At 36.1% G+C, this 57,671-nt stretch carries 47 protein-coding genes and 1 pseudogene (1 of these 48 running past the window's edge); 25 read left to right on the top strand and 23 right to left on the bottom strand.

Annotation, left to right across the window (positions count from 1 at the left end):
* Positions 1–254: pseudogene (locus tag AR685_RS13980) on the bottom strand (peptidoglycan-binding protein LysM); the annotation flags it as partial.
* 915 nt (positions 255–1,169) lie between these two features.
* Between AR685_RS13980 and AR685_RS17890 the strand changes: the two are divergent.
* On the top strand, positions 1,170–1,340 hold the full coding sequence (locus AR685_RS17890) for a lmo0937 family membrane protein (RefSeq protein ID WP_117584646.1): 171 nt from the start codon (positions 1,170–1,172) through the stop codon (positions 1,338–1,340).
* 87 nt (positions 1,341–1,427) lie between these two features.
* On the opposite strand, the gene AR685_RS13990 is transcribed toward AR685_RS17890, so the two are convergent.
* Both AR685_RS13990 and AR685_RS13995 read right to left on the bottom strand, forming a co-directional pair.
* On the bottom strand, positions 1,428–3,170 hold the full coding sequence (locus tag AR685_RS13990) for a RagB/SusD family nutrient uptake outer membrane protein (RefSeq protein ID WP_059124939.1): 1,743 nt from the start codon (positions 3,168–3,170) through the stop codon (positions 1,428–1,430).
* A 19-nt stretch (positions 3,171–3,189) separates the two neighbouring features.
* On the bottom strand, positions 3,190–5,955 hold the full coding sequence (locus AR685_RS13995) for a SusC/RagA family TonB-linked outer membrane protein (protein WP_059124940.1): 2,766 nt from the start codon (positions 5,953–5,955) through the stop codon (positions 3,190–3,192).
* A gap of 276 nt (positions 5,956–6,231) precedes the next feature.
* Between AR685_RS13995 and AR685_RS14000 the strand changes: the two genes are divergently transcribed.
* The 7 genes from AR685_RS14000 to pyk all read left to right on the top strand — a co-directional run bounded on the left by AR685_RS14000 (position 6,232) and on the right by pyk (position 13,647).
* Positions 6,232–7,356 (top strand): alkaline phosphatase, encoded by a 1,125-nt coding sequence (locus tag AR685_RS14000; RefSeq protein WP_059125051.1) that lies wholly within the window; start codon positions 6,232–6,234, stop codon positions 7,354–7,356.
* Between the two features lie 22 nt (positions 7,357–7,378).
* Complete coding sequence (locus tag AR685_RS14005; RefSeq protein ID WP_082671944.1) at positions 7,379–9,157, top strand: alkaline phosphatase; 1,779 nt, start codon at positions 7,379–7,381, stop codon at positions 9,155–9,157.
* A gap of 310 nt (positions 9,158–9,467) precedes the next feature.
* A complete protein-coding gene (locus AR685_RS14010) occupies positions 9,468–9,707 on the top strand; it encodes an acyl carrier protein (RefSeq protein ID WP_002976354.1) in 240 nt (79 codons plus the stop codon).
* A 31-nt stretch (positions 9,708–9,738) separates the two neighbouring features.
* Positions 9,739–10,983 carry a beta-ketoacyl-ACP synthase II gene (gene fabF, locus AR685_RS14015; RefSeq protein ID WP_059124941.1) on the top strand — a complete coding sequence of 415 codons (1,245 nt, stop codon included), beginning with the start codon at positions 9,739–9,741 and terminating at the stop codon, positions 10,981–10,983.
* Positions 10,984–10,993: 10 nt separating this feature from the next.
* Complete coding sequence (rnc, locus tag AR685_RS14020) at positions 10,994–11,758, top strand: ribonuclease III (RefSeq protein WP_047444951.1); 765 nt, start codon at positions 10,994–10,996, stop codon at positions 11,756–11,758.
* Positions 11,736–12,209: an IPExxxVDY family protein gene (locus AR685_RS14025; RefSeq protein WP_047444953.1), complete on the top strand. Its 474-nt coding sequence runs from the start codon at positions 11,736–11,738 to the stop codon at positions 12,207–12,209. The genes rnc and AR685_RS14025 overlap by 23 nt, the downstream gene beginning before the upstream one ends.
* Positions 12,202–13,647 (top strand): pyruvate kinase, encoded by a 1,446-nt coding sequence (gene pyk, locus AR685_RS14030; RefSeq protein WP_047444955.1) that lies wholly within the window; start codon positions 12,202–12,204, stop codon positions 13,645–13,647. Before AR685_RS14025 ends, pyk begins: the two co-directional genes overlap by 8 nt.
* A 49-nt stretch (positions 13,648–13,696) precedes the next feature.
* On the opposite strand, the gene AR685_RS14035 is transcribed toward pyk, so the two are convergent.
* The 5 genes from AR685_RS14035 to hutI all read right to left on the bottom strand — a co-directional run bounded on the left by AR685_RS14035 (position 13,697) and on the right by hutI (position 19,007).
* Positions 13,697–14,263: a hypothetical protein gene (locus tag AR685_RS14035; RefSeq protein WP_047444957.1), complete on the bottom strand. Its 567-nt coding sequence runs from the start codon at positions 14,261–14,263 to the stop codon at positions 13,697–13,699.
* 66 nt (positions 14,264–14,329) lie between these two features.
* Positions 14,330–15,622, bottom strand: coding sequence for an aldehyde dehydrogenase family protein (locus AR685_RS14040; protein ID WP_059124942.1), 1,293 nt, complete (start codon positions 15,620–15,622; stop codon positions 14,330–14,332).
* 127 nt (positions 15,623–15,749) lie between these two features.
* On the bottom strand, positions 15,750–16,664 hold the full coding sequence (gene hutG, locus AR685_RS14045) for a formimidoylglutamase (RefSeq protein WP_059124943.1): 915 nt from the start codon (positions 16,662–16,664) through the stop codon (positions 15,750–15,752).
* Between the two features lie 5 nt (positions 16,665–16,669).
* Positions 16,670–17,779 carry a DUF695 domain-containing protein gene (locus tag AR685_RS14050; protein WP_059124944.1) on the bottom strand — a complete coding sequence of 370 codons (1,110 nt, stop codon included), beginning with the start codon at positions 17,777–17,779 and terminating at the stop codon, positions 16,670–16,672.
* Between the two features lies 1 nt (position 17,780).
* On the bottom strand, positions 17,781–19,007 hold the full coding sequence (hutI, locus tag AR685_RS14055) for an imidazolonepropionase (protein WP_059124945.1): 1,227 nt from the start codon (positions 19,005–19,007) through the stop codon (positions 17,781–17,783).
* Positions 19,008–19,216: 209 nt separating this feature from the next.
* Between hutI and ruvB the strand changes: the two genes are divergently transcribed.
* From ruvB to coaE, 3 genes are all read left to right on the top strand, one after another.
* Positions 19,217–20,239, top strand: a complete 1,023-nt coding sequence (gene ruvB / locus AR685_RS14060; RefSeq protein WP_047444967.1) for a Holliday junction branch migration DNA helicase RuvB — start codon at positions 19,217–19,219, stop codon at positions 20,237–20,239.
* Positions 20,240–20,318: 79 nt separating this feature from the next.
* Positions 20,319–21,185 (top strand): MBL fold metallo-hydrolase, encoded by an 867-nt coding sequence (locus AR685_RS14065; RefSeq protein WP_059124946.1) that lies wholly within the window; start codon positions 20,319–20,321, stop codon positions 21,183–21,185.
* Positions 21,186–21,187: 2 nt separating this feature from the next.
* On the top strand, positions 21,188–21,817 hold the full coding sequence (coaE, locus tag AR685_RS14070) for a dephospho-CoA kinase (RefSeq protein WP_052187947.1): 630 nt from the start codon (positions 21,188–21,190) through the stop codon (positions 21,815–21,817).
* 128 nt (positions 21,818–21,945) lie between these two features.
* Here the strand turns inward: coaE and AR685_RS14075 are convergent, their stop codons facing one another.
* The 3 genes from AR685_RS14075 to AR685_RS14085 all read right to left on the bottom strand — a co-directional run bounded on the left by AR685_RS14075 (position 21,946) and on the right by AR685_RS14085 (position 31,002).
* Positions 21,946–26,403, bottom strand: coding sequence for a GEVED domain-containing protein (locus tag AR685_RS14075; RefSeq protein WP_082671945.1), 4,458 nt, complete (start codon positions 26,401–26,403; stop codon positions 21,946–21,948).
* 320 nt (positions 26,404–26,723) lie between these two features.
* Entirely contained in the window at positions 26,724–28,595 is a 1,872-nt protein-coding gene (locus AR685_RS14080) for a M43 family zinc metalloprotease (RefSeq protein ID WP_165592821.1), read from the bottom strand.
* A gap of 370 nt (positions 28,596–28,965) precedes the next feature.
* Complete coding sequence (locus tag AR685_RS14085; protein WP_052187953.1) at positions 28,966–31,002, bottom strand: M43 family zinc metalloprotease; 2,037 nt, start codon at positions 31,000–31,002, stop codon at positions 28,966–28,968.
* Between the two features lie 92 nt (positions 31,003–31,094).
* On the opposite strand from AR685_RS14085, the gene AR685_RS14090 reads away from it, so the two are divergent.
* A complete protein-coding gene (locus AR685_RS14090) occupies positions 31,095–31,586 on the top strand; it encodes a hypothetical protein (protein ID WP_047444970.1) in 492 nt (163 codons plus the stop codon).
* A gap of 2 nt (positions 31,587–31,588) precedes the next feature.
* On the opposite strand, the gene AR685_RS14095 is transcribed toward AR685_RS14090, so the two are convergent.
* The 10 genes from AR685_RS14095 to lpxB form a co-directional block, all read right to left on the bottom strand.
* A complete protein-coding gene (locus AR685_RS14095; RefSeq protein WP_047444972.1) occupies positions 31,589–32,248 on the bottom strand; it encodes a DUF6048 family protein in 660 nt (219 codons plus the stop codon).
* On the bottom strand, positions 32,214–32,678 hold the full coding sequence (locus AR685_RS14100; RefSeq protein WP_059124948.1) for a DUF6452 family protein: 465 nt from the start codon (positions 32,676–32,678) through the stop codon (positions 32,214–32,216). Before AR685_RS14100 ends, AR685_RS14095 begins: the two co-directional genes overlap by 35 nt.
* 6 nt (positions 32,679–32,684) lie before the next feature.
* Positions 32,685–35,159 carry a zinc-dependent metalloprotease gene (locus AR685_RS14105; RefSeq protein ID WP_059124949.1) on the bottom strand — a complete coding sequence of 825 codons (2,475 nt, stop codon included), beginning with the start codon at positions 35,157–35,159 and terminating at the stop codon, positions 32,685–32,687.
* Positions 35,160–35,196: 37 nt separating this feature from the next.
* A complete protein-coding gene (gene rlmD, locus AR685_RS14110; RefSeq protein WP_047444976.1) occupies positions 35,197–36,603 on the bottom strand; it encodes a 23S rRNA (uracil(1939)-C(5))-methyltransferase RlmD in 1,407 nt (468 codons plus the stop codon).
* Positions 36,604–36,762: 159 nt separating this feature from the next.
* Complete coding sequence (locus AR685_RS14120; RefSeq protein WP_228376444.1) at positions 36,763–38,310, bottom strand: TlpA family protein disulfide reductase; 1,548 nt, start codon at positions 38,308–38,310, stop codon at positions 36,763–36,765.
* Between the two features lie 182 nt (positions 38,311–38,492).
* Positions 38,493–39,260, bottom strand: coding sequence for a succinate dehydrogenase/fumarate reductase iron-sulfur subunit (locus AR685_RS14125; protein ID WP_047444980.1), 768 nt, complete (start codon positions 39,258–39,260; stop codon positions 38,493–38,495).
* A gap of 24 nt (positions 39,261–39,284) precedes the next feature.
* The gene (locus AR685_RS14130; RefSeq protein WP_047444982.1) at positions 39,285–41,297 is read right to left on the bottom strand and encodes a fumarate reductase/succinate dehydrogenase flavoprotein subunit; all 2,013 of its coding nucleotides are present in this window, start codon (positions 41,295–41,297) and stop codon (positions 39,285–39,287) included.
* A gap of 15 nt (positions 41,298–41,312) precedes the next feature.
* Positions 41,313–41,975, bottom strand: a complete 663-nt coding sequence (locus AR685_RS14135; RefSeq protein WP_047444985.1) for a succinate dehydrogenase cytochrome b subunit — start codon at positions 41,973–41,975, stop codon at positions 41,313–41,315.
* 144 nt (positions 41,976–42,119) lie between these two features.
* Entirely contained in the window at positions 42,120–43,889 is a 1,770-nt protein-coding gene (locus AR685_RS14140) for a ComEC/Rec2 family competence protein (RefSeq protein ID WP_059124951.1), read from the bottom strand.
* 57 nt (positions 43,890–43,946) lie between these two features.
* Positions 43,947–45,053: a lipid-A-disaccharide synthase gene (gene lpxB, locus AR685_RS14145; RefSeq protein ID WP_047444989.1), complete on the bottom strand. Its 1,107-nt coding sequence runs from the start codon at positions 45,051–45,053 to the stop codon at positions 43,947–43,949.
* 146 nt (positions 45,054–45,199) lie between these two features.
* Here lpxB and AR685_RS14150 point away from each other — a divergent pair, with 146 nt between their 5' ends.
* Together AR685_RS14150 and AR685_RS14155 are read left to right on the top strand one after the other, a co-directional pair.
* Positions 45,200–45,709: a DUF2480 family protein gene (locus AR685_RS14150; RefSeq protein ID WP_047444992.1), complete on the top strand. Its 510-nt coding sequence runs from the start codon at positions 45,200–45,202 to the stop codon at positions 45,707–45,709.
* A 118-nt stretch (positions 45,710–45,827) separates the two neighbouring features.
* Complete coding sequence (locus AR685_RS14155) at positions 45,828–46,481, top strand: DUF937 domain-containing protein (RefSeq protein WP_047444994.1); 654 nt, start codon at positions 45,828–45,830, stop codon at positions 46,479–46,481.
* Positions 46,482–46,536: 55 nt separating this feature from the next.
* Here AR685_RS14155 and AR685_RS17895 read toward each other — a convergent pair whose 3' ends face one another.
* Both AR685_RS17895 and AR685_RS14160 read right to left on the bottom strand, forming a co-directional pair.
* Positions 46,537–46,650, bottom strand: a complete 114-nt coding sequence (locus AR685_RS17895; RefSeq protein WP_082002131.1) for a 30S ribosomal protein THX — start codon at positions 46,648–46,650, stop codon at positions 46,537–46,539.
* Positions 46,651–46,737: 87 nt separating this feature from the next.
* A complete protein-coding gene (locus AR685_RS14160; RefSeq protein WP_059124952.1) occupies positions 46,738–48,132 on the bottom strand; it encodes an MATE family efflux transporter in 1,395 nt (464 codons plus the stop codon).
* Positions 48,133–48,256: 124 nt separating this feature from the next.
* On the opposite strand from AR685_RS14160, the gene AR685_RS14165 reads away from it, so the two are divergent.
* The 11 genes from AR685_RS14165 to AR685_RS14215 form a co-directional block, all read left to right on the top strand.
* On the top strand, positions 48,257–48,847 hold the full coding sequence (locus AR685_RS14165) for a DUF2975 domain-containing protein (protein WP_059124953.1): 591 nt from the start codon (positions 48,257–48,259) through the stop codon (positions 48,845–48,847).
* Positions 48,848–48,850: 3 nt separating this feature from the next.
* Positions 48,851–49,063: a helix-turn-helix domain-containing protein gene (locus AR685_RS14170; protein ID WP_047444999.1), complete on the top strand. Its 213-nt coding sequence runs from the start codon at positions 48,851–48,853 to the stop codon at positions 49,061–49,063.
* Between the two features lie 112 nt (positions 49,064–49,175).
* Positions 49,176–49,613, top strand: coding sequence for an ankyrin repeat domain-containing protein (locus AR685_RS14175; protein WP_059124954.1), 438 nt, complete (start codon positions 49,176–49,178; stop codon positions 49,611–49,613).
* Between the two features lie 267 nt (positions 49,614–49,880).
* Positions 49,881–50,657, top strand: coding sequence for a T9SS-dependent choice-of-anchor J family protein (locus AR685_RS14180; RefSeq protein WP_047445003.1), 777 nt, complete (start codon positions 49,881–49,883; stop codon positions 50,655–50,657).
* Positions 50,658–50,834: 177 nt separating this feature from the next.
* Entirely contained in the window at positions 50,835–52,589 is a 1,755-nt protein-coding gene (gene aspS / locus AR685_RS14185; protein WP_059124955.1) for an aspartate--tRNA ligase, read from the top strand.
* A gap of 44 nt (positions 52,590–52,633) precedes the next feature.
* A complete protein-coding gene (locus AR685_RS14190; protein WP_131777634.1) occupies positions 52,634–53,155 on the top strand; it encodes a hypothetical protein in 522 nt (173 codons plus the stop codon).
* A gap of 6 nt (positions 53,156–53,161) precedes the next feature.
* Entirely contained in the window at positions 53,162–53,389 is a 228-nt protein-coding gene (locus AR685_RS14195; protein WP_059124956.1) for a hypothetical protein, read from the top strand.
* 95 nt (positions 53,390–53,484) lie between these two features.
* Positions 53,485–54,270 (top strand): Ku protein, encoded by a 786-nt coding sequence (locus AR685_RS14200; RefSeq protein WP_059124957.1) that lies wholly within the window; start codon positions 53,485–53,487, stop codon positions 54,268–54,270.
* A 2-nt stretch (positions 54,271–54,272) separates the two neighbouring features.
* Complete coding sequence (locus AR685_RS14205) at positions 54,273–54,875, top strand: DNA polymerase ligase N-terminal domain-containing protein (protein ID WP_059124958.1); 603 nt, start codon at positions 54,273–54,275, stop codon at positions 54,873–54,875.
* Between the two features lie 41 nt (positions 54,876–54,916).
* Entirely contained in the window at positions 54,917–56,842 is a 1,926-nt protein-coding gene (gene ligD / locus AR685_RS14210) for a DNA ligase D (protein ID WP_228376445.1), read from the top strand.
* A gap of 27 nt (positions 56,843–56,869) precedes the next feature.
* Positions 56,870–57,671, top strand: the 5' portion of a protein-coding gene (locus tag AR685_RS14215) for a hypothetical protein (RefSeq protein ID WP_059124959.1). Its footprint extends 158 nt past the window's final position; only the first 802 of its 960 coding nucleotides appear in the window; its start codon is at positions 56,870–56,872; its stop codon lies beyond the right edge, outside the window.

Here is a 57,671-nt window from a genome sequence, read left to right on the forward strand (position 1 = left end):
TTAAAGTTCTTCGTTGAAGTAATTTTCAAAGAGTTGGCTTTAGTAATCGTTTGATCAGAGTTGTAATCTGCCGCAGTCGCATAGTTAAAGTCAACTGTATTACCGATGGCAGTACTTCCGCTGTCTATAGAGATTACATCTTTCAGGGTAATGTTTACTGTTGTGGTTGCGGTAGTATTTTGAGCTTGAACATTGTTAGTTCCTAATATGATGGCTCCGATAGTTAAGGCTGCGATTGCGAATTGTTTTGTCATGATATTAATCTTTTATTTTATTTCTTATTTAATTGTTCTCTTTTGAACACTACAAATCTACGGCAGCGATAAAAGTTTCTTTGTAGTAGAAAATGGAAGTTCATGTAGTAAAATAACTACAGGATTATTAATTAGGTTTAAATAGAAAACCCCCAACACTTAGAAAGTGTTGAGGGCCTATTTAAATTGCTGTTATTTCTATTATAAAGCTGTTGTAAAATAATTACCGTTTGCGTATAATTTTTCTTAGGTTTTCACAAAAAATATTTATATCATGGTTTCTTGAGATTGTACACAATGTCGGTTTATGAACAGAAACTTTTAACATTTAACATTACTTATCCTTTAATTTTGATTTCACTCCCAATTAACAGACCTATTCTTTCCCCAAGTTTCTATTTCTATCCCTTTTTCATACTTAGAAACTATATAGCAGGAGTGATGTTATTGCGAAAAATAAAAATAGGAATTGCCAAAGAACAGGAATTTGTGCTTCGCAACTGGAGTTATTATTAGTTGCAGACCAAAATAAAATATAAGCTGAAAAAGCCGGTATCGAATTGATCATCGGATAACTCATAAAAATAACGAGGGTGCCTGTACACCCGCAGGGTGAGGTCATGAACACTCACTAAATACTGAGTATATACAACGGCGTGGGTTCTTTTTTTACCTCAACGACAGGCTAAGAAAAGAGAATAGTTAATGGAGAAAGATAACGGATAGTGCGTTTCAATTTTTTGCTGAGCTAATGCCAAAAGATTGTCTACCCGGCAAAAGGTTCTTGTTTACGGCTAAAAAGAATTCAATTTCCTACACTCTTTTTTCATTCACACATACCACAACTTTCACCTCATCTTAAAAAAGGCACAGTATATGCTAATACTAAAATATAACACCCAAAAAAAAATTATTATGAGAAGTTTACTATGGTTAGTCGCAGTCATTTGTATTATCGTATGGCTATTAGGTATGCTGAATGTCGTACCGGGAATTGGTACAAGTTCACTAGTACATGTATTATTAGTAATTGCTATTATCGTAGTACTTTACAACATTATCAGCGGCAGAAAACCGCTTGATTAAAAACTAAAACTATTAAAGAAAAAAATACCAACAGATCCTGTTGGTATTTTCTTTTGAAAGTAAAAAAGTAAAAAATTAAAATATATTCTAGTATCCTTCATTCTGCACCAGGTAGCCAGGAACACTTGATGCACCATCAATCGCAGACTGAGGAATCGGGAATAATCTTTTTCTAGGATCGGAATTGGTTTTGGATGTGTAAACATCCTCGTAATGCCCGAATCTGATCATATCTGTTCTTCTGGAATATTCCCAGTAAAATTCAAATCCTCTTTCACGGTACAGCAAATCAAGATTAATTGAAGTTAAGGCCGGCGGAGTTACGCTCGGACGTGCCGTTCTTGAAGCTCTTACCAGATTAACATCCTGTAAAGCCGCTCCTGCATTTCCTTTTCTCAGCTGAGCTTCTGCTCTCATCAGGTAAATATCTGCTAAACGCAGCAGGACAATATCAGCATTCCCTCTGTTTCTTCCTGTGTCAGACGTTCTGCTGAACTGGTATTTTGAAACTCTGTAACCATCCGTATAATCTTTGTTATTCGGATTTTCAAGATCAATATCCAGAGTGTGATTTACATAGTTTACAAAACCATTTCTCTGCTCAATAATCGGGTAGATTTTGTATTGTCCGGTTATCTCATCAATTTTAAATGGCTGTCCGTTTGAAGCATTTCTCAGTCCCCATTGAACTCCTCTCTGAATCCCCCTGTTGATTTCATATGTAGAACCATTCACAAGGAAATAATGATTTGAATCATTCGCAGGAGTAACTCCCGTTAAATTCTGCAAATTCTGTGGCACTGTAAAGTTTTCTTTATAAAATCTGGCATCCGCCTGAGCAGGATCTGTACTTCCGTACGCCTGAACCCAGGTGTTATAAAAATCAGAAGTGATGGCTGGTCCGTCTGTTCCGTTGGCTTTCGGGAACGCTGCCAATGGATATTGACTCCCAGATAAAGACCAATACCCTAATCTGTTGTGCGAAGTATTAAGATCCTGACGCTGATCAATTGCAAAAACCAATTCTTTATTGGAGTGGTTGTTATCATCAAAAATCGCAAAGTATTCGGGAGACAGTGTAAATGAACCTGAAGTAATAACCTTATTCGTGTATTCTATCACTTTATCCATATCGGTTGCCGAAAAAACCGGCGTTCCGTAAGGATTTCGGTAAACTCCTGCATTAAGGTAAAGTTGCGCCAGGAAACCATTCACCGAAGCCTGAGACATTCTTCCCGGACCTTTTGAATTGTCAAGAACATTTACTACTGCAAGAAATTCACTTTCGATATAAGTAATTGCTTCCTGTTTTCTTAAGATCTCCGAATTTTGACCGCTGTTATCTTTTTTAAATGCAATCCCCCAATAATCAAGCATCAACATATTATAATAAGCTCTCAAAGCACGCATTTCAGCAACTCCTCTTGCCGCATTTGCATCTGTTGCCGCTAATGGCTGAAGTTTCTCAATGGCCGTCACCGTTCTCGAAATCATCAATCTCATGGCATCCCAAGTCTGCTGTACCACAACATTCGTGGTTGTGGTTGTATGTTGGTGAAGCTCGATATATTTCCCTCCGTCATACCAATCGTTTCCACTTCCTCTTGGCGGAAGAATCGCCTGATCTGAACTGATTAACTGAAGTCCATAATTTTTGGTATGGGTAAATGCATCGGGAAGCGGACCGTAGGCAGCAGCAATAAAAGATTCTACAGGTGTAGCAGTTATTGCCTCCAATGATTCATCGATTACCTGTTCATCCAGATTTGTACATCCTACTGCAACGAGAGTACTTAAGCTCAATATTGAGATTAAAAATTTATTTTTCATTTTTTCTTTTTTTAAATAATTAAAATGCTACGTTTACACCAAAAACAAAGCTCCTTGCTTTAGGATACGTTGCGTAATCAATCCCGAACGACTGAATTCCTCCCTGAGAAAGCCCCGTATTGATCTCCGGATCAAAACCTGAATATTTGGTGATGATAAACAGATTCTGAGCTGTTACCGAGAATCTGATGTTTCTGATATGCTCACCAATTCCCAGAAATCGAGGATTTAAATTATACCCTAAAGTAGCGTTGTTTAATCTTAAGAAATCTCCTTTTTCCAGATATCTTGTAGAGATTGCATTGGTGTTGTTTAAGCTTTCATTAGGAAACTGAGTTGCAGCATCTGTAGTATTCTGAGAAATTCCCAGTCTCCCTCTTGAAAATAAAGTAGATGCAGTGTTGTTATAAATCATATTCCCTGCTACTCCATTGAAATTTAGCCCTAAATCAAAATTTTTGTAAGCTGCTTTCAGATTGATGTTGTACGTGAAATCCGGTAATGCACTTCCAGCCGCTACCCTGTCGTTATCTGTGATGATACCGTCTCCGTCTACATCTCTGAAAATGTTTGTACCATTGGCATTGATCCCTAAAAATTCTCTTACGTAAAATGTTCCGATTGGCTCATTATTGACATATCCGTTGATTACCGCATTAGTTGTTCCCGGACCTTGAGCTTCACCCGTAGAAATTACTTTGTAGGGAGAATCTGTTACTTTGTTTTTAATGAATGACATGTTTCCGCCAACGCTGTAAGTGAAAGCTTTGCTTGTATCACTATTATAATTCAGCGTAAGTTCTAAACCTGTATTTTTGATCTTCATATTTGAGATATTCTTCCACATCGTCGCAGCCGGTTCTACAGGATCTACAGTATTTATTACTGAAATAACATTATCAGAAATTTTATTGAAGAAATCAACAGTACCCGTTAATCTGTTATTTAAAATTCCAAAGTCTAATCCAACATTGGTTTGGGTGGTTACCTCCCATTGAAGATCAGGATTGTCAGCTCTTACCAGATAAACTCCTACGGGATAATTTCCGCTGTCGTTCAGAGGGTAAGTTGCCTGTGCAGTTCCGTTGGAATCAGCCTGATAACTTCGTTTTGTTACTTTACCCGGGATTTCCTGATTTCCTGTTTTACCCCAGCTTGCTCTCAATTTCAAATTATTGATTGTGCTTATGTTTTCCATGAAGCTTTCTTTAGAAATATTCCATCCTGCAGCAACAGAAGGGAAAAAGCCATACGTGTTATTGGCTCCGAATTTAGAAGATCCGTCTGCTCTTAAGGTAGCAGTTAAGAGATATTTATCCTGAAAATCATAATTTAACCTTCCAAACCAAGACTGCAATTCATTTTTGTTGGCAACGATCGTTGTGGTCTGGTTGGCCGCTCCTGCTGCAGGAATCTGATATTGCGGCTCGATTCCGTTGAGTGGGAAATTCTGATAATACCAACCTCTCGATGTCAACATTAATTTCTGATAAGAATGTCCGGCCATTACATTAAAATCATGGTCGCTGATTTTAAATCTATAGGTTAAAGTATTCTCTAAAAGCGTGTTGTTGTTTGAGTAATTGCTTAGGTTTAAAGTTCCGATTTCCAAAGGAATCGCATTCGGAATATTCTGAATTACTCTTTCTGCTGTAGAATAATCAATTCCTAAATTCACCTTATAAGTCAACCCCTTAATAATTTCTACCGAAGGAGAAATGTTGGCTAAAATCCTGTTGTTTGTAGTATAATCTTTATAAATTTCACGACGAATCAGCGGATTGAAAGCACCATTATTGAACACCGTTGTTGGCGAACCATTGGTATAAGCCGGATATGTAGGATTCCAGGTAAGCATCGTAGAAACTACATCTGTCGCATTGGGTCTGTTATTTTCAGTTCTTGTTCCGTTTAAGTTAAAATCAATATTAACTCTTCCGTCAAATGCTTTTTGTGAAACATTTACACGTCCGGAATATCTTTTCAGATTACTGTTATACAGAATTCCTTCCTGATCTTCATATCCTAAAGTTGCATAATAATTTGAAGTATCTGTTGCTCCTGATGCTGAAAAATTCACATTTTTAGAAACACCTGTTCTTGTTAATTCATCCTGCCAATCAGTGTTTCCTCCCATATCGTCTAATTTTCCTCCGGCAGCAACAACCTGTCTTCTGAATTCGTCTGCACCAAAAACATTCATTTTTTTGGCAAGATTGGAAATCGTAAGGTTGGAAGAAAGATTCATCTGAGTTCTTCCTTTTTTCCCTTTTTTAGTGGTGATAATAATAACTCCATTTGCTCCTCTTGCTCCATAGATTGCAGCTGCAGAAGCATCTTTTAAAATATCCATCGATTCTATATCATCAGGATTAATGAAGTTCATCGGGTTATTAGCGGGTCCGGTGGTACTGTTATCAATTACAAAACCGTCGATTACGTAAAGCGGTGTAGTACCTGAACGTAAACTCCCAACTCCTCTGATGATAATATTTTGGTTAGCCCCGGGTTCACCACTTATATTGGTAACATTTACTCCGGCAATTTTTCCCTGAAGTAACTGACCCACATTCGCAACCATCCCTTTATTGAAATCTTCACTTTTTACAGATCCTACAGATCCGGTAACATCAGATCTTTTCTGACTTCCGTATCCCACCATTACCACCTCTTCAATATCTTTCAATTTGCTCTCATCGTTGATAGTATCGGATTCTTTTTTTTGCGCAAATGTTAAACTGACACAACTCATCAAAACAGTCGGCACGAGATAAATACGTTTCATTCTTTTTTTGTGCAAAATTAGGATCGTCGAAGGCCAGAATATGTTAATTAAGCTTTAACAAATGAATATAAATAAGTTAATGCAATGTGAATTTTACTGCTAAAAATTAAATTTATATCAACTTTTACCCGAACATATTTTATAATAAACTTTTAATCAACACACTACCCGTTAACATTAGGTTTCTCATTTTCAAATCCTCTTTCCCGAATCTATTTATGAGTAATTTTGCCCCCTAATTTCACATTAATTAAAATTATCAAAAATTCAATCATTATGAAATTTTATTCCACATTTGCTAAAGCTAATAAAGCTATACTGTTTACTTTGCTTCTTTTTACAACAATAATTAAAGCACAGACCCAGAAACCTCTTAATATTATTTTTATGATTGGTGACGGCATGGGTGTTTCTCAGGTCACTTCAGCGTTCTATTTTGGAAATTCAGAACCCAACTTTCAAAAATTTAAAATTGTAGGACTTTCAGAGACTTCTTCTACCAGCGACTGGGTTACAGATTCTGCCGCCGGAGCAACCGCTTTATCAACAGGTGAGAAAACCTACAAGCGAGCAATCGGTGTCAATAAAGACTCCATAGCACTTCCAACTATACTTGAACAGCTTCAGAAAAAAAATTACCAGACCGGATTAGTAAGTTTAACCAGCATTACTCACGCAACACCTGCTTCGTATTATGCACATGTAAAAGACAGAGACCTTCATGAAGACATTGCGCTTGATTTGGTAAAGGCCAACGTGAATTTCTTAGCTGGCGGTGGTCTGAAATTTTTTAACAAAAGAAAAGACGGCAAAAATCTTCTGAATGAATTTAAAAAACTCAATTATAATATAGATACCGTTAAACTTTCAAAACCCATTCAAAATAAAAACAACTTTTATCTCTTGGCACAGGACGAGCTTCCCAATAAAGTTCAGGGAAGAGGTGATTTTCTTCCGGAAGCTACACAGACTGCTTTAGATTATTTATCAAAAAATAAAAAACCTTTCTTTCTAATGGTGGAAGGTTCATTCATCGATTGGGGTGGCCACGCGAAGGATGGTGAGATGATGGTAAAAGAAGTTCTTGATTTCGACAAAACGATTGGTGTGGTCATGAAGTTTATCAAAGAAAACCCAAACACACTCTTGGTCGTTACAGCAGATCACGAAACCGGCGGTGCAAGCATCGGAAAATTCATGGAAAAAGATTCGACAGGAAAAGAAAAGAATATTAAAGGCAAAGTACAGATTAATTTTATTGACAATCAGCACACTGCGGCTCTGGTTCCTGTTTTTGCGATGGGGAAAAACCAGGAACTCTTCTCCGGAGTCTATCCGAACAACACTATCTATCATAAACTTGTGGAAGCGTTGAAAGAATCAGGAGTTCACATTAAATAATCAAACTAAAAATTCAAATATAATGTCGTTTACATACAACATAAGTCTGTTCTGTCTACTTTTACTAGGACTAAAAATTTCGGCACAGACCCCGAAAGCCCACTCTCACAATGATTACGAACAGAAAATTCCGTTCTGGTACGCTTTGGGAGCCGGCGCACAATCTATTGAAGCCGATGTTTTTCTTGAAAACAACGAACTATTTGTCGCCCATGATCAAAAAAATATTTCAAAAGAAAGAACTTTTGAAAACCTGTACTTAAAACCCATCGAACAAGTTATTGACCTTAAATTAAATTCAGATCAACCTGTTCAGATTCTGATTGATATTAAAACCGATGCAAAGACTACACTTCAAAAAATCGTTTCTGAAATCCAAAAGCATCCTAAACTCAGCAATCAGAAAACATTCAGTTTTGTTATTTCCGGAAATCAACCTAAACCTGAAGACTTCACTTCCTATCCTGATTTCATAAGATTTGATTACCAGAAAGTAATAAATCTCACGCCTGAACAATGGGAGAAAGTAGCTTTGCTAAGTTTAAATTTCAAACAGTATTCAAATTGGAACGGAAAAGGCGGATTGACAGAAGCAGACCTTCCCAAACTAACAAAGATCATTAAAGAAGCTAAAGCTTTTAAGAAGCCCATTCGGTTTTGGGCAATTCCTGATTCTAAAACTTCATGGGAATTCTTCACCAACAATGGTGTGGATTACATCAATACCGATAAACCGAAAGATTGCGTTGAATACATTTCCACTTTACCCTCGCGAACATTTAAAAACAATTTATTCTCAGAAGTTTACACTCCGAAATTCCTTTATGAAAATAAAAATATCCCTGTCAAAAATGTAATCTTACTGATTGGTGACGGAAACGGATTATCGCAAATCTCTTCGTCAGTTTTAGCGAATAAAGGTCAGCTGACTTTAACTCAACTGAAAAATATCGGTTTAATTAAAACGTCTTCCACAGATAATTTCTCAACAGATTCTGCAGCCGGAGCGTCAGCTTTTGCAACAGGAAAAAAGACAAAAAACAGATTTATCGGGGTAGATCCTGATGGAAAAACCATCCAAAATATTAGTGAAATTTTATCGAAAAAAGGATTCAATACAGGAATTATCACCACAGATGAAATCGTCGGCGCAACACCTTCCGCATTCTACGCCCACCAAAAAGACCGGGGAATGGAAAAAGAAATAGCCGAAGATTTAATAAAAAGCAAACTGACATTCTTCGCTGCAGGAGGAAAATCAAAAGTCTTCCCACTCCCAAAGTTTACAATTTCTGAAACACCACAAGATATCTCAAAGAGCAAAGCTGACCGTTTAGCTTATTATATTTCTGACCATGGTGTACCTTCGGTTTTGAAAGGCCGCGGAAATTTACTTTCCGAACTGGTAGAAAACGGATTGCATTTCTTACATTCGAAAAAGAAACCTTTCTTTATGATGATTGAGGCCGCACAGATTGACAGCGGTGGCCACAGCAACAATACCGGAACCATAATCACTGAAGGAATAGATTTTGACAGAGCCATCACAAGAGCAGTACAGTTTGCCGACGAAAACCCTGGAACATTGATTGTGATCACTGCAGATCACGAGACTGGTGGTTTCAGCATTCCTCACGGAGACCTGCAGTCTCAAACAGTTGAAGGAGATTTTACCACTGATGATCATTCAGCAACCTTAATCCCCGTTTTCTCGTATGGCCCGAAATCTGATACATTCACTGGTGTCTACGAAAACAACGAAATTTTTCACAGAATTTTGAAGGCCTTGAACATTCAGTAGAAATTAAAAGAGAAACCTAACAAACAATAAAAGCAAAATATTAATTTAGACAATTCATTAGACTTTAAAAATCCAGTTTTCATGTATATTTTAATAAAAATTTAAACTAAAAAGTTTTGATAATTAAAAAATAAAATATCAAAACCCACAATCCGATTTAATTTAAAATATAAAACACTGAAAACTAAAATACTAAAGCCTGAGACAATAAAATAAGCGGTATTGGTCGACAAAAAAGACTAAAAAAATGTTTTATCGTAAAGAATTTTATATATTTGCACAATCTAACAATTAAAAAAAATAATTTACTATGTCAGACATTGCATCAAGAGTAAAAGCTATCATCGCTGATAAGCTTGACGTTGAAGAAACAGAGGTAACTCCAGAGGCTAGCTTCACAAATGATTTAGGAGCTGACTCACTTGATACCGTTGAGTTAATCATGGAATTTGAAAAAGAATTTAACATTCAAATCCCTGATGACCAAGCAGAAAAAATTACTACTGTAGGGCACGCTATTGCTTATATTGAAGAAGTAGTAAATAAATAATATTCTTCAACAAAGAAAATTTAGAAAGTTTATGGAATTAAAAAGAGTAGTTGTAACCGGTTTTGGCGCCTTAACACCCATCGGTAATAATGCGAATGAATACTGGGAAAGCCTGTTAAAAGGTGAGAGCGGAGCCGCTCCGATTACTCTTTTTGATGCCACAAACTTCAAAACAAGATTTGCTTGTGAGGTGAAAAACTTCGACCCATTGGATCATTTCGATAAGAAAGACGCCAAAAAAATGGATCGTAACACTCAACTTGGTATGGTAGCTGCCCGAGAGGCAGTTGCTCATTCAAGGATTATGGAAGACAATGTAGATAAACACAGAGTCGGAGTTATCTGGGGATCTGGAATTGGTGGCTTAGAAACTTTTGAAACTGAGGTTTTAGGATGGGCAAACACTGACATTCCAAGATTTAATCCATTTTTTATTCCAAAAATGATTGCGGACATTACACCGGGACATATCTCTATAGAGTATGGTTTCCACGGTCCCAATTATACTACTGTTTCTGCTTGTGCATCATCTGCAAACGCATTGATTGATTCCAAAATGCTGATCCAGCTTGGAAAGGCAGACGTTATTGTTTGCGGAGGCTCAGAAGCTGCCGTTACAGCAAGTGGCGTTGGCGGTTTCAATGCAATGATGGCACTTTCGACAAGAAATGATGATCCTCTTACTGCTTCAAGACCTTTTGACAAAGACAGAGATGGTTTTGTATTGGGTGAAGGTGCAGGAGCAATCATTCTTGAAGAATATGAACACGCTGTAAAGCGCGGTGCAACAATATATGCAGAATTATTGGGTGGTGGTATGAGTGCAGATGCACATCATATGACAGCACCACATCCTGAAGGTTTAGGAGCTTACTTAGTAATGAAAAATTGCTTGGAAGATGCCGGATTAACTGCTGATGAAGTAGACCATATCAACATGCATGGTACCTCTACTCCATTAGGAGATTTCGCAGAATCTAGCGCAATATCAAAATTATTTGGTGAGCACGCTTACGACATTCAGATTAATTCTACAAAATCAATGACAGGTCACCTTTTGGGTGCTGCCGGAGTTATTGAAGCTATTGCTGCTTTGGGAACTATTATTCACGGTATTGTTCCTCCTACTATCAATCATTTTACAGATGATGAAAAAATCGATAGCCGATTAAATTTCACATTCAATAAAGCGGTTAAAAAAGATGTGAAAGTAGCTATGAGTAACACTTTCGGGTTTGGTGGGCACAACGCTTGCGTTCTATTCAAGAAAATCTAATTATTACTGAATGGAGTTACAGAAATACTTTTCTAAATTCCTTCTCAAACAAAGAAAAAAAGTATTAACGGAAAGAGATTATTTCCTGAGTATTGAGCTTAATAAAATTTTAGGCTTACCTGTTCAGAATATTAACTTTTACCGCGAAGCTTTTTCTATTAAAAATTCTTCTAAAAATCAAGACAGTAACTACGAAAGACTTGAGTTTTTGGGAGATTCTGTTTTGGGTACAATTGTTTCATGTCATTTGTTCAGCACTTATCCTAAGGGTAACGAAGGATATATGACACAGATGAAATCTAAAATTGTAAATAGGAAGAATCTGAATAAATTAGGAGAAGATTTAAAACTTACCGATCTTTTACAAAAAAATAACAATTCTGCTGCTTTAGGAGAAAATATCTCAGGAAATCTCTTCGAAGCACTAGTGGGAGCTGTTTACCTTGACTTTCAATACGATACATGCAAAAAAATCGTACTGGAAAGACTTCTTACGCCTTCAGAAATCAACAAGCTTGAAAATAAAATTGTGAGCTACAAAGGTCTTCTGCTGGAATGGAGTCAAAAGAAAAAGCTCAACATCAAGTACGAAACTTGTGAAGAAATTCAGGTGAACAAGAGTATTGTTTTCCGGTGTCACGTGTGGTTAGGTGATGAAAAAATTGCCAATGCTACCGAAACTTCAAAAAAGAAAGCTGAAGAAAAAGCGGCACAGAGAGCATTTTATATTTTAAATAAAAAAGAAAATATACTTGGAAATCCAAAAACTGTATGATCTTGGCGATATAGAATTTGAAGATATTACCATAGGATTGGTAAGATTAGCTAAAAATATACCCGATCACGAGTTTTTTTTTAAAATAAATCAAAGTAATGATCTTACATTTTCCAGAATTAAAGATCTTGTATTTCACGGTGTTTACTACGATTATTATTTTCCGAGATTCGAAGCATATCACAAGTTTACAAAGACTTGCTTCACTTTTATTTCAAACAAATCTTCAGAAAGTAAACTAAAAAAGTTACAAACTGAGCTCTTCTCAGAAGAAGAAAACATTAAATTTTTATTAAATAATCAGGTAGAAGTAGAATATATTCTGCACAGTCCGGAACAATTCACTGATTTTTCCGTAATTTTGCTGCCTGAAAATCTTGTGTTTCCAATTCAAGATTACAATCTGAGTTCTGAAGAAGAACTATATCAAATAATACAGTATTATGAATAAGTATTTAAAGAAGACAAAAATTATCGCAACGCTTGGACCCGCTTCCTCTTCAAAGGAAGTAATGTTAGGATTGATGAAAGCTGGTGTTGACGTATTTAGAATAAATTTTTCACACGCAGATTACGACTTGGTTCGTACCAATATTCAAAGCATCAGAGAACTTAATAAAGAATACGGGTTTTCCGTTGGTATTCTAGCCGATTTACAGGGACCAAAATTGAGAGTTGGTGTTGTAAAAGAAGGTTCATATCTTAATCCAGGTGATGTTTTAACATTTACAAATGAAAAGATTGAAGGAGATTCTACAAAAGTTTACATGACGTATCAACAATTTCCTCAAGATGTAAATGTTGGGGAAAGAATTTTGATTGATGATGGTAAATTGGTTTTAGAAGTACTTGAAACCAACAAAATAGATACGGTAAGAGCTAAAACAATTCAAGGTGGACCCTTGAGCTCTAAAAAAGGAGTTAATCTTCCAAACACCAATGTTTCGCTTCCTGCACTGACAGAAAAAGACATTTTGGACGCCAATTTCATGCTTGACATGGAGGTTGACTGGATTGCGCTATCATTTGTACGTCATGCACAAGATATCATCGATTTGAAAGAATTGATGTCCAAGCATCCAAAAGGTAAATTGAAAACACCGATCATTGCAAAAATTGAAAAGCCGGAAGGAGTGAAAAATATTGATCAGATTCTCTTGGAGTGTGATGCAATTATGGTGGCTCGTGGAGATCTTGGTGTAGAAGTTCCTATGGAGGAAGTTCCTGCGATTCAGAAAACATTGGTTGAGAAAGCAAGATTCTATTCTAAACCGGTAATTATCGCTACTCAAATGATGGAAACGATGATCAACAGCTTAACTCCGACAAGGGCTGAAGTAAATGACGTTGCCAACTCAGTACTTGATGGTGCCGATGCGGTAATGCTTTCAGGGGAGACTTCTGTGGGAAGATATCCTATTCAGGTAGTTGAAAATATGGCGAAAATTGTTCAGAATATTGAGAAGACGAATTTTTACCAACATAAAAATGAACCAATCGAAAAGGACTTCAACTGTATCGACGAAAGATTTATTACGAACAGAGTTTGTCTTGCAGCAGTAAGAATTGCTAAGAGCACGAATGTTTCTGCGATCGTTACTCTAACAAATTCAGGTTATACAGCGTTTCAGATTTCTGCTCACAGACCGAATTCTCACATTATTGTTTACAGCTCAAACAGGAGAGTAATCACGATGCTGAATTTACTTTGGGGAGTTCGTGCTTACCATTATGATATGAACAAATCTACTGATGAAACAATTATTCAGGTGAATATGTTGACCCATAATCACGGTTATATTGAGACTGGAGATTTTGTCATCAACATCAATGCAACACCATCTTACGAAGGCGGAAAAACAAATACTTTGAGATTAACAACGATTTAATCCTAATGACATAAAGCAAAAACTCCCGAGAATTCTCGGGAGTTTTTTGTTATTTCTTTTCCAGTAATGGCAAAACAATTCTTTTGATTGTAGAAGTATCATCCTTCCATTGAGGGTATTCTTTATTATCTTTCCAATTGGTTACCAATTGCACTTCTCCGGAATTATTTAAAACGATATACTTCGACATATCCGTAATAACCTCATATTGACTCGGCGTGATTTCTTTTACAAAATCTTTATATTTTCTACCGTTTTTCTTTTCTCTATCTTTTAAAATAACAATCTTCGCCTCGGGATAATCTTTAAGTACATAATCTACTGCACTTTTTATTCTTTCACTTCCTTCATTATCCATAAGAAGAACATACGAGTCGACGTTGTAAAATTTTTCAATCTTCTTAAAATTCGGCAGGTGGTAAAGACAAGGCTGGCACCAGCTGGCAAAAGTGAAAAAAATCGTATTTCTTTTATCTGAGTTTTTTGCTAAACACTTTAAATCCTCAGTACCTACTTTATAAATATTGAAGTCAGATTTTTTCAACCCACACTTTTCTTCTTGAGAGAAGGCATTCTGTGCAATGATAATTCCAACTAGAATAACAAATTTTTTCATATATTAATTTAAATATTACTGAAAAATAGCTAATTAAATCTAAAAGTCAGGAATTAAATTAAAGAATTATTTCCCTAAAATAGTCTTCGCCGTAACAAACTCTTTTAAAGCCAATAATGAAAGCTCTGTTCCATATCCTGAGGTCTTTGTTCCCCCAAATGGGAAACGTGGGTCAGAACTGGTCATTCTGTTGATATTTACCGTTCCGGATTCTAATCCATCAATGAAAAATTGCTTACGCTCTGTATTTTTAGTCCAGACTGAATTTGAAAGTCCAAAAGGAATATCATTTGCCATTTCAAGCGCTTCATCATCATTCTCAGCAATCATCAACATTCCTAAAGGTCCAAATAATTCTTCCTGTAAAATAGGATTTCCTTTTTTCACACTGATTAATCCCGGCTTGAATTCGTTATCAGAAATTCTTTCCAAAGGAATAATAGCTTCTGCACCATTATCCAAAGCTTTTTGATATTGCTTTTCTAAATCATCTGCCAAATCCGGTCTTGCCATTCCTCCCAATTTAGTCTCTTTATTCATAGGGTCTGCAGGGACGTATTCTTTGTATTCTTCAATAAATTTTGGTAAGAAGTCATATTCAACGTCTTTCTGAATGATAAATCTTTTTGCCGCAACACACGTCTGTCCACAGTTTTGAAGTCTTGCCAAAGCACCTACTTTTGCTGCCTCGTCTAAATCTGCATCATCCAAAACAATAAAAGCATCACTTCCTCCCAATTCAAGCAAAGATTTCTTGATTTTCTGTCCGGCAATTGATGCCACTTCAGCCCCTGCTTTTTCGCTTCCGGTAAGGCTTACTCCTTTTACAGTCGGATGTTCAAGAATTTCTTTCACTTCTTTGTGTCCAACTTCTAGATTTTGAAAAACACCTTCTGGAAAGCCTGCCTCAGCAAATATTTTTTCAATTGTATTTCCGCTTCCGAAACAGATTGAAGCGTGCTTCAGAACCACTGTATTGCCTGCTAAAATTGCAGGCGTTGCAAATCTTAAAACCTGCCAGAAAGGAAAATTCCAGGGCATGACACCAAGAATAACACCTTTCGGAACGTAATGAATTTCAGAAATTTTATATTCAGATTCTATTTTTTCGGGTTGTAAAACGTCGGCGGCTTCCGCATAATAATTCATCATCAACGCACATTTTTCTACTTCTGAAATAGCCTGTGAAATGGGTTTATTCATTTCTTTGGTAATGATGGTGCCAAATTCTTCTGCTTTTGCTTTAAATAATTCTGCAGCTTTTGCAATGAGTTTTTGTCTTTCTGCAAAAGACACTTTTTTCCACTCTGTAAAAGCTTTATCTGCCTTAATGAGTTTACTTTCGATTAATTGTTCCATGTTGTAATTTCATTTAAAAAATTCAAAAATGAATTTTCTGCTTTTGGATAAAGCATGAGTAAGGCAACAAAATATGTTCCTTCGTTATATTAAAAAAATGATAATCTCTATTGACTTAATTAGTCATTTAGATCATCAGCCATTCATTCACCAAGCTCGCTGCTAACCTCGCTGTTCTCTCCTGAATATCATATTGAGGATTAACTTCTGCAACATCCAGTGCAATGAGCTTTTCACTCTTCAGAATATGTTTATAGAAATGCATAAAAGCTGCATCTGTAAACAAACCGTTATAAGCAGCGGCAGAAACTCCAGGCGCGATTGAGGCATTGAAGACATCCATACAGATCGTCAAATAAAGAACATCAACCGAGTCTATCAATTCTGTTATTCGCTCATACACTGAAGGAAGATTTTCAAAAAACAGTTCGTCTGCTAAGATGTACTTCATTCCGAGTTGATGCGCTGTATCGAATAGTTTTAAGGTATTTGAATTTCGTTGAATCCCAATATGCAGCGTATGGTTATTTTCTTCCTGTGCAAGCTGCCAAAATCCTGTTCCCGAGCTTGCACCGATTCCTTCTTCCGGTTTACGGTTGTCAAAATGAGCATCGATATTGATGATTCCAACTTTTTTATCCGGAAAAGCATTTCTAATGCCAGAATAATGGGCAAAAGTGACTTCATGACCACCACCCAATACCAGAGATTTTGCTCCTTTAGCCAAAACCTGAGCAACATTTTCTGCAAGGGCATTTTGAGCTTTTTCTAACTCTCCGTCTTCGCAAGTGACATTTCCAAAATCAAGCATCGAAAAATCCGGCAAGATCACTGGGAAATTGGCCATGTTTTTTCTGATAATGTCTGGTGCGTCTTTCGCTCCTACTCTCCCTTTATTTCTTTTAACGCCTTCATCTACAGCAAAACCATGTAAAACGAAATCATTAGTTATAATAAGATCATGATTTTCTGCTTCCTGCACACGCTGAAAAAGTCTGTGAAACAATGGTTCTTCTCCATCTAATCTTCCTTGCCAGATCATAATTTTTATTTATTTTGATTGATATTATAGCGTTCGAAACTTTGCCAGTATTTGTCTTTGTAAATTTCTACTGACATTTTATATTCTGGATGACTGTGTATTATTCTTGAAAAAACTTTAGATGGCTCTCTGAAATCTTTGCTTGCAAAATACGTTTCTTTTACATTATCTGCATTTTCTCTGCCAATGTACAAATGTCCGTTCTCACTCTTAAGTTCTTCAATCAGCTTTTCTTCTATTTCGGTTAATCGTTCGTAGTCACGTTTTTCAGGCAGTCCATTGTTACTTTTTCCATCGTATTGTATTTTCAGTACTGAAACCCATGGATAAGAAGCTTTAGAATCATATTCTAAGAGTGAAGTATTTATCGCAGCAATGAGTGGCAGACCATTTTGCAACCTTGCTTCAAAAATTGAAAATTTCTCATCCTTATCGTAATTTTTTATGTTTTTATATTTTTCGGTAAATTCTCTTTCCCGCCACAGCAAGAAATCTTTAAGCTTAGTCACAGGGATTACTTCTTGATTGGCTTTTTTTTCACCGATAACATTAAATGTATCAATCTGTGTTGCAAAATTGAGCTCACCTAAAAAATTATCCAAAAAGATACAAACTCCATTGACTACAGAATTTCTATTTTCTTCAGTCAGGCCTTCATATACAAAAGTGATATCAATCTCGTCCGGATAACCTTCTATTTCATTGGCATAGAAAAAAATATTGTCAGTGGTAAACTCATAACCTTCCATCTTTATTCCACTTTCAAGATTCATTTCGGATTTTAAAGCTGTAAATTTCCAGTTTTTTAATTTTGGAGCAGCCCCGATAAGTTCTTCAACAAAAACAATATTTTTAATTTCTCCTTCTGCAGTAATGATCAATTCTACTGTAGAATCATCGCACATCCCTGTAAGAAAAGAAAAACCTTCATTGATGTTGTGAAGTTTTGGGGAGATAATATTAAAAAAATCTTTCTCAATATCTATATGATCTTTTACAACTTGATAAAATTCATTCTCTTTCGTTAAAAACCAATTCCAGAAATCCTGATAGGTCAGAAGTTCCCGATCTCCATATTTATCTTTTTTACCGAAAACTTTATCAAACAATCCCATCTTATATTATTTTTGATCCATCAATAAAAACATTCTCAGCCTTCAGACTTCCCTGCTTGTATAATATGTTTTGGAAATTATCCGTTTTATAAGTTACAAAATCTGCTTTCAAATCTTTTTCCAGCCTCCCCCTGTCTTCCAGACCAAGTGCAAATGCTGAACGGAAAGTCATTCCAGCCAAAACTTCAGCAGTTGTTAGCTTTTCATACGTTGCTAAAATTGATGCCTGAGTAATTAAATTTCCCATTGGGGCCGAACCAGGATTCCAATCACTGGCTATTGCCAAAATTGCGCCCGCATCCAATAATTTTCGTGCCGGGGTCAACTTTTCACCCAAACCTAAACTTGCGCCAGGCAAAGCTGTTGCAACAGTATCTGACTGTGCTAAAAACTCAATATCTTCATCAATAGTCGCCTCTAAATGATCGGCTGATTGTGCACCTACTTCAACAGCAATCCTCGAGCTGCCCGGCGTAAATTGGTCGGCATGAACCGTAATTTCAAAACCTAAGTCCTTAGTTTTAAGTAAAAACTCTTTACTTTCTTCAGGTTGAAATGCTGACTTTTCAATAAAAATATCAACCCTATTAGCCAATTTTTCTTCTTTTACTTTTGGTAAAATTTCATCTAAGACATACTCTAAATAGGCTTTATTATCTCCCTCAAAATCTCTGGGCTTCAGGTGTGCAGAGAGACAGGTAGAAACTAATGTTGCCTTTGTCTGAGATTGCGCTTTTTTAATGATTCGAAGCATTTTTAATTCGTTTTCTGCATCAAGACCGTAACCGCTTTTCACTTCAATGGTTGTGATTCCTAAAGAAATCAAAATATTAATTCTCTCTAACAAAGTTTTTAATAATTCTTCTTCAGAAGCATTTCTGGTATGTTGCACAGAACTCCAGATTCCGCCACCGCTTTCTGCAATTTCAAGATAGGTTTTCCCGGCATTTCGCATGGCAAAATCATTGGCACGGTTTCCTCCAAAACAAATATGAGTGTGAGAATCTACAAAAGCAGGGAGAACGATTTGTTTACCTTCAATTATTTCAATTTCTATATTCTGATTTTCTGATTTTAAGGTTTCAAATTTTCCTACTTTTAGAATTTTGTGATTATCCACTAAAATTCCTCCATCAACAATAACTTCTAGTTGTTCGTCTGAAAGTTTTCCTCTTAAGGAAAGATTGGCAAGTGTAACCACCTGCGTGAAAGGTCCAATTAATTTCATTAAATTACGGTTAAGTTTGAGGTTGTGGCCGAAACCGCAACGCTGAAATTTTCTCTCTCAAAATTACTCAAAATATATCAATTTCCTAAATCATGTCTCTACAGAACTGTAACCGTTGCACAACCTTAGAACTCAGCCTCAAATTTTCCTCAATCTCAGTCTCAGCCTAAACCTAAATTTGTTATCTTTGAGGTAAATGAAATGAATTAATGCCAGATTTTTTACATCCTGATAAGGAAAATTATTCCGATGACGAACTCGTACAGGAAGAAAAAATTCGTCCGCAGAGCTTTAAAGATTTTGCCGGACAAAGAAAAACACTAGAAAATCTTGAAGTTTTTGTTGCTGCCGCAAAGAATCGTGGCGGTGCGCTGGATCATGTTCTTCTTCACGGTCCGCCAGGTTTGGGAAAAACTACTTTATCCAATATTATCGCCAATGAATTGGGAGTCAATTGTAAAATCACTTCTGGTCCTGTCCTGGATAAACCCGGAAGTCTTGCAGGATTGCTTACCAATTTAGAGGAAAATGATGTTCTTTTTATTGATGAAATTCACAGACTCTCACCGATTGTGGAAGAATATCTTTATTCTGCCATGGAAGATTATAAGATTGACATCATGCTTGAAACCGGCCCGAATGCGAGAAGTGTACAGATCAGTTTAAATCCTTTTACATTAGTTGGTGCAACAACCCGAAGCGGCATGTTGACTAAGCCGATGTTGGCGAGATTCGGGATCCAGAGCAGATTGGAATATTATTCAATTGAACTCCTTTCAACAATTATTATCCGAAGTGCACGAGTTTTGGGTGTGACTATTTATGAGGATGCAGCCATTGAAATTGCCAGAAGAAGTCGTGGCACACCAAGAATTGCAAACGCTTTATTGAGAAGGGTTCGTGATTTTGCAGAAATTAAAGGTAACGGAGAAATTGAAATTAATATTACAACATATGCTTTGAATTCATTAAATGTTGACGAATTCGGTTTAGACGAAATGGATAATAAAATCATGCGCGTGATGATTGAAAATTTCAAAGGAAAACCTGTCGGAATTTCAGCTCTGGCGACATCCATTGCAGAAAACCCTGAAACCTTAGAAGAAGTTTACGAGCCGTTTTTAATTCAGGAAGGGTTTATCATCAGAACGCCAAGAGGACGTGAAGTAACGGAAAAAGCTTATCGTCATTTGAATATTGCAATACCAAGAAATCCGGGAGAACTTTTTTAATTTTAAATAAACTTAGATACTTCAGATTTCATACAATCTTCTTAAGTTTGAAAATACAATACTCTAAAAACAAAATTATATGAAACTATATCCTATCCAATGCGGAAAATTCAAGCTCGACGGCGGAGCGATGTTTGGAGTCGTCCCGAAAAGTCTGTGGGAAAAAACCAATCCGGCAGACGAAAGAAACTTAATTGAATTAGGAACCCGATCTCTATTAATTGAAGACGGAAAAAAACTGATTTTGGTAGACTGCGGTCTCGGCAACAAGCAGGATGACAAATTCTTCGGCCATTACTCTCTTTGGGGCGATGATAGTTTAGATAAAAATTTAAAGAAATATGGTTTTGTGAAAGAAGACATTACCGACGTTTTTCTTACACACCTTCATTTTGATCATTGTGGTGGCGCTATTGAATGGAATGACGACCGATCAGGTTACAGACCTGCATTCAAGAATGCGCAGTTCTGGACGAATGAAAACCATTGGCAGTGGGCAACCGAGCCCAATGCACGAGAAAAGGCGAGTTTTTTGAAGGAAAACATTTTTCCTATTCAGGAAAGCGGCCAGCTGGGTTTCATTCCATTGCCTGCTAACGGAAATTATGGTTTTGCCCCAGATCTTAAAATGGATGTGATCTTTGTAGATGGACATACCGAAAAGCAGATGCTTCCTGTTGTACAATACCAGGAAAAAACAATTGTTTTTGCAGCTGATTTAATTCCTACTGCAGGACATATTCCACAAGTGTATGTAATGGGTTACGACACAAGACCACTTTTGACCATTGAAGAGAAAGCTAAGTTTTTGAAACAATGTGTGGATAATGACTATTTATTATTCTTTGAGCATGATGCTCATAACGAATTGGCCAGCCTGAAAATGACTGAAAAGGGTGTGCGTTTGGATGAAACATTTAGTTTTAATGAAGTTTTCGGATATTAATTATGGAGGAATTATTGACAGAAACTCAAAAAGCAGAACCTGATTCTGCCTCGAAAATAATAGGTCTTACCGGTGGCATTGGTTCAGGAAAAACAACGGTAGCGCAGTTTATCGAAAACTGCGGCTTCCCAGTGTATTATTCTGATGACAGAGCCAAAACCATTGTCAATGACAACGAAACTGTTAAGAGTAAGATTCAAGAACTCCTGGGCTCTGATGCTTATGGCGAAAATGGTCTGTATGACAGAAAATTTGTTGCCGGTAAAGTTTTTAATGATGATGAGCTGCTGCATCAGTTGAATGGAATTATTCATCCTGCAGTACGGTTAGATTTCGAAGAATGGGTCTCGAGGCAAACCAAATATCTTGTTTTTAAAGAAACGGCATTATTGTTTGAGTTAAAACTTAATCTTCAATGCTATAAATCTCTATTGGTAACAGCTGAAGATAATATAAGACTCAAAAGGGTGATGGATCGAGACGGAAAAACCTACCGCGAAGTCGAAACAATAATGAATAATCAAATGCCGGAAAAGGACAAAATAAAGCAAGCAGATTATATTATTTACAATAATACCAATTTGGATGATCTCCGTGAACAGACCGAAAAAATAATCTTTGAGATTGAATAAAATCTTACAAGTATAAAAAAACTCGCTGAATATTAATCAGCGAGTTTTTTGTTTCAATCTGCATCTGTATCATGAAAAAAAATAAGCTCTCATTTCTGAGAGCTTATTCTATTGTTTAGAAGTTATTATTATTCTTTGATAAATTTCTTCTGTATAGTTCCCTTAACGTCTTCTATGTCGATTACATATAATCCGTTAATTAATCTGCTCACGTCAATCTTGTTGTTTAAGATCAATCCGCTTGATACCAATTGTCCTGCAGCACTGTAAATTTTATAATTAGCTTTTTTGCTGATATTTTTTACATTTAACACTGTGCTTACTGGATTCGGATAAATTAAGATATCCGTTTGGTTTACTGTATTTGCAACAGGCTGCTTAGAGATTCTTACTGTATAATCTTCTACTTCACCATTTGCGAAGTTGGTACAATTTACAGGAATTCCATCTTTCTGCATTGCAACTCTCATTACTACATATTTGTAGTCTGTCATGCTTACAAATGCGTCAGCAGGAACGTTGAATGTTGCAGTTGCTGTAGTGTTGGTATTTGGTCCGTCAGCAAGGATTCTTTCGTTAATATCGAAGTATCCGTTTCTGTTGAAATCAATCCAAATTGCCACACCTGCTGTTGCTCCATTAGTTAATGTTTTATCAACAATAATCTGGTTACCTGTAGATCCTTGAATCATTTCAATATAATTCAATGGAATACCTGTAAAATCAGAATAATTTGATGCTGGCGTAACATTAGTCATTTCCGGTTTACCTGTCGGCTTAGCTGTAACCTTAGAAATATATTCTGTTGCAGAGTTAGCTGAAGTCATCTGACAGTAAATCACTGTAGGCGTTGTGAAATAATAAGGAGGCGTAAAGTTACCAGGTGTTCCCGAACAAACATTTGCTACCTGCATTTCATATTTCGTCAATTCTAACAATCCAGTGATGGTATACGTGTTTGTATTAACCGTTACAGTCGTCCAGCTAGGAATACCTACTTTTCTATATCTCAAGATATAGCTACCTGTAGCTCCTGCACCTGTGAAGGCATCCCAAACTACTTCTGCACTTGTTGGTGTCAATGTAGTAATCGTCAATCCTGGAGGTGGTATTTCACAAATTCTTACTGTAGTAAATACTTGAGGATTAGACCATGGGTTAGGAGTTGTTTCACCCACACACTGATTAGCTACCTGTACTTCATAAGTCACATAAGAGTTTAATCCCGTTAATGTCACAGAGTTCGCTGGCGGAGCAGGAACAGTAACAGAGATCCAAGTTGCAGTACCAACTACTCTGTATCTTACTAAATATGTTGCGCTAGGAACAATAGGGTTCCAAGTAACAACTGCTGTAGTTGAAGTGATATTCGTAACCGTTACGTTCGGAGGAGTAGGATCACATCTTGTAGTGAAAAGTTTTATAGGAGTATAAGCACCTGCACCACCGCTTCCACAAACTGCTGCAATTCTTACTTCATACGTTGTAGCAGGTGTTAAACCAGAAAGCTGTACAGGAGGGTTTCCTGCCAAAACAGAAGCATTAACAGGAATCCATGCAGAAGCAGGATTCGTAACAGCTCTGTATTCTAGTATAAATGCATTATTATTTAGTGCTGAAGTCCAGTTAACTGTCGCTGATGTATGCGTTATTGCAGCAACCGTTACATTTGTTGGAGTAGCGTTACTACATGGTCTTAATTTCACCGCATAATCTTCTACTTCACCGTTTGCAGGATTCACACACATTACCGGAGCACCATTTCTATTAAGGATAACTCTCATCGTAGTAGTTAATGGTCCTGAATACACTAGTGGTCCAGCTTGCGGAACATTAAATGTTGCCGTTACAGGAGTAGTTGTACTTGAAGCAGAATTCATAATTCTTTCGCTTGTTGCGAAAATTCCATCTCTGTTATAATCAATATATACATCTACTGCATCAGCATAAGTAGTACCTACCCAAGCTTTTCCAACTGAAATTTGGTTTCCTGAAGAACCTACTTCTAAGTTGATCAGCGTCGCAGGTGTAGTATAACTGATATAATTCGTCTGTAAAGATGTATTATCCATCACAGGGAAGTTCACAGGTGTTACTTTTACATTTGAAATGTAATCATTCGTACCTGTACCTACCATCGGACAATATGTCAACGGTGGTGTAGTGAAATTCACTGAAGCACTAAATGCTCCGGTAACACCTCCACAGATTGTAGCAACCTGTACCTGATAAGTAGTCTGTTCAGTAAGGTTTGTTATGGTGTAGAAACTTTGTCCTGTTGGTGTTCCCGCTGGTAAAGTCTGTCCAGCTGCTGTTGGTAACCAAGGACCTGAAGGATTCAATCTATATCTAATTACATATGTTGCATTTGCAGTCGGCAACCAAGAAACATACGCAGTCGTAGCGGTCATGTTAGTCACCGTAATGTTGGTAGGAGGAGCAGTAGTACAAGGCTGCAGATCAATAAATTTAACAGCATAATCTTCTACCTCACCATAACTAAAGCTACCACAAGGTGAAGGATCTGTAGATTCACGAAGGATAACCCTCATTCTTGTATTTAAATTACCCGTGTAAATGGTACCTGCCGCAGTAGGCATATTGAAATTAGCCGTAACCAATGCAGTGGTATTACTTGCTCCAGTCAAAATTCTTTCACTAGTTTCAAAAACACCATTTCTGTTAAAGTCAATCCAAACACCTGCAGCCGCACTGTATTGAAACCCGCCAGGTGGCCAAGATTTTGTAATAGAAACATTATTATTAACTGTCCCTCTGATTAGAGTAACTAATCTTGTAGGATCTGCAGTGTAGTCTGAATAATATGGTGCTGCTGTTGCCATTGGCGAAGTGCTTACCATAGCTGGTAAACCAATAGGAGTTACCGTAACATTAGAAATATATTCATCAGCACTTGTAGCTACAGCTGTACAATAACTTAGCGATGGAGTTGAAAAGTTGACACTTGGTGAAAATGCACCTGTAACACCACCACAAATTGTAGCAACCTGTACTTCATAAGGAGTAGATTCAGTTAAATTCAGTATATTATAGATACTCGTTGGTGGAGTCGTAGTTGGTAATGTAACCGTCGTCCAGGCACCTGTACCTGTTCTGTATCTGATAATATATGTAGCACCCGATGTAGCCACCCATGATACAGTGGCAGAACTAATCGTTAAATTGGAAACAGAAATATTAGTAGGAGGAGCAGTAGTACAAGGTTGTAAATCTACAAACTTAACATCATAATCTTCAACTTCTCCCCATGTGAAACTTCCACATGCAGTAGGAGATGCAGATTCTCTCAATACCACTCTCATACGGGTTGCAAGATTACCGTTGTATGCACCTGCAGGTATGGTAAATCCTGCACTTACTACCGGTGATGTTGTATTACTTGGAGAGTTCAGAACCTGTTCAGTAGTTTCAAAAACTCCATTTCTGTTAAAATCAATCCAAACACCCGTACCGAAAGAGTACTGGAAGCTGCCTGAAAAAGTTTTAGTAACCGATACCGTATTATTAGTAGAATTTCTAACAAAAGTAATCAGCTTGGTAGGATCTAAACCAAAATTCGTATAGAATGCACCGGCAGAGTTGTTACTCATTACATATGAGTTGGTCGCATTTGCTGTAACATTAGAAATATACCCATCATTGATACTCGTGGATGTTGCTGTACAATAAGAAAGCGCTGGGGTCGTGAAAGCAACCGGTGTAGAATATGCACCTGTAACTCCACCACAAACTGTTGCTACTTCAACTTCGTACTGTGTAGTTTCACTAAGACCCGGAATTGTGTAGCTATTTGTAAGCGCAGGTATGTTTACAGTTGTATAAGCTCCACCAGGAAGCAATCTATATCTCACTACATATGTTGCATTTGAGTTAGCACTCCAAGAAACAGTAGCTGTTGTAGCCGTCAAGTTTCCTACAGTTACACCAGTAGGTGCTGCAACAGTACAAGGGGAAGGGTTAAACGCTACCAATTGCAATTGAGGAATAGCACTCTGTCTTGTAAATGCAGTAGGAGGAGCAGCAGGGTCTGGGTTTGTACTGTCATTTCTGTACATCATTCCTCTGTTTGTTCCTGCCGTGTAGCTTCCCCAGTTTTGCGTACAAGACCAATTCGGAGAGTTTTCATCTACAGCGACAACAAGATTACTTACGCCATCCCATAGAAAAGGAGTCGCTAAAGGTAACTCTACCCAAGTACCATCAGTCATGGTCGGCAAAGTACCGGAATATACCTGAGTCATGTTTGCAGCAGGCACCCAGCTTGTTGTGGTTGCAAAATCATTTTGGGCTGTGTTACCTAGGTATACTACCCATTGATTATAGTTTCCCTGAGTAGCTGCAGTTGCACTGACAAAAAACCTGATTTTAGTAATTTGAGTACTCGTGCCAATAGCAGCTGTAACCTCTGCGGCAGTATAAATCTGCTGTGAGTAGTTATACCCGTAACAGGAATTTATCGGAAGCACCCCATTTGATGCCGTACCCGTTCCAATCTGCCCAGTCTGACCTGATATGTTGGAAACAAAAGCCAACATAAAGGTGAGAATAAGTAAAATTTTCTTCATCTTATTAATTGTTTAAATAGATTAGAATACAAGAATTATACATAAGTTAATTAATTAGTGTATTAATGTAATGGTTTTGAGACATCCTCTCTCATTAAGAATTTCATTTTCTGTTATCAGAAATGGGATTAAAGAAGTAAACGATTTCGTCATAGGCGTCAATTATTTTAGATTAACTACAAATCTAAACAATTTTTATTATTTGAAGATATAATTACTCATTTTTTTTATTGCAACAACATTAAAAACACACATCTGATTACATTATAAAAAAAATCCTCAGGAAAACCTGAGGATTTGGTAGTATTTAAGGTATATGATTATTTTTTAATAAACTTAACACTTTCTGAGATATTTTTATCTTTTATTGTAATAATATAATTTCCTTTTACCAATTCAGCAACTCTCACTTGATTATTGCTAATCTCACCTGCTTTGACAATTTGACCAACCGCATTATGAATTTCAAACTTAGCTTTGTTAGAAACTTTTGTGATATTTAGGATATCAGTTGCTGGGTTTGGATAAACTGCAAATGTATCTTTAGTTAAATCATTAGTTCCTAGTATGCCAACTTTCACAGCTCTAGTTTGTTGTTTCGAATATGTAGAACCTACAATTACATCAACTCCTGCAGCTGTTTTAATATTGTAAAATCCTCCGTTATCATAAATACCATCACCATACACATCATTAATAGTAAATGTATAGCAATCATTAGTATTTAACACCCAGTTTTGCGTAATTAACGCAGGAAGAGGAGTAGAAGTTGTAGGATTAGGAACATCCGTATATGGAGTACTACTGTAGACAATTGCACCTGCACCGTTTTTCAGATTCCAACTTACCTCACTTCCCCAATAATCTAATTGCAAGTTAAACACAAAATTAGTTCCTGGGTTTGCAGCTATACCAGGATTAGTGAAAGTTCCGGTCAGCGCATTATTAGAAGCTCTCTGATCTGCCACACCATTTACAGATGTAAGATTAACAGTCAATGGTCCGTTTGATGCAGTTGCAGGAATTGGCAATGATACAACAGCATACTTATCTTGTGCTAAGTTACCAGACCAGTTATATGAATAAGGAGTTCCGTTTATTGTATAAGGTATAACCGCAGATGTAAGAGCTGAAGTACCTCTATTTGTAAGAATAATTTTCACTACATATCCGGTACAAAGATTATCAAGCGAGCATATGTTTTCAAATTTTATTTCTGCATCATTAGCGAATAATGGAATTGGCAAATCTTTAGTAGATGTTTTCAACTCAACTCTTCTTGGAGAGTTATTCATTACAGTTGTTATTCTATCTTTCTGATTTTGAGTGAAAATATTCATGCAAGTATCATTCGTATAATCCATGTAGTTTTCTACCATTTCAAAAACTGATGGATTGTCACAACTTACTATAGTTTTATTACATACATAATTTGCAGTATGTGCAGTTGGTGTATCTGCGCAGTAATCAGTAGCACAACTACCATCGCCCCAGATATGTCTTAATCCCAAAAAGTGTCCCACTTCATGAGTCATAGTTCTTCCTTTGTCATATGGTGCATTCATAGGAAAAGCGCCATAAGCTGTACTTCCAAAAGTTGTATAATTTGCAACTACTCCATCTGTAGTAGCAGACCCTCCAGCTGGCATAGGTATCGTAGAGTTAGAGGGAAATTGTGCATACCCTAACAACGAATTATCAGAAAACTTAACACTCCACATATTCATATATTGCGTAGGAGCCCAAATAGTTAATGGTTTTACATAGCCATTAATATTAGCTGTTGACCAGTCTGGGTAGCATAAATTAACCCTGTCTATACCATTCGTAGGATTTCCATTAACATCAGCTTTGGCCAATGCAAATTGTATCATTATATCTGCTCCTACTGCACTCGTATTATGACCTGGGGTTCCTGCCATCCTACGGAAGTCCTGATTCATAACTGTAATCTGAGACTGAACCTGCTCATCCGAAATGTTTGCGCCGGTACCATAAGGTTCACCTGAGTGAATAACGTGTACCACTACTGGAATTGTAACAATACCTCCACTCGTAGATTTGTTCTGTTTTGCATTTTCGATAAGAGGTTTGATCCAAGCTTCAAACTGAGCATCAGTCATTCTATTGGGATCAGTATCCTGTAAAAATTTCTCGTAAGAAGTAGAAGCACAACGTATTGTTCCATCCAAACTCTTAAGCTCACTATTTGTATAAGCTTTACCAAAACCTAATTTATCATCTACTAATCTTTGAGCAAACATCATGTTAGTCAAAGAGATAAACAGAATTAAAATTACTTTCGACATAGTAAAATTCTTCATTATAAATTTATTTTATTTTTGACAAATATAAGTTAATAAATTTTTTTTTCATAAATATCAGTTCTAAAACTTTTACTTAATTGAAATTTTAACAATAAATCTTCAGTTTTTACTGGTTTTTCATTCTATTATCGGCTAAATTCAAACTATATTTTTAATTAAAATAGTTGGTTAATATTTAAATAAAAAAACGCCCTAAAAACTAAAGTTTAGGGCGTTTTTCAATTAAAATGATTATCTATTTTTTAATAAACTTAATACTTTCTGAGATATTTTTATCTTTTATCGTAATAATATACGTTCCTTTTACTAATTCAGCAACTCTTACTTGATTATTGGTGATAATACCAGACTTAGCCAATTGCCCAACTGCATTATGAATTTCGAATTTAGCTTTATCTGAAACTTTAGTGATGTTTAAAACATCGGTTGCAGGGTTTGGATAAATACTAAATGTTTCTTTTATGGCTTCGTTTGTAGCAAGAATCTGAGTTGTAAAAGATTTTGTACCATAGCTTCCAATACCATCACTTTCGTTATAAATAACTTGTCCTGAGCTTGTTGCCAGATTTACATAAGCCCCTATACTACTATTAAGACCGTCCCCATAAGCATCAGATATTGTGAAAGTATAACAACCAAGTGGTAATGTCCATGTTTGATTTATTATTGCAGGCAATACTGGTGTAGTAGAATCAGGATAAGGACCACCACTATATAAGACTTGTCCCACACTGTTTTTTAAAGTCCACTTTGTTTCAGAACCATAATAATCTCTCTGCAAAGAAAATGCAACAGTAGAAGTATTGAAGTAATCAGGTATTGCAGGCTGGTTGTAGATACCCGTTGAAACATTATTAGAAGCCCTCTGATCCACACCTCCATTTACAGTTGTAATTGTGGTAGTAACGGATGAGGTAGCAACACTCGCAGGAACAGGAATACTGATAACACTGAATTTATCTTGTGCTAAATTTCCCGTCCAAGAATAAGTTTGTGCAGAACCACCACTAAAAGTATACGAAATAGTAGCTGATGTAAGATTAGCCGTTCCTCTGTTGTAAAGATTTAGACGTAGAACTCCTCCGCCACAAACTCCTATTAAACATCCACCATCAATTTTGACCTCTGCATCATTTGCAAATAAGGGTAACGCAATATCTTTAGTAGAAGTTTTAAGTGTACTTCTTCTAGGAGAGTTATTCATTACTGCCGTAATTCTTGCTGCTTGATTAATTGTAAAGATATTCATACAAATATCTGTCGTATAGTCCATGTAATTCTCTATCATATCACTACCGGGACTTGCGGGACAAGAATCGATGGTTACACAATTATAATTTGGTCCAGCCGCTGCGGGTGTATCAATACAATAATCATTATTACTATCTGTAGCATTAACCACACATGAAGTGGTATCTCCCCAAATATGTCTTAAACCCAAGAAGTGACCAACTTCATGAGTCATCGTTCTCCCTTTATCATATGGAGCAGACAGCATAAAAGTACCGTCATTATATGTACTGCTTCCAAAGGTCGCAAAATTTGCAACGACCCCATCAGTATTTGCTATACCTCCATTTGCATTTAGCCCCCCTAAACCTGAATTTGAAGGAAACTGTGCATAACCAAGAAGACTTGCATCTGCGAAATTCACGCTCCACATATTCATATATTGAGTAGGATCCCAAATTGTCTGAGGCTTTACATAATCATCAATATCATCCTGACTCCAGTTATCCTGACAAAGATTTACTCTATCAATTCCATTTGTAGGATTTCCATTAGGGTCTACTTTAGCCAAGGCAAATTGAATCATAGTATCTGCACCCACAACATTACTGTTAAAACCAGGTGTACCTGCCATTCTTCTGAAATCATTATTCATTACAGTAATTTGTGATATAACCTGATTATCTGTAATATTCGGGGCAGCTCCCACATTTTGTCCACTGTGGATGACGTGTACTACTACCGGAATAGTAATTATGTTACCATTTTGAGATTTATTTGCTATTGCTTGTTCAACTAAAGGTGCTAACCACGCCTCGTATTCCTGTACTGACAATCTTTTTGGAAATTTAGCCTGAAGATATTTTTCATACTCATCTGTAGAACATCTATCAAATCCATGAGAATGAGATTTTTCCTCTGCAGATTTTCTTTCAAAATTTCCATTTTTCTTATTAACTTTTTCTGTAATCTGGGCACTCATTCCACCAGCAAGAATCATCGATAATAAAAAAAGAAATTTAAAACTAATAAATTTATGCATTTTCTTATTTATTTATATTTGCAAATATATTTCTTTTAAGATAATCTTTGAAAAATTAATCGTAATTTAACATATCTTATAAATAATTAAAAATGAAAATTTTAACTTCTGTACTCTTATCTTTTTTGACAATGATATTTACTTCTTGTAATTTACCCAAAAAAAACAGTGCTGACCCTGCATCATCTGTTGGTACAAAAAATCTAGCAGCTAAAATTGAAAAAATAGAACTCACCGAGCAATCAAGAGGAGTCAACAGATTATACACTTTTACCAAAAAAGAAAAAACCACTACATTAAACGGCAGCAGCTCCACCCTAGCAATGCCTGTTTCAGAATGGGATAAAATATGTACGGAGGTTAATTTGCTAAATTTAACAACAATTGAAAATTTGGAATCACCTACAACAGGACGTTTTTCCGATGCTGCTTTATCAAGTGATATTGTAATCTATATTGATGGGAAAACTTATCATTCTGCAAGTTTCGACGCTGGAATACCAAATGAAAAGTTGAAAGCACTTTACAATGCTCTTAAAGATCCTAGTGGGACAATCTTACAAAAATCTAAGAATACTAAGTAAATTTAAAACTTATACGCAATATTCCAGGCAAAACCCATATTAAACTTGGATGAACTTCTGCCAAAACCCGGAACAATCATGGGAACAACTTCGTCCTGCTTTGATGTTACCATCAAATACCTGGGTTGCATATTGACATCGATGAAAAAGTTAGATTCAAAAAGCTGAACTCTGCCACCAATAGCTCCCTCCAGCCAAAAAGATGACTGTGAAGATGCAGGCATAGAAACAGAAGAGTTGCTTCCTCCAAAACCGCGGATTGGTATAGAAAAATATTCTTGCTTGTAAAATGATCCTCCGATTTTTGCACCGCCATAGAAACCGTTGAATTCATTTTCAGGATCTTTGGCCAGCATATAAAAACCGCCGACTTTAAAGAATGGTCCGTTGGCGGTAGCATCATATCCGTTTTTCTGATAGATGTTTTTTTCAAATCCGGCTTCTACAATCCCGTGGATACTTCCTTTTATTTTGGATGAGATAAACCCCTGAAAAAGCTGCCTGTCTGAAAAGAAGGAGACACCCGTATTCAAAACATCCACCCCAACCATGAAGTTGGGTTCGTATTTCCATTTTTCTTTTTCTGTCTCTTGTTTTTCCTGTGCAGAAACAAGCAGTCCTAAAAGACTAAAAAACGAGGTAAAGATTAGTTTTGTCTTCATTTTCAATAAAGTTTTGTCCGGATTCTACTTTTATGACAGGAGTTGCTTTTAATAATTGCCCGCTCACATTTTGATAATTCAGTTTTGCCCCACAGCCTGGTGAGACATAAATTGATTTTGTAGTGTAACTCACACGTACTTTTGATGAATCACCCTTTGCAGCAGTTTTTATAAAGAAATCAGTGTAAGGCGAGTCGTCAACACGAAGAGGTATCAAGATAGAATCTGTATTTCGGCTCCATCCAAGATCAACCGTTCTTACCCCATAATCTACATACACCTTTAAAGAATCCAGAGTCGTAATTTTATCTGCATTTTTAAACATGATCTTCATTCTCGGAGTACCTTCACCGCTTTCGCATATATCGTCGTCTCCACCACAGGAAATCATCATGACAGATAATATAAGGAATAATACTAATCTTTTCATTGTCAATTATTTTGGATCTAAAGCCTTTTCAATACGGAAAACCAAATCTTCATAATGGTATTTATTTACCAAATCGGACGATGACTGTACGGAAAGTTCTTTTTTAATATAATTTAAATTTCCTCTAACCAATGCAGAAACATCTGATTTGTCAGAAGCTTTATTATCAACGAGTTTTATTAGTGAATCAATATAATTTCGCTGAAGATTTCTCCTGTAAATATCTACATTCTCTTTCGTAAGTATTGAAGCATTTAAATCTGAAAGCAGTTCAATCACAGAATATCCATTAGGCTCTACAGCTTCCATCTGATACATATTCCCAAGAACCATAGGGCTTAAAACTCTCCCCAAAACTCCGTTCTGAATCTCCTCAACTGTTTTTACTGGAGTTTTTCCCGTCTTTTCAAAAATATCTTTCTTGAGCAGCCATTGCGGTGTTGTGAAAACATTTTCCTCTAAAAACTTCATTGCTTCTTTCTGATCTTTTTTGGCAACCGCTTCATAAACTGAACCCGACTGTTCTGTCATTTTAGGAGTTTCCATCTGTCCACCGATGTATTTTGAAACGTGACCTAAATATCTCCTAAACTGAGTAGTCACCTGATCGTACATCATGTCGAGATTTGCGTAATCTTCGTTTGGAGTTTTCGTCCATTCTTCTAAATTATCAACAATTCTCTTTAGATTTTTGATCCCGTAGGTACTTGCAGTCATGGCATTGTCACCTACCTGCTCACTTTGTGATCTTGGGTCTAGAGGATTGGATTCTGTGCCGAACCACAACCTTTCATTTTTAAGATTTTTAATCACCCACTTATTAAGATATTCTTTTTCTGCATCAGGAGTTTTATACTGATTGAATCTTTTGTATCCCCACTCAATAGCCCAATCATCATAATCACCAATTCTTGGGAAAATTCCGGACTCGCCAATACTATCTTCCGGCTGTGCAACATAATTAAATCTCGCATAATCCATAATCGAGGGCGTGTGACCGTTCTTTTCCAACCATTTTTTATCTCTTAATTTTGCAACAGGAACTGTTGAACTTGATCCATAATTATGTCTTAATCCTAGCGTATGCCCCACTTCATGAGAAGAAACAAAACGGATCAATTCACCCATTAGTTTTTCATCGAATTCCATTTTTCTCGCCCTTGCATCGTTCGGTGAAGCCTGTACGAAATACCAATTTCTCAGCAGTGACATTACATTGTGATACCAGTTGATATGACTTTCAAGAATCTCTCCGGTTCTCGGATCGGCAATTGACGGTCCTGAAGCATTCGGTACATCCGAAGGTTTGTAGACAATCGCTGAAAATCGCGCATCCTCAAGACTCCATTCTGTATCTACTTTAGGATCCGGAACTTTTGCAATTATAGCATTTTTGAAACCTGCTTTTTCAAAAGCTTTCTGCCAATCATTAACACCCTGTACTAAATAAGGAACCCACTTTTTCGGTGTTGCAGGATCGATGTAGAATACAATTGGTTTTGCAGGCTCTACCAATTCTCCTTTATTGTATTTATCCAAATCCTGAGGTTTTGGTTCAAGACGCCATCTTTTAACCAGAGAAATCTTTTTTACACCTTGGGGATCAAGATCGAAATCTGTGTATCCTACGGTAAAATATCCTACTCTCGGGTCAAAATATCTTGACTGCATTTTGTTTTCCGGCAGAAGAACAAAAGAAGAATTGATCTCCACTGTATAATTTCCACTTACTTTTGGGGCAGGTCTTCCCGGAATAGCTGGAGCCACAGGAGTTCCTAAAGTTCTTGCAAACGTTTTAGTAGTATTGATTTCAATATTCGTCGGGAAAGATTTCACAAAATTCACAAATGACATATCTTTCTGAAAAACGCCAACTCTGTAATTGTCTTTAGACCAGACCGAAAAGGAAGTCAGTTCATTATCTGTATTCAAGACATCTGTTACTTCGATCACAGAAGAATTTTTCTTAACGCCGTACGCTTTTACGTCAAACGATTTAATGATAGACTGTACATTATTTCTTGTCACAGAGTTATACATCTGCGATGTAGAATCTTTCGCATAATCAACGTGAGAAATTGAACGCAACAATATTTTATCTTTCGGACCTTTTTCAAAAGCGACTACCTGTTGACCGATTTGATCTCCTGCGTACCCTGAAGTTCCAGAACGCATTCCTGCAGCAGCTTTGGTAAGTCTTGTCACCAATAGAAATTCCTTTTTCAGCATAGAATCCGGAATTTCAAAATAATATTTGTCGTCTATTTTATGAACTGTAAAAACACCTTGATCAGATATCGCTTTATCGGTAATGATTTCTTTAAAAGGTTTGATCAGACTTTTCTTTTTATCGTCTTTTTTCACCTTTGCAGTATCGGTTTTTGCCGCAACAGAATCTTTAGGCTTTTCCTGAGAAAATAAATTTTGCTGGCTGAAAACCAAAGCTGTTAATAACAAGAATGCTTTACAGTTTTTTATCATATCAATATCTGATTTGTCTATTCAAATTTAAAAATAATTATTTCTTTACCAATAATGCAATATTTTCCACGTGATGTGTTTGAGGAAACATATCTACCGGTAAAATTTTGACCAAAGTATAATGATCTTTCATTAAGGCTAAATCTCTCGCCTGGGTTGCAGAGTTACAGCTTACATAAACCACTTTCTCTGGCGCCAATTTCAGAATTTGCTCTACTACCTTTTGATGCATTCCATCTCTTGGCGGATCGGTAATCAACACATCAGCTTTTGGATGATTCTCTAAAAACTCATCATTGAATACGTTTTTCATATCTCCACAATAGAACGTGGTATTCGTCAAACCGTTTAGTTCAGCATGTTCAATTGCTGCATCAATTGCCTCCTGTACAGATTCAATTCCAATTACATGTTTTGCATTTCTGGCAACATATTGCGCAATTGTTCCGGTTCCGGTATATAAATCGTACACTACTTCATCACCTTTTAAGTCAGCAAATTCAAGTGTTTTTCTGTATAATTCTAAAGCTTGTTTATAATTGGTTTGAAAGAAAGATTTGGGACCTATTTTGAATTTAAGACCATCCATTTCTTCCATTAAAAACCCTTCCCCGAAATACGTACTCACGTTCAAATCGTAAATAGAATCGTTCTGTTTAGGATTAATGGCATACACCAAAGTTTTGATCTGTGGGAAATTTTCTAATAAATAATCGAAAAGTTTTGTACGGTTTGCCTTTTCTTCTCTGTACAATTGAAACAAGACCATCCATTCGCCTTTTGAGTTCTGTCTCATCATCAATGTTCTCAGAAAACCCTTCTGCTCCTTAACATCAAAAAAGTCTAGGCCATTCTCCACTCCGAAATTCCTTACGGCTAAACGGATAGCGTTTGATGGATCTTCTTGAAGAAAACACTCTTTCAGATCTAAAATTTTGCTCCACATGCCGGGAATATGGAAACCTAGTGCATCTCTGCTGCCAAAGTTTTCTTCTGAACTGATTTCGTATTGAGTCAGCCACCTTGCATTAGAAAAAGAAAATTCCATTTTGTTTCTGTAGAAGTATTGTTCTTCCGCACCCAAAATAGGAACTGTCTCGAAATCATCGATTCCGCCGATTCTTTTAATATTATTGTAAACTTCTTCTTGCTTAAAATCCAGTTGCTTGTCGTAGCTCATGTTCTGCCATTTACAACCTCCACATGTTCCAAAATGAATACATTTAGGCTCCACTCTGAATGGTGATTTCTCGACAATTTCTTTTACTTCAGCCTCAAAATATTTTGACTTCGACTTTTTCACACGCGCATTTACCACGTCTCCAGGTATCGCTCCGGAAACCAAAACGGTTTTCCCTTCTTCAGTTTTTCCTATGGCAACACCTTTTGCACCTGCGGCAAACAATTTTATATTTTCAAGAATGACATCTTTCTTCTTTCTCATAACAATTTCTATCACTACGGAGCTAACCTTCTATTTTTATCTCCGCAAAATTTCTATTTTTTTTCTATATTACGATTCACCTTTCGGTTTCACTTTGCAAAAATACAATAAAAAAAACCTTATCCGAAGACAAGGTTTTTTTCTATTGTATAAGTTTTATTATTTTGTCTGAGCCGGTTGCTGAGGAGCTTCCTGAGCTTGTGGTGCTGGTTGCTGTGCAGACGGATCCATCATTTGTGGCATCATTTGCTGTTGTGGCGCCACTTGTGGTGCAGAAAGACCTGTCTGTTTGTCTAAGATTGTGATCAGTTCCTGATCACCTAAGTTAACAAAAGATCTGCTTGCAATTTTACCGTTTTTATCTACAACGATAAAGTTTGGTAATTTAAATCCGTAAACGCCATATTTCTTAGCAATATCAGAACTAAGACCACCATCAGCGTAAACATTAGTTCCCTGAATTCCTTTCATCATTGCATTGCTTGTTTTTGTAAACTGATCTTTTGTATCATCTAGGTTTACGAAAACAAAATTCATTTTAGATTTATAGAAATTCACAACTTCTTTCAATACAGGTACTGTACCTTCTGAGATGTAAGGATTCCAAGATGCATAGAAAACTAACACATAAGGTTTTCCTTTATTATCGCTCAATTTGTATGCTGAACCGTCCGCTTTTACTAATGAAGCTTCTGGAGCGTCATCACCGATTTTAAATCCGTTGATTGTAAACTGCATTTTTTTGATATCAGCTTTAATTCCAGCGTCTTTAATGTCTTCTTCAATGATTTTTTTGATTTTATCTGTGGTCTTAGCCGGAGTCTGAGGATGAATATCAGACTGAGCCATTACAAATGCCAACAAATAATCTTTAGTGATTTGAGAAACTTCCTTTTGAGATTTCAAAAAGTCATTAAACAATTCTGAAGTGCTAATATCTGTTTTCCCTTTGCTTTTTGCTTCAGCAAATTTCTGGAAGTCTGGGCTCATTTTCGTTAAAAGATACTGTCTGTAGAAAGGGCTTGTTTTCACCATTTCGTCATTGTTTTCTTTTAATTTATTCTCATAATCTGTAAACACTTTTCCTAGCTTGAAAGAGGGATTTCCAGATGTTTGCTTTTTATTCATTTCATAATTAACCATAAGGTTAAGAATAGCAACTTTTGCATCAGTTTTTTTCCATTCAACAACTTCTTTCCCAGGATTGAATTTTTTTACATTCTCATCGATATTTCTGTTGATATCGGCTTCAATCTTTTGCATTCCTTTCACATATTTAGCTTCATCACCAGACATTATTTCCTGGATATTTAAGCCTTGTCCATAGGTAGAAAGAAATTTCTGGCTTGCCTGGAAGAAATCGTTATCATTTTTAGCATCACCTGTCACTACATATTCGTTCGGGAATGTTGCTGCACTTCCTGAAATGTTTACAGTTTGACCTCCTTTAAGGAAGATTAAATTTTGCTTTCCTGCATAGTTAATCACGTACATTCCATTTTTAGGAGCTTCAAAAGTTCCTGCAAAATTTCCGTCTTTATCTAAGCCCAGGTTTATGAGTGGCAAAGTAGCAACACCAGAAGCTTCAACAAATTCTACTCTCTCTAACGGAGAGCTTCCTGCGATTTTTCCTTTTACTTCAACTTTTTTTGAACAAGACATTGCAAATACAGCAATGACAAACAACAAAAGATATTTTTTAATCATTATTGTGATATTATTTTTTTTGAATGACTGAATCTCCGATTTCATTTTGATTTTAATAATTAAGCAAAAATAAGTTTTTCAATAAACTTCCTGCTATTTAATAACTGATTTTATGAAACATTTAACTAAAAATTTCGCCTTCAATAAAGAAGACGAAATTTTTATTATATTTTTAAAACAGATTATCCTCTGTCTGCCATAGCAACCATGTACTCTCTGTTCATTCTTGCGATATTTTCAAGAGAAATCCCTTTAGGGCATTCTACTTCACAAGCTCCTGTGTTTGAACAGTTACCGAATCCTTCTTCATCCATAGCTTTCACCATGTTTAAAACTCTACGTTTCGCTTCTACTCTACCTTGAGGTAAAAGTGCATACTGAGAAACTTTAGCTCCGACAAACAACATTGCTGAACCGTTTTTACAAGAAGCAACACAAGCTCCACAACCGATACAAGCCGCAGCATCCATTGCTTTGTCTGCATCTTCTTTAGGAATAGGAATTGCGTTAGCATCTAAAGTATTCCCTGAAGTGTTTACCGAGATAAATCCACCTGCGGCCATTACTCTGTCGAATGCGCTTCTGTCTACCATCAAATCTTTGATCACAGGGAACGCTGCACTTCTCCAAGGTTCAATAACGATGGTTTCACCGTCTTTGAACATTCTCATGTGAAGCTGACAGGTTGTAATTCCCGTATCCGGACCGTGAGCTCTACCATTGATATAAAGAGAACACATACCGCAAATTCCTTCACGACAGTCGTGGTCGAAAGCAATTGGTTCTTTTCCTTCGTTGATTAAGTTCTCGTTCAGAATATCCAACATCTCCAAGAATGAAGAATCTGTAGAAACATCTGATATTTTATAGGTCTCAAACTGACCTTTAGTCTTTGTATTTTTTTGTCTCCAAATTTTCAGCGTAAGATGAAGGCCTTTTTTTGCACTCATAATTTTATATTTATAGGTTGGAGATTATTTATAACTTCTTGCTTTAACTTCGATGTTGTCGTAGATCAGATCTTCTTTGTGCAGAACTTCCTGTTTGATATCATCCCCCTGATATTCCCAAGCTCCTACATATTTGAAGTTGACGTCATCTCTTTCTGCCTCACCTTCTGGAGTCGCATGATCTTCTCTGAAATGCCCACCACAAGATTCGTTTCTGTGTAAAGCATCGATCGCCATCAATTGTCCTAACTCGATAAAGTCTGCTACTCTGAAGGCTTTTTCAAGCTCTGTGTTCATTCCTTCAGCTTCACCCATCACTTTCACGTTTTGCCAGAAATCTTTTTTCACCTGATCAATTTCTGCAATTGCTTCTCTCAAGCCTTCAGGAGTTCTTCCCATTCCAACTTTATTCCACATAATGTGTCCTAATTGTTTATGGAAATGATCTACCGAATGTGTTCCTTTATTGTTAACAAAGAAGTTTACTTTGTCTTTAATTTCTTTTTCAGCCTGTTCAAATTCAACAGAATTCGTAGGGATTGTTCCTGTTCTAATGTCTGCAGAAAGATAATCTGCAATAGTATAAGGAAGAACAAAATATCCATCTGCTAAACCTTGCATCAATGCAGAAGCTCCCAATCTGTTTGCTCCGTGATCTGAGAAATTTGCTTCCCCAATAACGAAACATCCAGGGATTGTTGACTGTAAGTTATAATCAACCCAAACACCACCCATAGTATAGTGTACTGCAGGATAAATCTTCATTGGAGTTTTGTAAGGATCGTCTGCTGTAATCTTTTCATACATTACGAATAAGTTACCATACTTCTCTTCAATCCAAGCTTTTCCAAGGTCATAAATTTGCTGATCTGTAGGATTGTGAATATGCTTTTCAATAGCAGCTTCTTTACCTTTTTTAATGATTTCTGTAGAGAAATCTAAGTAAACACCTTCTTTAGTTTCATTATTTTCGATTCCGAAACCAGCATCACATCTTTCTTTACCCGCTCTAGACGCAACGTCACGAGGAACTAGGTTTCCGAATGCAGGATATCTTCTTTCTAAATAGTAATCTCTATCTTCTTCTTTAATATTCTCAGGTCTCAGTTTACCTTCTCTGATGGCAACTGAATCTTCAATTTTCTTAGGAACCCAGATTCTTCCTGAGTTTCTTAATGATTCAGACATCAAAGTCAGTTTAGACTGCTGCGTTCCGTGAACCGGAATACAAGTCGGGTGAATTTGCACATAACAAGGGTTTGCGAAGTACGCTCCTTTTTTATGAATTTTCCAAGCTGCAGAAACGTTTGAGCCCATTGCGTTGGTCGAAAGGAAATATACATTTCCGTAACCACCCGAAGCAATAACTACTGCGTGAGCTGAGTGTCTTTCGATTTCACCTGTCACCAGGTTTCTTGCGATAATTCCTCTTGCTTTTCCGTCTACGATTACCAGTTCAAGCATTTCGTGACGGTTGTACATTTTCACTCTTCCTTTTCCGATTTGACGGCTTAATGAAGAATATGCACCTAATAATAACTGCTGACCAGTTTGTCCTTTTGCGTAGAAAGTTCTTTTAACCTGAACCCCACCAAATGAACGGTTATCTAATTGTCCGCCGTAATCTCTACCGAAAGGAACTCCCTGAGAAACACATTGATCGATAATATTTGCTGAAACTTCAGCTAATCTGTAAACGTTTGCCTCTCTTGCTCTATAATCTCCACCTTTAATAGTGTCATAAAACAATCTGTATGTAGAGTCACCATCACCTTGATAATTTTTAGCGGCATTGATACCACCCTGAGCCGCAATAGAGTGCGCTCTTCTTGGTGAATCCTGATAACAAAATGCTTTTACATTATATCCCTGCTCAGCTAAAGTAGCAGCTGCAGAACCTCCTGCTAAACCTGTACCTACAACAATAACATCAATTTTATCACGGTTGTTAGGCGCAACAAGGTTCATATGGTCTTTATGATTTTTCCATTTATCCTTAAGTGGACCAGCTGGAATTCTAGAATCTAATTTACTCATATTAGTATATTGAAATTATTGAGTTACGTAATGAAAAACTGCGATGAAAATAAAACCAAGCGGAATAAGGATTGAATACCAGTTTCCGAATGCTTTAATTACAGGTGTATATTTTGGGTGCCTTGCTCCCACTGACTGGAAAGAAGATTGAAATCCGTGTGCTAAGTGCAAACCAAGCAATCCGAAAGCAACTACATAAAGAACCACTCTCCAAAGATCATGGAATTTATGGTGAAGCTCTTCCCAATATCTTGTTTCATTCGGAACATTTCCTTCAATGTATTTGAAGTTCATCTCCGGAAACCAGAAATCATAAAAATGCAAAGCAAGAAAAGCTAAAATCACAGCACCTGAAATAATCATATTTCTAGACATCCATGTAGAATTAGCAGAACCTTTGTTGTCGGCATATTTAATAGGACGTGCCTTGTTATTTCTTATTTCTAAGATAAATCCCATTGCAAAATGGAATACTACAGCAAACATCAGAATAGGTTGCATCAGGAACTGAACTGCCGGATTGTAACCCATAAAATGAGAAGCTGAATTGAAAACATCTTCACTGAAAACAGATGTCATGTTGGTGGATAAATGCATCAACAAAAAGATCAGCAAAAACATCGCTGAAAGTGCCATCGCATATTTCCTTCCTATTGAAGAACTTGTTAAACCTGCCATATTGAGTTTAAATTTGATTTTCCACAAAATTAGGAAATGTTAACAATACTAAAAACTGAGAAATCTCACTATTAGACAGTTTGTAATCTTTCTAAATAACAATGAAAAACATTATTAATGCAGAATAATTTAAAAAAAGCTATCTTATTTTAAATTATATATTTTACTGTTAAAAACCACCTGATGTGAATTCGGTGGAAGATTTTCAATTTCAATTTTTCTTAATCTTCGCGAAGCTCTGTAGGGATTGATAATGTACCGTTGAATTTCCCGTTCATCGTGTTTATTCTCTATCCAAAAAAATGCTAAATTTCCTTTTTTCACGGAAAAAACGGCACCTTTTTTATACTGATGAACCAAAATTTCTTCTCGTTCATTTTCATAAATGTTAAAGAAAATTCGAAAAATAAAAAACATTAAAAATGCCAAAGAAAAGTTAGCGACATTTCTGAAAGTAAATTTAACAATCAAAAATCTCAAAAAATAAAGAACTACAAACGACAGCCCTACTTCCAGCCAATCCATTGAAATGTTCTCGAAAAACAAAGAATCAAAGTCAGCCAACCAATGAATGATGGTTAATAATATATCGATGACAAAATCGTAAACACTGCTGATGATTTCAAAACTAAGTCCGAAAGCCATCAGACCCGTCATTAGAAACGAAAAAATAATAATTATTTCTGAAAAAGGAACTATGAAAAAATTAGCCACAATGGAGATGAATGAAAACTGATGAAAATAACACAGAACCAAAGGCAAGGTTGCCAATTGGGCAGAAATGGAAATCGAAACCGTGTTGAAAACAATCTTCTTCAAGTAATTGTCCTGCTCTGGTAAATATTTTAAAATAGGTTGATTGAGCCAAAAAATTCCTAAAACTGCTACAAAACTCAGCTGGAATCCGACATCAAAAAACTGCTGCGTATCAATAAGCAAAATAAAAAAAGCAGACAATGCCAAAGAATGCAGTATATCTGGTTTTCGCTCGAGTAAAACATATATAAAATAAACGGTAAGCATAACACATGAACGAAGTACCGAACTCCCAAAACCTATAAACAAAGCAAAAATCCAAATGAAAGCTAAACTTAAAATGATTACATATTTTCTAAATATCAAAGGCAATATTTTCATCAGAATAAAATAGAGCATTCCAAAAATAACGACTACGTGTGTTCCAGAAATGGCCAGAAAATGCACCAACCCCGACCGGTTGAAATCCTGCAAAGTTTCAGCATCAATTTCCGTTCGGTCTGCCAGAATAATTCCCTTTAGAAATTCCTCGCTTTTTGGTGACATTTCAGATTGACTTATTTTTGTTAAAACTTCCAATCTTTTCTGATGGATTTTTTCACCAACAGACAAGTCATCTCTTGTTGCAGAATCTACTTCACCATAAATATAGCATTGATAGAAAATATTTTTTCGCTGAAGATATTTAGAATAATCAAACTGGAAATTATACTGGGGAGACCGAGGCTGGCTTATATATGCTTTTGCTTTGTAATAGTGCTTAAAATTAAGCTCTTTACTTTCTTTAGGAATCAACACAATCGAATTGAAAGTTTCTTTTCCAATTTGTACAGTTGCTTCGTATTTTTTATTTTTTTCTGTTGAATTTAATTTTTTAGAAATTTTAAATACAACAGTTTCATTAGCTTTAAATGAAAACTCGGGAGCTTTTGGAAAATTTATATAATGCAGAAACAGTCCCAATCCGAAAAAAAATATTCCAAGTCCTACAGGATTGAATTTAGAAATGAGAAATGATTTGAAGAAGGTAAAAACAGGAATTAATAAAGAGAAAACAGTCACCGTAAAAATGAAAACTCCTTTAAAATCAAAATATTCCTGAAATAAAATCCCAAGAATAAAGCAGCAAACTAATATCAGCAAAGGCTGTCGGTTCAATTTTCATCATTTTGTACAACTAAAGTACTAAAAAAATGAAAATCATCCGTCAAAAGTCTAGATAATTTTAAGAATAATATCTGCAGCATTATCGCTTGCTCCCTTCCCACCTAGCTTACTGCGCAAAATCTCATATTCTTCCAGCATGAGATTTCTTTTCTCACCTTCGAGGATTGATGTCAATTCAGAAACAAGATTCTGCGTATTTAATTCATTCTGAATCAATTCTTTGACCACTTCTTTATCCATAATCAAATTCACAAGCGAAATGTATTTGATGTGCTTTACCAATCTTTTTGCAATGGCGTAAGAAATTTTGCTTCCACGGTAACAGACCACTTCCGGAACATTCAACAATGCAGTTTCCAAAGTGGCAGTTCCTGAAGTAACCAAAGCTGCTTTCGAACATCTTAGAAGGTCATATGTTTTATTCGAAACAAAATGTACATTTTCATCCACGTAATTCTGATAAAAATCTTTCTCAAGACTTGGTGCTCCTGCAATAACAAACTGATAATTTTTAAAATAAGGCCTTACCGAAAGCATAATCTCCAGCATCTTTTCGACTTCCTGTTTTCTCGATCCAGGAAGAAGAGCAATGATTTCTTTTTCGCCTAGATTATTTTCTGTTTTAAACTCCTGTACATCAATATCTCGCAATGTAGAAATCGCATCAAGCAAAGGATGACCAACAAAATGTGATTTCACGCTATGTTTATGATAGAAATCTTCTTCAAAAGGGAGAATGACCATCATTTCATCAACATACTTTTTGATAATCTCTACTCTTCCTTCTTTCCAGGCCCAAAGTTGAGGAGAAATATAGTAGACCACTTTAATCCCGAGTTCTTTTGCAAATTTTGCAATTCGCAAATTAAAACCAGGATAATCTACCAAAATCAAAACATCAGGTCTGTTGTTCTTAATGTCAGTTTTGCAGAATTTAATATTATTTAAAATCGTTTTTAAATTCATTGCCACTTCAAGAAAACCCATGAACGCCAAATCACGGTAGTGCTTTACTAAGGTCCCGCCTTGTTTTTCCATCAAATCGCCTCCCCAGAATCTGAATTCTGCGGCGGGATCTTTCTGTTTTAAGGATTTCATTAAATTGCTTCCGTGCAAATCTCCTGAAGCTTCACCTGCGATAATGTAATATTTCATTTCTGCTGAAATTTATTTTTTTCACCCAGAACCTCATCTCTAGTCATCAACTTTCTTGATGGGAGGTTTCTATGATAAGAATAGAGAACAAATTAAATCTTATTGAATGTTAATTTGTAAATTTGTTCAAAGATAATCATAAAAAAATGTCAGAAGAATTTGAAATAAAAAATAAAGTTGCATCCAGCGGATTGGTGAATTTTGATATTACCGATCTTGTTCCAAAAGGTGTTAGAAAAGGGATTGATTTGAAAGACTTTCTTTACATGGAAATGATTTTAAAGGAAAAAGATTTTCGCGAAAAAGTGGCAGCCATTAATTGTGATGAATATGCAGACAGCTATGTTTACATCTACAATTCTGCAGATGCAATCGTTCCTCTTTGGGCGTATTTCCTGATCACTGCAAAAATAACAGATGTTACCAAAAAGGTGATTTTCGGGAGCCGAGAAGATTTGGAAGTCATTTTGATGCATAATGCAATTCAAACCCATGATTTTGATGAGCTGAAAGGAAAGAGAGTTCTGGTGAAAGGTTGTTCTGATAAAGAAATTCCTGAAAATGCATACATTGAATTGGTTGAACAGCTGAAACCCGTTGTGAAATCTCTAATGTTTGGCGAAGCTTGTTCCAATGTTCCGATATTTAAAAATTAACGCTCAATATCAAATAGATACAGATTCATTTTAGAATTAAATAAAAAATCTACCATAATAATTTGTGGTAGATTTTTTTTGATAACTTTGGTAAGCTAACAATTAAACAAACATAAAAATGAATCTAATTGACCTTTTGACAGGAAGCACAGGAAATCAGGTAGCAGAACAGGCGGAGAACAAATTCGGAATCAGCAAGAACCAAATTATTGCACTGCTGGCAGTAGCCACTCCGGTTGTAATCTCTTACCTAAGAAATAAATCTCACGATGCAAAAGAGGCAGAAGCTCTCAATAATGCATTGGATAAAGATCACGATGGTAGTATTCTAGATGACACGTCTCAGCTTGACAACAGACAGGATGAAGGTGGCTCCATTCTTTCTCACGTTTTTGGAAATCAGAAAAATACAGTAGAAAACCAGTTGTCACAAAATACAGGAATTTCAATCGATAAAATCGGGCCCATTTTAGCAATGCTTGCTCCTGTAATTATGGGGTACATCGGTAAAGAAAAGCAGCAGAGTAACGTTGGTGCAGGAGGTCTTGGCGATCTTTTAGGAGGAATTTTGGGAAGTGCTCAAAGCCAGGCCCAACAACAAGAATCAAGTCCTTTAAATGATATTTTGGGAAGCGTTTTAGGTGGCGCAACATCACAATCTTCTGGAAATCCCCTGAATGATATTTTAGGAAGTGTATTGGGTGGTGATCAACAGCAAAAGCAGCAGCAAGGTGGATTGGGAGACCTTCTTGGTGGTCTTTTCGGAAAATAAACTTCCTCTTAAAATAAAAAAATGACCGAAGATTAGTCTTCGGTCATTTTTCTTTTTAGTCTTTTGCTTTGTCAGCAGGATAAGGTTTTGAAGCTTTTCTCGGTCTTTTCTTTCCGTGGCTTCCTAGAATGATTTTACCTTTTCTCGACTTTCTATCTCCTTTTCCCATAACTATAAATTTTGATTGACCACGAAGTTAGAGATTAATACTAAGAAGTCAAAAGATCACAGCGTTAAATATTTCACAATAAATAAGTTACACTTGCACGCGTTTCCATTTCCCTTTTTTAAATAAAATAAAAGCAACAATTGTGATGAATGTTTCGGCAACCGGAATTGCAATAAAAACACCTTTCGGTCCCAGTTCAAAATATTTTGAAAGCACATAAGCCAAGGGAATCTGAAACATCCAAAACCCGAAAAAATTCAGCCACGTCGGCGTCCAAGTATCACCTGCTCCGTTGAAGGCATTAACGGTCACCATTCCTATTCCGTAAAATACAAACCCCACACTCATAATATGTAGTGCATTTTTCGCATAATTCTTTATTTCAATTTGTTCTGTAAAAAAACCGACAAGAAAATCTCCAAGAAGAAAAAATATGAGGCTTACAGTAAGCATAAAAATGACATTGTACTTGATTGTCTTCATCACAGATTCTTCGGCACGGATCATTTCACCGGCACCCATGTTCTGTCCGACTAACGTAGATGCTGCATTACTCAATCCCCAAGCAGGAAGCATAAAGAACATCATCAGGCGCAGGGCTGTTTGATATCCTGCTGAAGCATCTTCTCCACCTGTCGTTGCGACCAGCTGCGCAAGAAAAATCCAGCTGCATGATGCGATGACAAACTGAAAGATTCCGGGCATAGCGATGCTCACAATAGACGTTATTAATTTAAAATCAGGTTTAAAATAATTTGTTTTTATTCTTACCAGAGAGTCAGCAATAAAAATATGATACAGCTGATAAAGAACCCCTGTACTTCTCCCGATGGTTGTTGCAACCGCAGCTCCCGTTAAACCCATTGCAGGAATCGGGCCTAAGCCTCTTATCAAAATGGGACAGAGAATAATATTGGCAATATTAGCAATCCACAAACTTTTCATGGCGATGGCAGCATTTCCTGCACCTCTGAAAATTCCGTTAATTAAAAACAACAGCATAATAATCACGCTGCTTCCCATCATAATTCTGGTAAAATCTTTTCCGTATGCTGCAGCGTCAGGTTTTGAACCCATCAAGATTAGAATTTCTTCAGCATAAACTACTCCCAACACACTCAGAACGAAAGTTACAATAAATGAAACTGAGATTACCTGTGCTGCACTTCTGGAAGCTTGTTCGGGATTTTTCTCCCCAATTCTTCTAGCTACAACCGCCGCCGCCGCCATACTCATTCCGATGGCTATTGAATAAATAATCGTCAGTACAGATTCTGTAAGGCCAACCGTTTGAATCGCAAAACCGCTTTCTTTCAAATGACCTACAAAGTAGAGATCAACCAAAGCAAAGACAGATTCCATGGCCATTTCCAACATCATCGGTATTGCCAGCAAAAGCACAGCACTTTTGATACTAATTTTGGTATAATCTGTTTCTTCTTCGCTGAATGCCTTTTTTAGAAAATTTAAATATTTTTTCATTATAAAATTAATCGCCTTAAAAATACGATTTCAACAAATTCAATTAGAAAGAAAATAATTTTTATAATTTTTTATCGTAAAACAATAATTAATTATATATTTGCAATAACAAAATAGTAAAAAAATGAAACTTTTAGGAAAACAATCAGTATCTACAATCATCAGTTATTTATTCTTGGCATTATTTATTTTCTTTTTTCTTCATTTCATTTATCAATCATTTGGATTTGGTATTGGATATTATAACTGGACAACTTCACACCACATTTTCTCAGAAACTTTTTATGTAAATGATGAAATAGACTATGCATCATACGAAAAAGGAAAGTATTTATTCTTCAGATTTAAATATCCTTATTCAAATCAACAGATGATGACTGGTTTTTTCACATTGAATAGGTTTGTTTTTCACACGTTTCAAAGTATCTTCTTCTGCCTGTTTTTCTTTTATGGATATAAAACATTTGAGGATTTAAGCCAACAAGAGTTATTTAATGAAACAATTATCAAGCATCTAAAAACCTTTTCTGTAATTAATTTACTGTATGCACCTCTTTACTTTCTGATATGGATTTTTATTTTCCGATCAGGAATTGAAAGTGGAATGTTCATGACCTCATTTGCATTCTTATTTTTGGGGATTATTTTACATTTTATTACGGTCTTTTTCAAAAGAGGATTTCAGCTTCAATCAGAAAACGATTTAACCATATAACTTATGCCAATCATCATCAACGTAGACGTCATGTTAGCGAAAAGAAAAATGCAGTCGCAGGAACTTGCAGAGAAAATAGGAATCACACAGGCCAATCTTTCCATCTTAAAAACCGGAAAAGCGAAAGCTATAAAACTTTCTACTTTAGAATCGATCTGTAAAATTTTAGATTGCCAACCTGGAGATCTATTAGAATATACAAATAAATCTTATTAATTTTAATTCATTTGCTTGAAAAATTGTAATGTATAATCAAATCGACATTTATTTCGTAAAATATATCAAAAAATGTATTAGATTTGTATACTAAATGACAAAAATAAAATCTATGAAAAAGGTTATATCGGTTACACTACTTCTTGCCATCTCAATTTTCGCAAACGTGTTATTTGCACAAGAAATTTCTAAAGATCAGATGAGAATCTTCCAGACGGATAATCTTCAGGAATTTAAAAAAGTGTTTAAGAAAGATGATTTCAATAAATGTTTTGCTATCAAAGAAAATTCGTATGACCTACTGGCTTTAAGTGTAAAGTACGAAAGAAAAAATATTTTCAATTTCTTACTAGGCAATACTACAGATATCAACAGAATTTGTAACAATCAATCACCATTGATGGTAGCTGCAAGATATGGAAAAACAGAAATGGCTCAATCTTTATTGGTAAAAGGAGCAGATAAAACTCTTAAAAATACAAATGGGGAAACGGCAAAAGACTTTGCTATAAAATATGAAAAGACAAATCTTACAAATATTCTTAAATAAAAAATTTAGAAACTAAAAAATAATTAAACCTTCTTTAGATGATCGCTGAAGAAGGTTTTTTTTGTCATGTGAAGACTATGAACTTATAGTAAATATCTTGTATGAAGGATCAGTTTTTATAAGCAGTTTAACAATCCTTATACTTTATTACTCCACGAATCACAGGTCTGGACGGAACTGATGTTCTTCCAAAAAACACCAATAAATTTGACACTTACCTCTTAAAGTATTTTTTTTATATAATTGTTAACTCCCCAAACTTTTACCATGCACAAAATACTAATACTCATCGTAACTAGTCTTTTTTCTTTAGGAAGCGCACAACTTCCTACAATCAACGAAAATTTCAGTTCTTTTAATCAAATATTGCCATTTCCTCACAATGGCTGGACAATCGCTACAGTGCATAGCTCTGCAATCACTATCGGTTATTCTAATACGACGGGAAATCAATTTATACAAGCAAATGGCTTAAGTGCTCTTTGCTGTTCTTCAGTCAATATTCCTCAATATCTTTTCACACCCCAAATTGTTGCTCCAGACGGCACTAAAACCTTAAGTTTTGAAGTGCATCTTTCATCGCAGTTTAGTACTGCAACAACTGTAGAAGTGGGCTTGGTAAGCAATCCCTCAGATGTTTCAACCTTTACATCTATCGGAGTACCAGTTACAGTGCAGACAACAACACCAATTACTATCTCCTACATTGTTCCCAATTCTACTAAGCAATATCTCGTTTTTAAGTTTATTTCACCAAGTAACAATTCTCAAACTATTATGGATAACGTGGTTTATGGTGGAAACTTATCTGTGGCAGATTCTTCAATTCATAACAACGCAAATTTTGTCGTGAAAGACAATATTCTTTTATTCTTAAACAAAGAAAAAATCTCCCACTTGAAGATTTATAATGCTGCAGGACAAATTGTTCTAAAATCTGGCAACAGTAACACATTTGATATTTCTTCGTTACATACAGGGATTTATACTTTTCAGGCAGTGACAGATAAGAAAACAAAATATATTTCTAAATTCAGAAAGTAGTTAATGGAATTTAATATAACAACTTCTCAACTTTTACAGTTTGGGGAGTTTTTTTTATTCCCGAACCCTTCAAAAATCTTATCTTTGCACACGGAAATTCCAAAATTTCCAGTTCATCGTTTTAGGTCTGATACTCAAAACTTTAAACTACACATTCAAAACTTTAAACAAATTAGTATGTTTCGATCGCACACCAACGGAGAATTGTCTCTGAAAAATCTTAATGAAGAAGTTACACTTTCAGGATGGGTACAGACCATTCGTGATAAAGGATTTATGATTTGGATAGATCTTCGGGACCGTTACGGAATTACTCAGTTAGTTTTTGATCAGGATCGTTCTTCAGCGGAATTGATGGAAAATGCCAAAAAATTAGGACGTGAATTTGTGATTCAGGTTACAGGGAAGGTTATTGAAAGAGTCAGCAAAAACCCCAATATTCCAACAGGAGAAATTGAAATTTTAGTTGAAAAATTAGAAGTTCTTAATGAATCTCAACTTCCACCTTTCACGATTGAAGATGAAACAGATGGTGGTGAAGAATTAAGAATGAAATATCGTTATCTGGATATCAGAAGAGCTCCGGTAAGAGATAAATTGATTTTCCGTCACAAAATGGCGCAAAAGGTTAGAAATTATCTTTCAGACGAAGGATTTATCGAAGTTGAAACTCCGGTTTTAATCAAATCTACTCCGGAAGGAGCGAGAGATTTCGTTGTACCAAGCAGAATGAATCCTGGACAGTTTTACGCATTACCACAGTCTCCACAAACTTTCAAACAACTGTTGATGGTTGGTGGAATGGATAAATATTTCCAAATTGTAAAATGTTTCCGTGATGAAGATTTGAGAGCCGACAGACAGCCGGAATTTACCCAAATCGATTGCGAAATGGCTTTCGTAGATCAGGAAGATGTGATGAATGTTTTTGAAGGAATGACGAAAACGTTGATCAAAGACATTACAGGTCAGGAATTCGGAGCGTTCCCAAGAATGACGTTCGCGGATGCGATGCAGAAATACGGAAACGACAAACCGGATATCCGTTTCGGAATGGAATTCGTAGAACTGAACGAATTAGTAAAAGGAAAAGACTTTAAAATATTCGATGACGCAGAATTGGTTGTCGGAATCAATGTAGAAGGTTGCGCAGATTACACAAGAAAACAAATCGATGAGCTTGTTGACTGGGTAAAAAGACCACAAATTGGAGCTTCGGGAATGGTGTGGGCAAAATTCCAGAATGATGGGGTGAAAACTTCTTCTGTTAATAAATTCTACAACGAAGAAGATTTGGCAAAAATCATCGAGAAATTCGGAGCGAAAGAAGGCGATTTAATGTTGATCCTTTCAGGGAACGAGCACAAAGTAAGAACTCAGCTTTCCGCATTAAGAATGGAACTTGGAAACCGTTTGGGATTAAGAAAAGGAGATGTTTTCGCACCACTTTGGGTTGTTGATTTCCCGTTATTGGAATTTGATGAAGAAAGCGGACGTTACCACGCAATGCACCACCCTTTCACCTCTCCAAAACCTGAAGATATCCATTTATTGGAAACTGATCCGGGAAAAGCAAGAGCCAACGCTTACGATATGGTGTTGAACGGAAATGAAATTGGTGGAGGTTCTATCAGAATTTTCGACAGAGATTTACAGTCAAGAATGTTTGATTTGTTAGGATTTACTAAAGAAGAAGCAGAAGCTCAGTTCGGATTCTTAATGAATGCCTTCAAATACGGAGCACCTCCTCACGGTGGTTTAGCTTTCGGATTTGACCGTTTGGTAGCGATTCTTGACGGAAACGAAGTGATAAGAGATTACATCGCTTTCCCTAAGAATAATTCAGGACGAGATGTAATGATCGATGCGCCGGCAGCGATTGCTGATGAACAACTCGACGAACTGGAACTGAAATTGAATTTAAAAGCATAAATTAGAAGCGGAGATTTTTTCTCCGCTTTTTTATTATGAAAATATTGATTTCAACACTTACGACATTTGGATATATTTCTGCAATAATCGGAGTTATAAGTCTGATTTTGTTATTAATAAAAAAATCTACATACTATCCTTCAAATAGACAAGAAGAGATTTTAGATAAAATGGGCAAACTAAAATATATTGCTGGAATTTTTATTACAATAAGCACCACTTGTTTTCTCGGATCAAAAGAATTGATAAAGCAAGATTTTAGAAAAGCTTTAAACGAAAATAAAATTATTTCAACAGAGTTAGACAACACATTTTTTAGTCAAGATGACATGAAGTCCGTTTTCAGAAACTTTGAATCTACCGAAGGACGTTTTAGGTGCGAAAATTATAGTGGGTTTATTAACTTTGAAAGTGGAGAAAACATCCCAATAGAAGTCTTCAGACACTGTTATGAGAAAAACAGATATATCATCATTTCAAAAAAATACAGTATTGACGCTACAATTGGAGATATAAGAACCTCTGCATTTGATTTCATTAAATCTGACAGTATTACATCTCAATAATAAATAATGACCAAACAAGAATTCATTCACTTCATGGAAAATCTCAAAACAGATTTCATCGAAAATAAAGAAAAGTGGGAAAATAAAACCATTGAAGATTATCTGGAAGCTATGTCTCGTTATGTTGAAGACATTGATGGATATTACGAAAACACAAATCAGGATATTGACTTAGAAAAAATTGATTGGAAAGTATTTGCTGACCTTTTGAAAGGCAGCTCGATTTATGAATAAATTTCAATAATTTTAAATTAAAAACTTAAATCTAACATTTAAATAAATAATTTCCCACGGCACAATCATTGCAAGTTTTACTAAAAAGAAAAACAATGAAAGCAATTTGGAACGGTGCCATTGGTTTTGGCTTAGTCAATATTCCTGTGAAGATTTATTCTGCAACGGAAACCAGCAAACTGGATCTTGATATGCTGGATAAATCTGATTTTTCTAATATTAAATTTAAAAGAGTCAACGAAAAAACGGGTAAGGAAGTCAAATGGGCAAACATTGTAAAAGGTTTTCTTATAGACGATAAATACGTTGTTCTGGAAGATGAAGATTACGAAGCCGCAAGTCCTGAAAAGACGAAAATACTCGGCATCGAACACTTTGTGAAAGAAGCGGAAGTCGATTCTGTTTATTTTGAAACTCCTTATTTTCTGGAACCTCAAAAGAATGGTGAAAATGCCTACAGACTTTTAATCAAAGCTTTGCAGCAAACTAAAATGGTCGGTATCGGAACGTTTGTTCTACGCGACACTGAGGCGATCGGGATGATCCGTCCTTATAATGATGATGTTCTGGTATTAAACCGATTGAGATTTGATCAGGAAATCCGGGATTATAAACAACTGAAAATTCCTGCTAAAAAAGCACCGAAACCAGCAGAGCTAAAGATGGCAAAGAATCTGATCGAGCAACTCTCCGAGCCTTTTGATCCTACTTTTTATAAAAATACTTATTCCGAAGAATTACTTAAAATCATTAAGAAAAAAGCCAAAGGTAAATCTGTTAAACTGAAAAAATCTGAACCTGCGAAACAGGGCAAAGTGATCGATTTAATGGCACAACTGAAGGCCAGCTTGCAAACTCCAAAATCTAAAAACGCTTCCTGATCATGGCTCTTAAAGATTACAACGATAAACGAAAGTTCGATAAAACCACCGAACCCAAAGGAAAAACAAAAAAAAGTGATGACAAGCTAATTTTTGTGATCCAAAGACATGCAGCCTCACGACTGCATTATGATTTCCGTTTGGAAATGGAAGGTGTTCTGAAAAGCTGGGCAGTTCCGAAAGGGCCATCATTAAATCCGGATGACAAACGGCTGGCGATGATGGTGGAAGATCATCCGTACGATTACAAAGATTTTGAAGGTAATATTCCTGAAGGAAATTATGGCGCCGGACAGGTGGAAATATGGGACAGCGGAACCTACGAACCTCTGGATGATACAAGCAAACTTTCTGAAGAAAAAGAACTTTTGAAAGAGCTAAAAAGCGGTTCGCTGAAATTTATTTTACACGGCAAAAAACTGAAAGGAGAATTTGCTTTGGTCAAAATGAAAAATGCCGAAAACAATTCATGGCTTCTCATTAAACATAAAGACAAATTTGCTGAAGATGAATATGATGCTGAAGAAAATCTTTCGCCGAAATCATTAGTTTCAAAATTTATCGAGGAAAAAAAAAGCCTAAAAAACAGCAAAAAGAAGTCATAACTTCCGAAACCAAACCTAAATTTCAACGGTTCAATTCTTTGGTGGATGAGAAGAAATTAGAAAAATTCATCAAACCAATGCTCGCAAAATCTTCTGAAGAAGCATTCGACGACGAAGACTGGATTTTTGAAATTAAATGGGACGGTTACCGTGCAGTAGCCGATCTAAGCAAAAAACAGCCGTTATTTTATTCCAGAAATGGAATTTCATTTTTATCTAAATTCAATTCTATTACCGAAGATTTTAGTCAGCAGAAACATCACATGATTTTGGATGGTGAAATTGTTGCTTACGACGAAAACGGAAAACCAAGCTTTCAGCTATTGCAGCAGATTGGCGACAATCCCGATTTGGCTTTGACGTATCAGGTTTTTGACCTTTTGTGGCTGAATGGTCATTCTACCGAAGAACTTCCCTTAATTCAGCGCAAAGAGCTTTTAAAAGATGCTTTAACTGAAACTGATCTGATCAAATTCTGCGACCATGTTCCTGAAAAAGGAATTGAGTTTTTTAATCAAATGAAAAAAATGCAGCTGGAAGGCATGATTGCCAAGAAAGCCGATAGCGTCTATACCGAAAGCTCCCGAAGCACCGACTGGCTCAAAATAAAATTCACCAATACTGAAGAAGCAATTATCTGCGGTTTCACAGAACCAAAAGGTTCCAGACAGGGTTTTGGCGCTCTGATTTTAGGAAAATATATCGACGGGAAACTGATCTATTCCGGACATACAGGATCAGGTTTTAACAATGAGTTGCTCAATCAGATTCATGAGCGGCTGAAAAAACTGGTGGTAAAATCGTCACCATTTGAGACGGTTCCGAAAACCAATATGCCTGTAACATGGACCAAACCTGAGTTGGTCTGTGAAATTAAATTCTCAGAAATCACAAAAGACGGAATGTTCAGACATCCTGTATTTGTAGCGATCCGTGAAGATAAAGAGGCAAAAGAAATCAATAATTCAGTTAAGAAACCTGCTCACAAAACTTCAAAATCCAAAACTATGAAGACTAAAAAATCATCCGAAAACACAGAAGATGCCAGTGAAAAAGACAATGAAATTACGCTAAACCGTCACAAAATAAAACTGACCAATCAGGACAAAATCTATTTTCCAAAAGACAAAATCAGCAAAGGCGACGTGGTGGATTATTATCAGTCGGTAGCAGATTACATTTTACCGCATCTGAAAAACCGGCCGCTTTCACTAAACCGTTTTCCGAGTGGAATCGATCATTCCGGATTTTACCAGAAAGATGCAGGAGATTCTTTTCCGGACTGGATTAAAACAACCAAAGTACATTCCGAGTCCACCGACAAATACATAGATTACGCCATCTGCAACGATAAAGCAACTTTAGCTTATCTCAATAATTTGGGCTGTATCGATTTCAATCCGTGGAATTCTTCCCTTCCCGATCTCGAACACCCCGATTATCTGGTTTTGGATCTTGATCCGTCGAAGAAAAACACTTTTGATCATGTAATTGAAACGGCTCAGCAAGTCAAGGAAATTTTAGATTTAATTAAAATAAAAGGCTACTGCAAAACTTCAGGAAGCACAGGAATTCATATCTACATTCCGATGGGTTGTGGTTACGATTATGATCAGGTGAAAGATTTTGCGCTGATCCTGATGCAGCAGGTTCATGAAAAGCTTCCGAAAATTACAACCCTGGAACGAAGTCTGCAAAAAAGAGATGACAAAAAAATCTACCTCGACTATCTTCAAAACCGACAGGGACAAACTTTAGCCAGCGTTTACAGCCTCAGACCCAAAGAAGGTGCGGCAGTTTCGATGCCGATTGAATGGGACGAACTGAAGAAAGATTTAAAACCAACGGATTTCAATATTGAAAATGCTCTGGAAAGAATTAAAGTGAAGGGAGATTTGTTTAAACCTGTTTTAGGAAAGGGGATTGATATGATGAAGGCGCTGGAATTGTTGCAGGGTATTGAGTAAAACAATACTTTTGAAAAAACACTTAATATGAAAAGTAAATCATTCTTAATTGTATTTCTATTTGCACAGATATTCTTCAACGCTCAAATCAAACAATTATTGTACGATAAAGTACTCAGTTACTCAATAAAAGAAGACAATAATTTTAACGTTTATGGTAGCACATCGGGAGCAGGTAATCTAATAATTGGATACGGTGAAAATTGGGAAACTACTTATGTTAAGAATTTTACTTGGCAATACAAAAAAAATATTCTTAATGGATATTTGATGAACAACAAATATCTACATCAAAATGGAAGTACATTAGCCGATAATTTCTTGGAAGTAACCCTAAAAAAAGATCTTAATCTTTACAATGTTGGTTCTTTTAAAAACTGTATTGCGTACAAAGGCTCATTCAAAGAAAATAAAAACGAGAATAAATTCATGATTTATTGTATGCAAATGGATGATAACTATGATTACTCAGAAATGAACAGTCTTTTATTTACAACGCAGCTCGGGATTAATCTTGAAGATTTACCAAAAAATAACATCGTCGTAAAAGCAGTTCTAGTTGATAAGCATGGTGAAGCTACAGTCAATTTCTTAGATTTGATTGAAACTATAAATCCACCCCACAAGTTGTACTATAACAACGATTATATTGAAGCATATATCAACGACAAACCCTCTCCAAAAGATAAAAAAACAGCACCATATTATTGTAAATTTATTATCGAGGAAGTTTATCTTTCTAATGAACTTGATAAAAGGCTCAATCAATTTATGAATGAAATGGATATTTATTATAATGAATTTGGCTACATTGATATTAATGATCAAA

The sequence above is a fragment of the Chryseobacterium sp. JAH genome (assembly GCF_001507335.1).
GTDB lineage: Bacteria > Bacteroidota > Bacteroidia > Flavobacteriales > Weeksellaceae > Chryseobacterium.

Coding starts and splice junctions, on each gene's coding strand:
- AR685_RS17890 (WP_117584646.1), top strand. CDS start 1,170: ATGAGAAGTTTACTATGGTTAGTCGCAGTCATTTGTATTATCGTATGG.
- AR685_RS13990 (WP_059124939.1), bottom strand. CDS start 3,170: ATGAAAAATAAATTTTTAATCTCAATATTGAGCTTAAGTACTCTCGTT.
- AR685_RS13995 (WP_059124940.1), bottom strand. CDS start 5,955: ATGAAACGTATTTATCTCGTGCCGACTGTTTTGATGAGTTGTGTCAGT.
- AR685_RS14000 (WP_059125051.1), top strand. CDS start 6,232: ATGAAATTTTATTCCACATTTGCTAAAGCTAATAAAGCTATACTGTTT.
- AR685_RS14005 (WP_082671944.1), top strand. CDS start 7,379: ATGTCGTTTACATACAACATAAGTCTGTTCTGTCTACTTTTACTAGGA.
- AR685_RS14010 (WP_002976354.1), top strand. CDS start 9,468: ATGTCAGACATTGCATCAAGAGTAAAAGCTATCATCGCTGATAAGCTT.
- fabF (WP_059124941.1), top strand. CDS start 9,739: ATGGAATTAAAAAGAGTAGTTGTAACCGGTTTTGGCGCCTTAACACCC.
- rnc (WP_047444951.1), top strand. CDS start 10,994: ATGGAGTTACAGAAATACTTTTCTAAATTCCTTCTCAAACAAAGAAAA.
- pyk (WP_047444955.1), top strand. CDS start 12,202: ATGAATAAGTATTTAAAGAAGACAAAAATTATCGCAACGCTTGGACCC.
- AR685_RS14035 (WP_047444957.1), bottom strand. CDS start 14,263: ATGAAAAAATTTGTTATTCTAGTTGGAATTATCATTGCACAGAATGCC.
- AR685_RS14040 (WP_059124942.1), bottom strand. CDS start 15,622: ATGGAACAATTAATCGAAAGTAAACTCATTAAGGCAGATAAAGCTTTT.
- hutG (WP_059124943.1), bottom strand. CDS start 16,664: ATGATCTGGCAAGGAAGATTAGATGGAGAAGAACCATTGTTTCACAGA.
- AR685_RS14050 (WP_059124944.1), bottom strand. CDS start 17,779: ATGGGATTGTTTGATAAAGTTTTCGGTAAAAAAGATAAATATGGAGAT.
- hutI (WP_059124945.1), bottom strand. CDS start 19,007: ATGAAATTAATTGGACCTTTCACGCAGGTGGTTACACTTGCCAATCTT.
- ruvB (WP_047444967.1), top strand. CDS start 19,217: ATGCCAGATTTTTTACATCCTGATAAGGAAAATTATTCCGATGACGAA.
- AR685_RS14065 (WP_059124946.1), top strand. CDS start 20,319: ATGAAACTATATCCTATCCAATGCGGAAAATTCAAGCTCGACGGCGGA.
- coaE (WP_052187947.1), top strand. CDS start 21,188: ATGGAGGAATTATTGACAGAAACTCAAAAAGCAGAACCTGATTCTGCC.
- AR685_RS14075 (WP_082671945.1), bottom strand. CDS start 26,403: ATGAAGAAAATTTTACTTATTCTCACCTTTATGTTGGCTTTTGTTTCC.
- AR685_RS14085 (WP_052187953.1), bottom strand. CDS start 31,002: ATGCATAAATTTATTAGTTTTAAATTTCTTTTTTTATTATCGATGATT.
- AR685_RS14090 (WP_047444970.1), top strand. CDS start 31,095: ATGAAAATTTTAACTTCTGTACTCTTATCTTTTTTGACAATGATATTT.
- AR685_RS14095 (WP_047444972.1), bottom strand. CDS start 32,248: ATGAAGACAAAACTAATCTTTACCTCGTTTTTTAGTCTTTTAGGACTG.
- AR685_RS14100 (WP_059124948.1), bottom strand. CDS start 32,678: ATGAAAAGATTAGTATTATTCCTTATATTATCTGTCATGATGATTTCC.
- AR685_RS14105 (WP_059124949.1), bottom strand. CDS start 35,159: ATGATAAAAAACTGTAAAGCATTCTTGTTATTAACAGCTTTGGTTTTC.
- rlmD (WP_047444976.1), bottom strand. CDS start 36,603: ATGAGAAAGAAGAAAGATGTCATTCTTGAAAATATAAAATTGTTTGCC.
- AR685_RS14120 (WP_228376444.1), bottom strand. CDS start 38,310: ATGATTAAAAAATATCTTTTGTTGTTTGTCATTGCTGTATTTGCAATG.
- AR685_RS14125 (WP_047444980.1), bottom strand. CDS start 39,260: ATGAGTGCAAAAAAAGGCCTTCATCTTACGCTGAAAATTTGGAGACAA.
- AR685_RS14130 (WP_047444982.1), bottom strand. CDS start 41,297: ATGAGTAAATTAGATTCTAGAATTCCAGCTGGTCCACTTAAGGATAAA.
- AR685_RS14135 (WP_047444985.1), bottom strand. CDS start 41,975: ATGGCAGGTTTAACAAGTTCTTCAATAGGAAGGAAATATGCGATGGCA.
- lpxB (WP_047444989.1), bottom strand. CDS start 45,053: ATGAAATATTACATTATCGCAGGTGAAGCTTCAGGAGATTTGCACGGA.
- AR685_RS14150 (WP_047444992.1), top strand. CDS start 45,200: ATGTCAGAAGAATTTGAAATAAAAAATAAAGTTGCATCCAGCGGATTG.
- AR685_RS14155 (WP_047444994.1), top strand. CDS start 45,828: ATGAATCTAATTGACCTTTTGACAGGAAGCACAGGAAATCAGGTAGCA.
- AR685_RS17895 (WP_082002131.1), bottom strand. CDS start 46,650: ATGGGAAAAGGAGATAGAAAGTCGAGAAAAGGTAAAATCATTCTAGGA.
- AR685_RS14160 (WP_059124952.1), bottom strand. CDS start 48,132: ATGAAAAAATATTTAAATTTTCTAAAAAAGGCATTCAGCGAAGAAGAA.
- AR685_RS14165 (WP_059124953.1), top strand. CDS start 48,257: ATGAAACTTTTAGGAAAACAATCAGTATCTACAATCATCAGTTATTTA.
- AR685_RS14170 (WP_047444999.1), top strand. CDS start 48,851: ATGCCAATCATCATCAACGTAGACGTCATGTTAGCGAAAAGAAAAATG.
- AR685_RS14175 (WP_059124954.1), top strand. CDS start 49,176: ATGAAAAAGGTTATATCGGTTACACTACTTCTTGCCATCTCAATTTTC.
- AR685_RS14180 (WP_047445003.1), top strand. CDS start 49,881: ATGCACAAAATACTAATACTCATCGTAACTAGTCTTTTTTCTTTAGGA.
- aspS (WP_059124955.1), top strand. CDS start 50,835: ATGTTTCGATCGCACACCAACGGAGAATTGTCTCTGAAAAATCTTAAT.
- AR685_RS14195 (WP_059124956.1), top strand. CDS start 53,162: ATGACCAAACAAGAATTCATTCACTTCATGGAAAATCTCAAAACAGAT.
- AR685_RS14200 (WP_059124957.1), top strand. CDS start 53,485: ATGAAAGCAATTTGGAACGGTGCCATTGGTTTTGGCTTAGTCAATATT.
- AR685_RS14205 (WP_059124958.1), top strand. CDS start 54,273: ATGGCTCTTAAAGATTACAACGATAAACGAAAGTTCGATAAAACCACC.